General features: G+C 54.4%; 41 protein-coding genes (1 of these 41 running past the window's edge). 31 read left to right on the plus strand and 10 right to left on the minus strand.

Annotation, left to right across the window (positions count from 1 at the left end; genetic code table 11):
* The first annotated feature begins 153 nt into the window (after positions 1 to 153).
* The 11 genes from RID21_RS08845 to RID21_RS08895 all read left to right on the plus strand — a co-directional run bounded on the left by RID21_RS08845 (position 154) and on the right by RID21_RS08895 (position 16,080).
* Positions 154 to 1,491 carry an IS630 family transposase gene (locus tag RID21_RS08845; protein ID WP_350188277.1) on the plus strand — a complete coding sequence of 446 codons (1,338 nt, stop codon included), beginning with the start codon at positions 154 to 156 and terminating at the stop codon, positions 1,489 to 1,491.
* A gap of 245 nt (positions 1,492 to 1,736) precedes the next feature.
* Positions 1,737 to 3,677 carry an ATP-dependent nuclease gene (locus RID21_RS08850; protein ID WP_350188278.1) on the plus strand — a complete coding sequence of 647 codons (1,941 nt, stop codon included), beginning with the start codon at positions 1,737 to 1,739 and terminating at the stop codon, positions 3,675 to 3,677.
* Positions 3,674 to 5,329: a UvrD-helicase domain-containing protein gene (locus RID21_RS08855; protein ID WP_350188279.1), complete on the plus strand. Its 1,656-nt coding sequence runs from the start codon at positions 3,674 to 3,676 to the stop codon at positions 5,327 to 5,329. Before RID21_RS08850 ends, RID21_RS08855 begins: the two co-directional genes overlap by 4 nt.
* A 148-nt stretch (positions 5,330 to 5,477) precedes the next feature.
* Entirely contained in the window at positions 5,478 to 6,026 is a 549-nt protein-coding gene (locus RID21_RS08860) for a hypothetical protein (protein WP_350188280.1), read from the plus strand.
* A 339-nt stretch (positions 6,027 to 6,365) separates the two neighbouring features.
* Entirely contained in the window at positions 6,366 to 7,406 is a 1,041-nt protein-coding gene (locus RID21_RS08865; protein WP_350188281.1) for an AAA family ATPase, read from the plus strand.
* A 58-nt stretch (positions 7,407 to 7,464) separates the two neighbouring features.
* A complete protein-coding gene (locus tag RID21_RS08870; protein ID WP_145038706.1) occupies positions 7,465 to 8,325 on the plus strand; it encodes a DUF58 domain-containing protein in 861 nt (286 codons plus the stop codon).
* Positions 8,325 to 9,203, plus strand: coding sequence for a hypothetical protein (locus tag RID21_RS08875; protein ID WP_350188282.1), 879 nt, complete (start codon positions 8,325 to 8,327; stop codon positions 9,201 to 9,203). The genes RID21_RS08870 and RID21_RS08875 overlap by 1 nt, the downstream gene beginning before the upstream one ends.
* A 70-nt stretch (positions 9,204 to 9,273) precedes the next feature.
* Positions 9,274 to 10,194: a vWA domain-containing protein gene (locus RID21_RS08880; protein ID WP_350188283.1), complete on the plus strand. Its 921-nt coding sequence runs from the start codon at positions 9,274 to 9,276 to the stop codon at positions 10,192 to 10,194.
* Positions 10,188 to 11,225 carry a vWA domain-containing protein gene (locus tag RID21_RS08885; protein ID WP_350188284.1) on the plus strand — a complete coding sequence of 346 codons (1,038 nt, stop codon included), beginning with the start codon at positions 10,188 to 10,190 and terminating at the stop codon, positions 11,223 to 11,225. Before RID21_RS08880 ends, RID21_RS08885 begins: the two co-directional genes overlap by 7 nt.
* Positions 11,226 to 11,300: 75 nt before the next feature.
* Positions 11,301 to 12,032 carry a hypothetical protein gene (locus tag RID21_RS08890; protein WP_350188285.1) on the plus strand — a complete coding sequence of 244 codons (732 nt, stop codon included), beginning with the start codon at positions 11,301 to 11,303 and terminating at the stop codon, positions 12,030 to 12,032.
* Between the two features lie 91 nt (positions 12,033 to 12,123).
* Complete coding sequence (locus RID21_RS08895; RefSeq protein ID WP_350188286.1) at positions 12,124 to 16,080, plus strand: hypothetical protein; 3,957 nt, start codon at positions 12,124 to 12,126, stop codon at positions 16,078 to 16,080.
* Positions 16,081 to 16,300: 220 nt separating this feature from the next.
* Here RID21_RS08895 and RID21_RS08900 read toward each other — a convergent pair whose 3' ends face one another.
* A complete protein-coding gene (locus RID21_RS08900) occupies positions 16,301 to 17,044 on the minus strand; it encodes an RraA family protein (protein WP_145038722.1) in 744 nt (247 codons plus the stop codon).
* 113 nt (positions 17,045 to 17,157) lie between these two features.
* On the opposite strand from RID21_RS08900, the gene RID21_RS08905 reads away from it, so the two are divergent.
* From RID21_RS08905 to RID21_RS08925, 5 genes are all read left to right on the plus strand, one after another.
* Positions 17,158 to 17,859, plus strand: a complete 702-nt coding sequence (locus RID21_RS08905) for a FadR/GntR family transcriptional regulator (protein ID WP_350188287.1) — start codon at positions 17,158 to 17,160, stop codon at positions 17,857 to 17,859.
* 31 nt (positions 17,860 to 17,890) lie between these two features.
* Positions 17,891 to 19,456 (plus strand): hypothetical protein, encoded by a 1,566-nt coding sequence (locus tag RID21_RS08910; protein WP_350188288.1) that lies wholly within the window; start codon positions 17,891 to 17,893, stop codon positions 19,454 to 19,456.
* 29 nt (positions 19,457 to 19,485) lie between these two features.
* Entirely contained in the window at positions 19,486 to 21,114 is a 1,629-nt protein-coding gene (locus RID21_RS08915) for a glycoside hydrolase family protein (protein WP_350188289.1), read from the plus strand.
* A 147-nt stretch (positions 21,115 to 21,261) separates the two neighbouring features.
* The gene (locus RID21_RS08920) at positions 21,262 to 23,682 is read left to right on the plus strand and encodes a DUF1549 domain-containing protein (protein WP_350188290.1); all 2,421 of its coding nucleotides are present in this window, start codon (positions 21,262 to 21,264) and stop codon (positions 23,680 to 23,682) included.
* A gap of 60 nt (positions 23,683 to 23,742) precedes the next feature.
* Positions 23,743 to 25,200, plus strand: coding sequence for a DUF1501 domain-containing protein (locus tag RID21_RS08925; RefSeq protein WP_350188291.1), 1,458 nt, complete (start codon positions 23,743 to 23,745; stop codon positions 25,198 to 25,200).
* 39 nt (positions 25,201 to 25,239) lie between these two features.
* Here the strand turns inward: RID21_RS08925 and RID21_RS08930 are convergent, their stop codons facing one another.
* Complete coding sequence (locus RID21_RS08930; RefSeq protein ID WP_155363260.1) at positions 25,240 to 25,635, minus strand: helix-turn-helix transcriptional regulator; 396 nt, start codon at positions 25,633 to 25,635, stop codon at positions 25,240 to 25,242.
* A gap of 314 nt (positions 25,636 to 25,949) precedes the next feature.
* Between RID21_RS08930 and RID21_RS08935 the strand changes: the two genes are divergently transcribed.
* From RID21_RS08935 to RID21_RS08980, 10 genes are all read left to right on the plus strand, one after another.
* Entirely contained in the window at positions 25,950 to 27,539 is a 1,590-nt protein-coding gene (locus tag RID21_RS08935; protein ID WP_350188292.1) for a proton-conducting transporter transmembrane domain-containing protein, read from the plus strand.
* Positions 27,540 to 27,596: 57 nt separating this feature from the next.
* Entirely contained in the window at positions 27,597 to 30,149 is a 2,553-nt protein-coding gene (locus RID21_RS08940; protein ID WP_350188293.1) for a YbcC family protein, read from the plus strand.
* 182 nt (positions 30,150 to 30,331) lie between these two features.
* Complete coding sequence (locus tag RID21_RS08945; RefSeq protein ID WP_350188294.1) at positions 30,332 to 30,553, plus strand: hypothetical protein; 222 nt, start codon at positions 30,332 to 30,334, stop codon at positions 30,551 to 30,553.
* Positions 30,554 to 30,641: 88 nt separating this feature from the next.
* On the plus strand, positions 30,642 to 30,989 hold the full coding sequence (locus RID21_RS08950) for an HPF/RaiA family ribosome-associated protein (protein WP_350188295.1): 348 nt from the start codon (positions 30,642 to 30,644) through the stop codon (positions 30,987 to 30,989).
* Between the two features lie 215 nt (positions 30,990 to 31,204).
* Entirely contained in the window at positions 31,205 to 33,346 is a 2,142-nt protein-coding gene (locus RID21_RS08955) for a peptidase domain-containing ABC transporter (RefSeq protein WP_350188296.1), read from the plus strand.
* Entirely contained in the window at positions 33,336 to 34,820 is a 1,485-nt protein-coding gene (locus RID21_RS08960) for an HlyD family secretion protein (RefSeq protein ID WP_350188297.1), read from the plus strand. Before RID21_RS08955 ends, RID21_RS08960 begins: the two co-directional genes overlap by 11 nt.
* Before the next feature lie 184 nt (positions 34,821 to 35,004).
* Positions 35,005 to 36,810, plus strand: coding sequence for a TolC family protein (locus RID21_RS08965; protein ID WP_350188298.1), 1,806 nt, complete (start codon positions 35,005 to 35,007; stop codon positions 36,808 to 36,810).
* A 215-nt stretch (positions 36,811 to 37,025) separates the two neighbouring features.
* Entirely contained in the window at positions 37,026 to 37,493 is a 468-nt protein-coding gene (locus RID21_RS08970; RefSeq protein ID WP_350188299.1) for a hypothetical protein, read from the plus strand.
* A gap of 78 nt (positions 37,494 to 37,571) precedes the next feature.
* A complete protein-coding gene (locus RID21_RS08975; protein ID WP_350188300.1) occupies positions 37,572 to 38,570 on the plus strand; it encodes a DUF1559 domain-containing protein in 999 nt (332 codons plus the stop codon).
* Positions 38,571 to 38,631: 61 nt separating this feature from the next.
* Complete coding sequence (locus RID21_RS08980) at positions 38,632 to 39,438, plus strand: DUF4198 domain-containing protein (protein WP_350188301.1); 807 nt, start codon at positions 38,632 to 38,634, stop codon at positions 39,436 to 39,438.
* 108 nt (positions 39,439 to 39,546) lie between these two features.
* On the opposite strand, the gene RID21_RS08985 is transcribed toward RID21_RS08980, so the two are convergent.
* The 4 genes from RID21_RS08985 to RID21_RS09000 all read right to left on the minus strand — a co-directional run bounded on the left by RID21_RS08985 (position 39,547) and on the right by RID21_RS09000 (position 45,841).
* Positions 39,547 to 40,467: a cation diffusion facilitator family transporter gene (locus RID21_RS08985; protein WP_350188302.1), complete on the minus strand. Its 921-nt coding sequence runs from the start codon at positions 40,465 to 40,467 to the stop codon at positions 39,547 to 39,549.
* Positions 40,468 to 40,604: 137 nt separating this feature from the next.
* Positions 40,605 to 43,724, minus strand: coding sequence for an efflux RND transporter permease subunit (locus tag RID21_RS08990; RefSeq protein WP_350188303.1), 3,120 nt, complete (start codon positions 43,722 to 43,724; stop codon positions 40,605 to 40,607).
* Positions 43,725 to 43,729: 5 nt separating this feature from the next.
* Positions 43,730 to 45,268: an efflux RND transporter periplasmic adaptor subunit gene (locus RID21_RS08995; protein WP_350188304.1), complete on the minus strand. Its 1,539-nt coding sequence runs from the start codon at positions 45,266 to 45,268 to the stop codon at positions 43,730 to 43,732.
* A 135-nt stretch (positions 45,269 to 45,403) separates the two neighbouring features.
* Positions 45,404 to 45,841, minus strand: a complete 438-nt coding sequence (locus RID21_RS09000; protein WP_350188305.1) for a hypothetical protein — start codon at positions 45,839 to 45,841, stop codon at positions 45,404 to 45,406.
* Between the two features lie 519 nt (positions 45,842 to 46,360).
* Here RID21_RS09000 and RID21_RS09005 point away from each other — a divergent pair.
* The 4 genes from RID21_RS09005 (at position 46,361) to RID21_RS09020 (ending at position 51,586) form a co-directional block, all read left to right on the plus strand.
* Positions 46,361 to 47,845 (plus strand): TolC family protein, encoded by a 1,485-nt coding sequence (locus tag RID21_RS09005; protein WP_350188306.1) that lies wholly within the window; start codon positions 46,361 to 46,363, stop codon positions 47,843 to 47,845.
* A 457-nt stretch (positions 47,846 to 48,302) separates the two neighbouring features.
* A complete protein-coding gene (locus RID21_RS09010; RefSeq protein ID WP_155363247.1) occupies positions 48,303 to 48,815 on the plus strand; it encodes a ferritin-like domain-containing protein in 513 nt (170 codons plus the stop codon).
* A 72-nt stretch (positions 48,816 to 48,887) separates the two neighbouring features.
* Complete coding sequence (locus tag RID21_RS09015) at positions 48,888 to 49,421, plus strand: superoxide dismutase family protein (protein WP_350188307.1); 534 nt, start codon at positions 48,888 to 48,890, stop codon at positions 49,419 to 49,421.
* Positions 49,422 to 49,564: 143 nt separating this feature from the next.
* Positions 49,565 to 51,586 carry a right-handed parallel beta-helix repeat-containing protein gene (locus RID21_RS09020; RefSeq protein WP_350188308.1) on the plus strand — a complete coding sequence of 674 codons (2,022 nt, stop codon included), beginning with the start codon at positions 49,565 to 49,567 and terminating at the stop codon, positions 51,584 to 51,586.
* Between the two features lie 9 nt (positions 51,587 to 51,595).
* On the opposite strand, the gene RID21_RS09025 is transcribed toward RID21_RS09020, so the two are convergent.
* The gene (locus tag RID21_RS09025) at positions 51,596 to 51,940 is read right to left on the minus strand and encodes a tRNA-binding protein (protein ID WP_350188309.1); all 345 of its coding nucleotides are present in this window, start codon (positions 51,938 to 51,940) and stop codon (positions 51,596 to 51,598) included.
* Positions 51,941 to 52,251: 311 nt separating this feature from the next.
* Here RID21_RS09025 and RID21_RS09030 point away from each other — a divergent pair, with 311 nt between their 5' ends.
* Positions 52,252 to 53,613, plus strand: a complete 1,362-nt coding sequence (locus tag RID21_RS09030; RefSeq protein WP_350188310.1) for a hypothetical protein — start codon at positions 52,252 to 52,254, stop codon at positions 53,611 to 53,613.
* Positions 53,614 to 53,738: 125 nt separating this feature from the next.
* On the opposite strand, the gene RID21_RS09035 is transcribed toward RID21_RS09030, so the two are convergent.
* The 3 genes from RID21_RS09035 to RID21_RS09045 all read right to left on the minus strand — a co-directional run.
* Positions 53,739 to 54,674 (minus strand): SMP-30/gluconolactonase/LRE family protein, encoded by a 936-nt coding sequence (locus RID21_RS09035; protein ID WP_350188311.1) that lies wholly within the window; start codon positions 54,672 to 54,674, stop codon positions 53,739 to 53,741.
* A gap of 146 nt (positions 54,675 to 54,820) precedes the next feature.
* A complete protein-coding gene (locus tag RID21_RS09040) occupies positions 54,821 to 57,367 on the minus strand; it encodes a serine/threonine protein kinase (RefSeq protein ID WP_350188312.1) in 2,547 nt (848 codons plus the stop codon).
* Positions 57,360 to 57,671, minus strand: partial view of an ECF-type sigma factor gene (locus tag RID21_RS09045; RefSeq protein WP_145038785.1) — the 3' portion only. It continues 237 nt past the right edge of the window; only the last 312 of its 549 coding nucleotides appear in the window; the start codon falls outside the window, past its right edge; it ends in the stop codon at positions 57,360 to 57,362. The genes RID21_RS09040 and RID21_RS09045 overlap by 8 nt, the downstream gene beginning before the upstream one ends.

The following is a 57,671-nucleotide window of genomic DNA, read 5'->3' on the forward strand; positions in this document are numbered from 1 at the left end:
GCTAGTAACTCCGCTCTTAAGTTCGTTCTCACCAGAAAGAATATTTACGCCGTCTTCCTGTTTTTTGTAGACCACCAGATTACTGGTGACAAAAATGCTCTTCCGAGGTCTGATGAGGAATCTCACCTCACCCACCAGAACCAGGGAAGAGCAATGTCAGGCAAGGCTGCCCATATTGAATTGACGACGCGTATGTACGAGATTCTAACGCAACTGACTGAGAGTCGGAATGCCAGTCAGGCAATTATTGTTCGCGCCCGGATCATACTACTGGGCTTCGATCAACTGAAAAACCAGGAGATTGCCACTGCCGTCGATCGCTGCGCTAAAACAATCGGGATCTGGAGACGTCGCTGGCGTGACTCTTTTCAGGCACTGCTGCAGATGCAGTTCGACCTCAACCAGAGCGCCTTCCGACGGGCAATCATCGACACCCTCAGTGATGCGCCCCGCAGTGGATCGCCGGGACGTTTTACTGACGAGCAACTGACGGGACTGATTGCCCTCGCCTGTAAAGATCCCCAGAACAGTGGTCGCCCGGTGACTTCCTGGACGGGAGCCGAGCTGGCTGATGAAGCACAACGACGCCAACTGGTCGATGCGATTTCCGCCAGCCATGTTAACCGTGTCCTGCGCGAAGTGAATCTGAAGCCGCATCGCAGCCGTTACTGGTGCAACACGACTGAACAGGATCCTGAAAAGTTTCAACGAGAGGTAGAGACAGTCTGTCGAACCTATCGGGAAGCACAGCAGTTAGCTGACGAGCAGCAAACGCACACGGTCTGCATTGATGAAATGACCAGCCTGCAGGCCAACGAACGGCGGGCTGAAACAAAACGGGCACGTCCCGGACAGCCGGCCAGAGAAGAGTTTCAATATACGCGACATGGTACCGTCTGCGTGACTGCCAACTGGCATGTGACCCAGGGACAACTCCTGGCCACGACGATTACCGAAACACGTGACAATCATGACTTCGCCCGACACATCGCACAGACCATCTCCACTGATCCACAGGCGGGCTGGGTGTTCGTGGTCGATAATTTAAATACGCACTGCGGCGCGCCGCTGGTCAAGCTGGTGGCAGAACAGTTGGGTATCGATCCTGACACCCTGGGAAAGGTCAAACGCGAAGGTGTGCTGAAAACGATGACCAGTCGGCGTGAGTTTCTGACCGACCCGGCACATCGCATTCGTTTTGTGTATCTGCCCAACCACAGTTCCTGGTTGAACCAGATCGAAATCGTGTTCGGCATCATCAAACGCCGCGCACTGCGTCAGGGCAGCTTCACTTCCAAACAGGATCTGATCGAGAAATTACGGCGGTTCATTGAATACTTCAACCAGCATCTGGCCCGCCCCATGCGCTGGACGTATACCGGCCACCGCACACAGAAACAACAGCAGATCGAACGCCCCCGCACCTGGAGAGAACTCAGGAAAACCAGGAAGCAATGGCAACAATTTGCTCTGGTGGGAAACTATTTGTAATCGGAGTTACTAGCTGCCGGTAACCAGGGTAGACACTGCATACAACACTAGTCACAAAAGGGATTCCTCACTTACTAACTTGCGATCACGTAACCATTTGCTACACTGGTGAAACGTGCACTGAATGGCTCTGGTCGTTTCATTTTTATTGTACTGTCCGTGGTAAAGAAACAATTACCCATATAGTCCCTATCGGAAAACGGACTCCTCTGCCCGATACGCGAACCATCCTAGGAAACTCCCGTATGAAGCTCATCGAACTTAGAATTTCCAATTTCAAATGCTTTGGGCCTGAACCAGTAAAAGTCTCATTCATTGATTCGACAACGTTCCTGATCGGCCCTAATGGATCGGGTAAAACTGCTATTCTTCAAGCGCTCGCCAGGATGTTCGCTAGTAATCCATCTTTGCGAAAAATCAGGCGAGATGATTTTCATGTACCTTATGACGAACAAGAGAGTCCAGAGGAAAGGACATTGTTTATCGAAGCTGACTTTTCACTTCCTGAAGTAGCAAACGAAGAGGATAACTCAAATACAATTCCCCCCTGTTTCAATCACATGAGACTCAGTGAGGATGGAGGAAACATTTCCATACGTTACAGGCTGGAAGCCACGATGGGGATTGATGGAGATATTGAAGAAAGTCTGTTTTACGTCACAGGCCAGGAGGCAGATGATTCTCCCAAAAAATCACGAGTATCAAGAGCAGAAAGAAATCACATTGCTGTCCATTATCTCCCCGCAAAGAGAGATCCAAACGATCATATCCAGGCAAACACAACATCATTGCTCGGACGAATTATTCGAGCAATTGACTGGAGTGAAGAAGAACATCAATTTACATCCATTTCTGAAGACATTATGTCTTTGATTTCTCAGAATTCTGCAATAGAAAACGCGAATCAACAACTTTCCGAAGAATGGGAACACCTACACAAGGGAAGTCATTTTCAAAAAGCCAGTTTATTCTTTGGTCTGGAAAGTCTTGAAAGACTGAGAAACAACGTATCAATTGAATTTACTCCAGCTCATGGAGCGTCCACTATTGATTTCTCCTTACTTAGTGATGGCCAAATGTCACTGCTTTACCTTTCATTAGTCACTGCTTTTATCGAAATCAGTCGAACAGCAATGAAGATTGATGAGGATGATGAGCAGAAAATTGATGTAAGTAAATTAAATCCACCGATCTTTTCTATCATCGCAGTTGAAGAACCTGAGAACAGTTTATCTCCACACTATCTCGGGAGAATTAATACCCTGCTCAAGGGAATTTCCAGTGAAGAGGATGCTCAATCGATTGTTACAACTCACTCGCCAGCCATGCTCCACCGAGTTCCGCCAGACCAAATAAGACATACTAGAATTGGACAGGATCGATTGGCATCGGTAAAAGAAATTCGACTACCGCCCAAAAGCAAAATGGATGTGTATAAATATGTGCGAGAAGGAATCTTATTAAATCCAGAAATTTATTTTTCACGATTTGTTGTTTTAGGCGAAGGCCCTAGTGAGTCTATTGTACTTCCTAGACTTTTTGAAGCGGCAGGCCTGCCAGTAGATGAAAATGGAATCACAATAGCTCAACTTGGAGGACGGCATGTCAATTATATGTGGAAAATACTAACCGATTTAGGCATTCCGTATGTAACATTATTAGATTTGGATTTAAGTCGTCATCAAGGTGGGTGGGGAAGAGTCAAATATGCTTTCAATCAGTTAAATCTTGTTAACTTAGAAGAATATGACGGAATTGAGAACATACCTCAATGGGATGAGAGCAGCCCATTGGATGAAAATATTGAGGAGGAATGGGATAAGGATTGTATTAAGGTACTAAAAAAAGAACGTATTTTCTTTTCAGAACCGCTCGATTTGGATTTTTCAATGATTCTTAGTTATCCCAAAGCCTATGGGATAGAGACAGATACCCTAGAGTTTCCAGACGACACTACTATCAAATCAGTCTTGGGAAAATCGCATGCAGAAACGGATTGGTATGATGAAAATGAACTAGAGTTCTTTGACAGTTACCATAAATTATTCAAGCTTGGTAGCAAACCTGCAGCTCATATAAGGGCACTATCAAAATTAAACAATCAAGCTATCCTTGATAATTTCCCCGAATCATATCGCCAACTGATAAAAAGTGTAAAAACTCAGTTACAAGAGGTTTATGAATGATTCAGCGCGATGTCTGGATGCCATCAGGTGGAATAAAACTGGAACCTAATGCATTTACTGCTGCAACCTCTTTCAAAGGTAGCGTAGCACTCATGGCAGGACCAGGTGCAGGGAAAACTGAAATGTTGGCACAAAGAGCTGACTTCTTACTTCGCACAGGAAAATGCAGATTTCCTAAGAGAATTTTAGCGATTTCATTTAAGAGAGATGCCAGCTCTAACCTAAAAGAGCGTGTCCAGAATCGATGTGGGAGGGAACTATCTTCGAGATTAGACAGCCATACGTTTCATGCTTTTGCCAAACGAATTATTGATATTTTCCGCCCCTTCCTGAAGGGCGATGATCAACTTGATGAAAACTATATCATAGCCAAGCATCGGGCACCAAAAACACAAATCACATTCAATGACATGGTCCCTCTGGCAAATCAAATTCTAAGAAGTTGTCCTGAGGCGAGGAATTCTGTTTTACAAACATACAGTGATGTTTTTCTGGATGAATTTCAAGACTGCACAAAGGACCAATATTCACTCATTAAGCTTGCATTTTTAGAAAGTGATACACGCCTGGTAGCCGTTGGAGATACAAAGCAAAAGATCATGGGCTGGGCTGGTGCACTGGATGGTATCTTTCTCGACTTTAGAAATGATTTTGATGCACAATCTTTGAATCTCTACCAGAACTTTAGATCCCTTCCTCGAATCCGACGAGTTCAAAATGATATGGTCAAAGATATTGATCCCGATGCTGCCGTAAAAGATGATGAATTACTTGGTGATAATGGGATAGTCACAATTGAGTCCTTTGCTAATGAAAAAGTAGAAGCAAACTGGATTGCTGACTCGATCGAGAGTTGGATTAATGCTGGAATTCCACCTAGTGAGATTGCAATTCTGTGCAACACACAACCACATCTTTATGCCAAATCCCTGATGGATGAACTAGAAGATAGAAATATTCCATTTCGAAATGAGCAAGAAGTTCAAGACTTATTTTGCGAACCAATTTATAAGTTAATTGTTGATTTTTTAGTTGTCTTACGTGGATCAAACGAACCAGATTCTTGGGAGCGTTTTTTTTCAGTAGTAGCTCCAGATCATTTTGATGATACTAATGACATAAGATCGAGGACTTGGAGCGATTTCATTGAGGAAAAACAGTCTGAGTTAAATGGTTCAATTGATTTTACATCCATCTGGGAATGCGTTGAGGAGTTAATTCAGAATTTAGGTGATTCCGGAGTCAATGAATTATCTCGTGATTATGAAAACAAAAAATGGTTCAGTGAACTTTTAGATTCATCAGAAAAACAAGTACAAAATTGCTTCAATGGAAATGCTGATTTTGTAGAGTCACTCAAAGGATTGTCTAATTTTCATGCAGTAAGAATTTTAACTATTCACAAATGTAAAGGCCTTGAGTTCAACACAGTAATTGTTCAAGGAGTTGAAAAAGAGACATTTTTTGGGAAACTAAAAGATTCTCAATGTGCATTCTTCGTTGCTATATCACGCGCCAAACAAAGCCTGATTATCACCAAATCAGAATTTAGAACTAAGCTACCTGGTGCAAATGATTATTGGAAACAGAATAGAACTTCCTACGATAAATTCATAAGCTATGTGGAGCCTCACGTTGGTGGTGAGGCATAAGTAATTAGCATGAAAATCACCGAAGCCCAACTAATTCTTCGTCAACGTCCCTCTGTAGGTGTCTAGGGTATCCCAATCGGCTCCTAGAGACGATGGACCTTATTCCAGAGCATTTCTGGATAAAAGCGATGTAAAAAAAAGTGTTAGTATGAATAAGCAGAGATATCTTTTCTTCAAATACGGTTTAGTCCTATCAATAGTTCTATTATTAGTTTTATTGATTCTCCAATTAACTGAATCTCTAGAAAATTCATTTAATTATTTAACACTGGTCTTCTCTTTTTTTGCCATTTGCATATCGCTCTATTCTTGTAAGATTGCTGATGAAGCTTACCACTCCAGCTTGAGGCCGATTCTTGTATTTGTCTTAAAAAATGACGGCGGAAAAAAACGTTGGATGATTGAAAATGTGGGTAATGGTGCCGCATTGAACATAAGAATCTATAGAGGTGATCTGAAAACTGACTGGCTTGAAGGAAAAAAATTCTATCCGATTCCTGCGCGAACACGTATTGAATGTCCTCTACAAGACGCATGTAATCGCCTCGGTGCAGCATACGAATCAGTCACTAAAGAAAAGTATCATAGTATTTGTGGAGATTATTACACTGCGCTTGAAGAGGGTGAAGGTCCTGTAGAATGGAACAAAATTCCAACGCAGCGTCATGAAGAACTCACTGAGAGAGAACCGCTATAGTATCTACTAAAGATATCCTCTATGGCTTCTACTCTTAAGCGGTATTGAAACCAATAGCATACGCCGGCCCCCCATTCCTCTTTCATTTCCCACATTCCCGGGAACTCTGCACTCCGCTGGTGCGCAGGAAATTGCTGTGAAAGTTGTTGACAGTCGCTGAGGGGCACTTTTAAGATATACTGTGCCCCTGTTTATTTGTGGGCACTTTTGTCTAGATCGCCAGCGCCATTCGGTGACAGGCAGCATTTCGCCCTGCTGCCCGCGGTTTCTGCAACTGAGTTTCTACCTACTCTGCCCCAGACACAATCGATTTCCCGTCAGCATGGAACGATATCATCTATGAACAGCTCCGCTGCCAGCCAACATGAGGTTTCGGAAGAAGTCCTCAAGAATGCCCAGTTTATTCAGGCCGTCCGCGACCAGGTCGCCACGGTCGTCGTCGGTCAGGATGAGGTCGTCGAACGCCTGTTGATCTCGCTGTTTACCGGCGGTCATATTCTGCTCCAGGGGGTGCCGGGACTGGCGAAAACACTGCTCGTTTCGGTCCTCTCCAAATCGATCGACCTCGATTTCTCCCGCATTCAGTTCACCATCGACCTGCTGCCCTCCGATATTCTGGGTTCGCAGATCCTCGATCAGAAAGCCAACGAGTTCGTCACCCGCACCGGGCCGATCTTTACCAACCTGCTGCTGGCCGACGAAATCAACCGGGCCGCTCCCAAGGTGCAGGGGGCGCTGCTGGAAGCGATGCAGGAACGCAAGGTGACCATCGGCAACGAAACCTTCTCACTCCCCGCACCGTTCCTGGTGATCGCCACGCAGAACCCGGTGGAACAGGCCGGAACCTTTGAACTGCCCGAGGCCCAGCTCGACCGCTTCATGCTCTGTCACCGCCTGGACTATCCCGATCCGAGTGAGGAACGCGAAGTTCTCAAACGCAACATGGCACTCGGCATTCGTCGCGAAGACCGCGGGGCCGTGGTGAATACCGAATTCGACGTCATGCAGCAACAGCCCGTCGGCACAGCCGATGACCTGGTCGCCTGCATGCAGGCCGTCAACGACATTCACGTCAGCGATACCTTCGTGGAACACGTGATCGAAGTCATCAACCGCACACGCAATCATCCCAACATCGAACTGGGCTGCAGTCCGCGTGCCGGCATCGCGCTGGTCAAGGCCTCCCGCGCCCGGGCACTGATCCAGGGACGCAACTACGTGATCCCCGAAGATCTGTTCGTGCTGGCCGAGGATGTGATCCTGCACCGCATCCGGCTGAATTACGAAGCGCTCGCCGACGGGCTCACCGGCAAAGGAGTGCTGCAGGATATGCTCCGCGACCTGGGGGCAACGCCATCCCTGGTCGGGCGGGAGGACTAGTCGCCGCTGTCTCGAATCACGTTATCGAATACTCTCACAAATTTAAAACAGGTGCTGCATGGAAGGCTTACTGGAACAGATTGATCCGCTGGACGCGCGGCAGTTCTACATTGCCGTCAAGCGACTCGCGGACAGCCTGAGCTACGGGACTGACAAGTCGCCGTTCCTCGGTTCCGGGCTCGAGTTCTTCCAGTCGCGACCCTACCAGGAAGGGGATCCGATCAAAAGCATCGACTGGCGGGTCACCGCCCGCACCGGGAAGCTGTACATCAAGGAATACGAAACCCCCAAGCGGCTCCCCTGTTATCTGCTCATCGACACCTCCGCTTCGATGATGATCAGCTCCACCGCGAAAAGTAAATACGGTCTGGCTTTGCACATCGCGGGCGGGCTCGCCTTTGCCTGCCTGGAACGCGTCAGTCCCGTCGGCGTTCTCGGCGTCGGCGAAACCGATCTGCGGATTCATCCCAGCCTTTCCAAAGACCAGGTCATGCAGTGGCTGGTCCGCCTGAGACGCTTCCGCTACGACGAACAGACCACCATCGGTCAACGGGTGGCCGAGTTCAGCCCCAGCCTCAAGAGCCGGGCGCTGATTATCGTCCTCTCCGACCTGCACGATCCCAAAGCGGTTCCCGCCCTCAAGCAACTCGCACAACGACACGATACAGTGGTGATCCAGTTTCGCGATCCCGCTGAGACCGGGCTGCGAGGTGCCGGACTGATGCGGGCCCGCGAAGCAGAGACCGGCAGCGACTTCGTTACACACGGACGCAAGGTCTGGCTCGACCAGGAGCAGATCGACTTCCAGCTGAAACGCAGCGGCATCGATCATCTGTTAATTGAAACGGACGAGCCGTTCGTCCCCCATTTAAGGCAGTTCTTTTCTTCCCGCGATATTCTCTCACGAGGGAGCCGTTAATGAGAGACCGGCAGGCATTTTTCCGAACTCTGATTCTGCAGACACTCGCGCTGGTTCTGCTGGCCTGCGTCTACGGAGCCACACCGTCTCCCACCGCCGCAGCAGAGGAGCCCTCCAGTGCGTCGGTCGGCATGTCGCAACGCATTGAGGATGTCATCCTTCCCGGTTCCGAACTGCAGGTCAAGCAGATCGCCGACGACGATCCGATCATCTTAAGGATTGTCAGCCTCCACCCACACGGCCCGGACATGTTCCGCTATGAACTGGAATACTACGGTCTCAAACCGGGTGAATATAATCTGGCAAACTTCCTCGAACGCAAAGACAAGAGTGAATTGGGCGAACTGCCCGCGATTCCGGTGAGCATCAAGTCGATTCTCCCCGCCAGTCGCGTGGAGCCCAACAGCCCCTCGGCCACATCGATACCCCGGATCGGCGGCTACCAGTTCTGGATGACCATCATCTTCCTGCTCTGGGCGGTGGGCGCCTTTCTGATTGTCTTCGTCAAACGCAAGTCAGCCAATGAGACCGACGACACACAACAGCCGCCCCCCTCGCTGTCAGATCGCCTGCAGCCCATGGTCGAAAAAGCGATCGCGGGTAAGCTGACCCAGACACAGATGGCAGAACTGGAAATGATGCTGGTCGCGTTCTGGCGGAAACGACTGCACCTGGAACAGACCGACGTCGCCGAGGTGACCCGGATTTTAAGACAGCACGAGGAAGCCGGCCCGCTGCTGCAACAGCTGGAAATCCTGCTGCATCGCCCCGACGCGGATCCGCAGTTGAACAGCCCGCAGATCGCGCAGATTCTGGAACCGTATCAGAATCTGCCCGCCGATGCCCTCGACGAGGAGCTGGCGTCCCTCGCTACCTGAATACAGACCGAGTTGGAATTTACTGAAACCGAAATCAACACAACACAAGGCAAACTGGTAAATCGACGTTATGAGTTTTTCACATCCCTGGGTACTCCTGTTCTTAATCGTGCCGATCGCGCTGCTGGTCTGGATCTGGCGGCGTGACGGGGGACACGTCGTGCTCCCCTTCGACCACGGAGTTCAGACGCGCGGACATGCCTGGGGAACGCTGGTCAATCTCGCGCAATCACTGCCCGCACTGATCCTGGCGGTCGTTGTACTGATTCTCGCCGGGCCACAACAGCTGAGTGCCCCCAAAACCAGGCGGGTGCTGACCAACATCGAATTCTGCGTCGACGTCTCCGGCAGTATGACCGCCTCCTTCGGCGAAGGCACACGCTACGATGCCTCGATGGCGGCGATCAACAAGTTTCTCGATTACCGCGAAGGCGACGCCTTCGGCTTGACCTTCTTCGGCAACGAAGTCCTGCACTGGGTTCCCCTCACGACCGATGTCTCCGCGATCAAGTGCGCGCCCCCGTTCATGGATCCCATGAGCCCCGGGCATCCGCACTGGCTGGGAGGCACCGAAATCGGCAAGGCCCTCCGCGCGTGTCGGGAAGTACTCATCTCACGCGAGCAGGGGGACCGGATGATAGTCCTCGTCTCCGACGGCTACAGCTTCGATCTCGGGAACGGACAGGATGTGGAGATTGCCGAAAAACTCAAGGTGGATGGCATCGTGGTTTACGCGATTCACATCGCAGCCAGTGAAGTGCCCGGTCCGGTTGTGAACATCACCGGTCTCACGGGGGGCGAGGTCTTCGAGCCCGAAAGCCCGCAGGCACTGGAAACCGTATTCAAGCACATCGACGAAATGCAGGAGACGCGCCTGGAACGAACGGCAGCGGAGTCGATGGACCACTTTTATCCCTACAGTCTGGCAGGGCTGATCCTGCTGGGGAGCAGCACACTTTCACTCTTTGGATTGAGGTTTACACCGTGGTAGCAGGACTGGCGGCAATTGTGATCCTGGTGGTAGCCACTGGCGCGGAAATGCTCCACGCCCGGCGCATCAGGCGGATTGCGCCCCTCGTCTTCGGTCCCTCCGCCCAACCCGCGGCCTGGGCCCGCATCGTGCCTGCACTTCGCGTGCTCTCACTCACGGGTCTCTGCTGGGGACTGATCACCCTGCTGCTGCTGCCTCCCAAAATTCATGCGGCCCAGGCCATTCCCGATAACGAAATGAAACACCTGCTGATCGTGCTCGATGTCTCGCCCAGTATGCGGCTCGAAGACGCCGGTCAGAACAAGGATCAGGCCCGCATGCAACGCGCCGCGCGGCTCATGGAATCCTTTTTCGAACGGGCCAATATGAACCGCTACCGGACCAGCGTGGTCGCCGTCTATAACGCGGCCAAGCGGGTCGTCGAAGATACCCGCGACCTGGAAGTGATTCACAATATCTTTAACGATCTCCCCATGCATCACGCGTTCGTCTCCGGCGAAACCGATCTGTTCTCGGGACTCGAAGAAGCCGCGGAGCTGGCGAAACCCTGGAATCCACACAGCACCACGCTCCTGCTCATCAGTGACGGCGATACCGTGCCCGGTGTCGGCATGCCCAAAATGCCCGTCTCGGTCGCCAATGCGGTGGTGATCGGCGTGGGAGATTCCGTCAAAGGCTCCTTCATCAACGGACACCACTCCCGCCAGGATGTCTCTACGCTGCGACAACTGGCTATTCGTCTCAACGGCACTTATCACAACGGCAACGAAAAACATCTCAGCACCGACCTGATCGATCAACTGGCGGTCGGCGGTGAAGAGAACCCCTTTGAGAAACTGACCCGCCGCGAATACGCCCTGGCGATCTGCAGTCTCTCGGCATTGATCTACGCCCTGATTCCCTGGTTGCTGCATTACTGGGGCACCGGCTGGAAACCGGGAGTCTTCACCAGTCGCAAGGAACGGGCACGGGCTCGGAAAGAAACGGAACGGAAACAGAAGTCAACACAACTGCATCCCTCGGCCACATGACCGACGGAAAACGGAATACAGGAAACCAGTTTTGTCACTTGTGCAATGGAAACTGATTGCAGGAAGGAAAGTCCAATGAGAATTATGCTGCTACTTTGCTGGGGGCTGGTCCCGCTCTTTCTGGGCGCCTACCACTACGGACCAGGACAGGCACAGCTGAAGCTCGATGATGTGGACCGGAGAGTTAAAGTCGCTGAGACCGCCGAAGAGCAGGGCAACTGGAGTCAGGCAGTGGCGCTCTACAACCAGGCTTTGCCACTGGTGCCCGCAGACAATGTGAAAGAATCACGCAAAATCCGTCTCGCACGCGACAAAGCGATGATGTTCTCCGGAGAACTTCCTGAAGCCTACCTCGATTTGCAGGCCCTTCTCGGTGAACTTCAGTCCGAAGAGAAACCCGATGCGGAACTGTTAAAAGAGACACGCTCCGCGATGGCTAATGCGGAATATTATGTTACCTGGACGCTGCGTCTCGAAGGGGTTGGCAAAGATGGCTGGGAACCCATCATCGAGTCATCGCGTCAGAACTATCGCCTGCTTGCAGAAAACGCAGAGAAAACCGGCGACAAAGGTGACCTCAAAGAACAGCAGGAGAATCTGGAAGCCGTCATCCGGCTCGCAAATCTCGATCTGACCGACCTGCAGGGCATGCCGATTCCCAAACAGTGCAAATGCAAAGGCTGCTGCAACGGTGTCTGTAACGGCAAGAAGCCGGGGAAGAAGCCAGGAAAAGGCAAGGGAAAGAAAAAGGAAAAGGACCATCGTGGCGCCAGTGCCGGACCACCGCCGGATAAAAGTGGTTCGTAATGTCTGACGGAGAAGGGGGGATTCGCCGGTGAATCCCCCGGACGACTGCTGAAACGTATTTGATTCTAAATTCAAGTAAAGGTGACTTCCGATGCAGCGACTGCAACTCGCTCTTTCGATCACAATCGCGACGCTCCTCTGTGCAGCTGACGACCACTCCAGCCTGGCGCAATCTAGCGCGCGAACTTCGTCGGGACAGGTTTCAAAACTTTTAGCGGCCCCGGTCCTGGCACCCGTCCCAGTGTCGGGCAGTCTCACGGTCACGACCGCACCTGCCAGTGTGCAGACCAGTTCCGCAGCCGCAACACAGAGTGCCTCGTCCTCCAGCACGGACGCCCAGCAGAAAGCCTACGAACAGAAACGGCTGGCCGCGATCAAAAAACTGAAGTTCGATCGACGTCCTTCTGCTCGCATCCAGGCCTGGGCTGCACCGGAAAAAACAGACAAACAGCAGCCGGAAGAGAAACAGCAGCCGACCGAACAGCCCCTCGTCGCACAGAAACCGCTGACTCCCGAGCAGCAGGCTGCCGCCGATAAAAAGGCACAGCAGGCGAAACTGGATGCCGAACTGAAAGCCTTCGAAAAACAACTCGCAACGTTGCAGCGCGATGTCACAGACGGGGACTGGAAAGCCGTCAAAACATTTTTCAAGACCCTGCCGCAGGAAGAGTCTCAGGCCCTCTACCTGCAGTTACTGTCCTCCCTGCAGAATCCGGAACGTCCCTCGGGAACCCGTTATCCCCAGTTCTCCGAGAAAAATGTGATCTCCATCGACGACTTCTTCCAGCTGGCAGCACTCCTGCCCGAAGATGCCACGGAAAAGATCGATGCGAAGAATCTGCCTTCAGGCTCGGTCAGTTCCGCACAGCTTCAGCAGATGATTCGCCAGAATCCGCAGCTCGCGGCACAGCTCCAGCAGAAAATGAACCAGAAGAACACGTACTTCGGCCAGCTGACGGGCATCTTCCGCATCTCGCTGGGGAACGGGTACGCGATCCAGGAATATCTCAAAGCGTTTAACGAACAGTTGCAGAAAAAAGAGCCCGTTCTGAGCAAACGCCAGGTCGCACAGTTACTGGCCGATTCCGGACAGGCGCAATATATGGCCGAGTACCTGCCTGCATTGGCAGATGCGATCAAAGAAGATGACCGTGAAGCCTTGAACCTGCTGTCGCGTTATTATCTGGCGCTCCCCTCCCATGAAAAGAAGAATGAGCACCTCGAAAAAGCCTGGGAGGCCCTGCAGGCGGTGCTAGCCGTCGGCGAAATTTCCACCGAAGAAAAAGAAGAAGCCCTCAAGCGGGCCGTCGAACTCACACCTCGCATTAAGGAAGAACTCGGGCAGGCCTGGCTCAAGGAGAGTTTCAGTAAACGTCCCGAACGGGGGAAGGAAATTCTCTCCACCATCGGCTCTGCGGTGGCCACCGGGATGTCGACCCAGATCAGTAACAGTTCCTTCCGCCAGCGGAGTCTGGAACTGCAGAAAATCGCCGTCGAAGCGCTGCTCACCGCGGCTCCCGAACAGGCCCAGGAATGGCAGTCGACGCTACAAATGCTGGCGACCAACTGGCTGCGGGAAGCAGAAATTTCACAGACCTACGACTACTCTACCCGTCGCGGACGTACCATGCAGCGCGATTATTACGGCAACTTCTACTACACCGAAAGCAGTATGATGCAGCCGCAGATGGTGCGGCAGAACCGCATCCAGGCCATCTCGACCGGCAAAATCCTGGAGATGATTCCGGATGAGAAATGGATGAAGCTCGTTGATCCGCCTCTGCACCAGGATTTCATGACTACCATCGCCCGGCTCTATCTCAAAGTCGAAGAGGAAGACGAAGCCTTCCCGTACATTGAGAAGCTGGCCCCTCTCGATCCGCGGGAAGCGAAGACACTGGCCGAACAGTTCCTGCAGGTCTGGACGAAGAATCACAATCCCAATTCGGAACAGCAGCGGACCAGCATCTACATGTTTGCCTGGGGCTTCAATCAGCGGGCCCAGGGCATTCCGCTCACCCGTTCCAAGCAGGTCCGTAATCTTGAAGAACTCGCCAACTGGATCAAGCGAATCAACGATCTTCCCATCGAGCCGATCAATGAAAGACTGATCACACAGGCTTTCACCCAGGTACACAGTGCCGCCGAGGTTTACCAGCTGGATGCGATCGAAAAAATCTACGGCACCGTCGATGGCCTGAATCCCGAGACCCTGGCGTCTCTGATTGAGACCATGCGGACCAACCTCGCTAAAGTCTGGCGGATGCCCGCGACTCAGAAGGCTGCCAAAACCAATCGCAAACAGAAAGACATCGAACGCGAAGTCATCAAAGGTTACGCGACGGCCCAGCAGGTGCTGGAGAAAGCGATTCAGAAATATCCGAAATCCTGGGCGGTGCAACTCGCGAAGGCGGCCCTCGATCATGATGCCAACGAGTTCCGGCAGGAGCTCAACAGTACGACCGAATTCTCCGAGCGTCGTCAGCATTCACTGGAGGGATTTCAGAAGGCAGCCGAACTCTACGCCGCCGAGGTCGAATCGCTCGAAGAAGACAAACAGGAGTCGACCGTCTATGAAACCTGGTTCTATGCCAGCCTCGGCGCTCCCGATTTAGGTAAGATCTCGGATACCACGGTCTCAGACCCCACGCAGTATCCCCTCATCCGCAAGGCGATTGAAGAACTGCCCGGCGAACTCGCCAAACGACATATGGACAAGTTTGCCAACTCCCTGTTCGTCCGGCTGAGTGCCCTCAATCCGGGAGTCAAATTCCGTTACCTGAAAGCGGGCTTTGAAATCGTGGGCGACCATGAACAGGCGCGGGAAGCGAAAAAAGTTTACGACTACTACAAAGACCTCGTGACCGAAATCAAACTGGAAACTGAAATCGACGGTTCGGATGTCGTCGGTCATGGCGAGCCGTTCGGCCTGTTCGTCAACCTGAGGCACACGAAGGAGATTGAACGCGAATCGGGCGGGTTCTCCAAGTACCTGCAGAATCAGAAGCAGGGGAACTACTTCTATTACAACTACGGTCGTCCGCTGGAAAACTATCGTGAGAAGTTCGAGGAATCGGCCCGTCTGGCACTGGAAGAGCATTTCGAGATCCGTTCGATTACGTTCCAGAGCGAAGATGTGAACTCCCGCGCCGCCGAAACCTACGGCTGGCGGGTCACTCCCTATGCCTATCTGCTGCTCAAGCCCAAGGGACCTGAGGTCGACAAGATCCCAAGCCTCACACTCGACATGGATTTCATGGACACCTCCGGCTACGCCGTGATCCCTGTGGAATCGGCGCCGCTGCCCATCGACGCTTCGCCAGAGCAGGGTGATCCGCGTCCGTATGAAAAAGTGACCATCACCCAGACCCTCGACGAACGCGAAGCAAAAGAGGGCAAACTCAAGCTGGAAGTCCGGGCCACCGGGATCGGTCTGATGCCCGACCTGGATCAACTGGTCGATCTGAAACCCAAAGAATTCAACATCACCTCGATTGAAAACGAAGGGGTTTCGGTCTCACAGTTTGATAAGACAGCCCCCGGAAATGCCATCGATTCCGAACGGATCTGGATGGTCTCCATGGAGGCCCGTCCCGATCTCACCAAACATCCGGAAGCATTCACGTTCGGCTTACCGAAAGACGAGGCTCACGAAGTCACCTACCAGCGGTTCGACGATGCCGACCTTGTCTCCGTTGATCCGGAGATCATGCTCCAGCAGGAGTACGGCACTCCCGAACAGTCCTGGGTGATGCCCATCCTCGGCGGGATTGCACTGCTGTTGCTGCTGGGAATCGGTTTCAAACTGGTCACGCGGGAAACACAGACCGTCAGCACGGCCCGTTACCAGATGCCCGAGCATGTCACTCCCTTTACCGTACTGGGCCTGCTCAAGGATATCGAACGCAATAACGGACTCAGTCCCGCAGGCAAAGCCGAGCTCGACACGTCCATTTCTCGTCTGGAACACTACTACTTCGAAGCCCCTACGGGAGAAGAGCCCGACCTCACCGAGGAAGCCCGTCGCTGGGTCAACCGGACGAACTGAGACAGCTCAGGTAGCGTTTATGTAACAGATTTCAACATGAGCGTGAGGTCGACAGCATGAGCTATGTAAGTCTTCACCGTGGCCTAGGGTATGCTGTTACTCCTGTCATCAGGACTTCAACAACAGAAAACCCAAATTAGCCGTAGGGCATTAGCCCCGGTTGAAACGACTTTGGTATAGACCATCCAGATTCTCAAACACTAACTGGTACTAGAGACGATCAGGAATCCGCCTCAGACGGTGCGATCATCGTTTTCAGTTCGCGCTTCAGTTCCGCCAGGCGGGCCAGCATCTCGCGGATCGTCTCCTGGTGATGTTCCAGGTTGGCCCGTCCTTCGCGAAGTGGATCTAAAACGATCGCTTCGTACTTGAGATACTCGGCACAGGCATAAGGCACTGCCGCTGCGATTTCTCGCGGGATCGTTACAACACCATTACAGTCGCCGTGCAGCAGATCACCGGGCCGGATGGTCAAGCCGCCGACCTCCACGGGAATGCCGGTCTCTTCGAAATGACAGTAACCGTGCCCACACATGATTCCGTGACTGAAACAGGGGAAATCGAGTAGTCTGACATTATCGATATCCCGGGCGGCCCCCGAAGTGATCAGACCGACGGCTCCAAAGGTTTTGTAAGTCAGACACATTCCGTCCCCGAACGTGGCTCCCGCGGGGGGATCGTCCAGATCCTGAAAGACGACAATCGCCGGTCCGGGTAGTTCTGCGAACGAACTGATCAGCCGCGCAGACACGCCGGGATCGATGTCCGCTGCAGGCGGCGCGGAAGAACGAAAGGTCGCGGTCGCCGCATAACCGACCATGGGAGGCAGCTCCGGAAAGCAGGCTGCGATCTCCCGTTGCATGTAACCCGCGGTCCGCGGTCGCACCTCAAACAGCTCAATCGCGTTGCAGATCGTCGGCGTATCAAACTGCTGTAACTCGGTCAGATCAGGTAATGCAGACATCAGAGATTTCCCAAATAAGGTTTGACATCAGGAATTGAACAGATACTATTTAATCAGAAATAGACACGATGTAAATCAATAATCTGACGAAAACTGTTTAATAAGTAGTATCTATGGCCGCCGAAACCAGTATCCAGTTAACCCAGTCTGACGAGCTTGCCGAGCGGATTCGGGCCCGTATTCAGGACGAACGGCTCACCGACGGGGCCTTTTTCATGACTGAAGCCGACCTCGCGGAAGAGTACGACGTTTCGCGAACCGTTGCCCGGGAAGCCGTCAGTCGACTGGTGGCCATCGGCCTGCTCGAAGCCCGCAAACGGCTGGGGCTGATTGTCAGACGTCCCGATCCGCTTCGTCTGCTACAACTGGGGCTGCCCTCCTTATTCGACTCTGATCAGGATATCGCTGAGCTGTCGATGCTGCGTTACGTGGTTGAGATGGGGGCCGTCGACCTGGCCATCCGCAACGGCAGCGACGAACAGTGCCAGCAGCTTTGTGAACTGGCGCAGGAGATGGAAACCGCCATTCGCAGTCACCGGCCCGAGAAGATTTCCGAACTGGATATCGCCTTTCACTCGCTGTTGTTGCAGATGACATCGTCCACGTTGATCGCCGGCATGCAGCGGGTGCTGGTCAACTTCTTCGATTCGGCCTATCAGAATTATCAGTCCGACGCGGCGACCGGCGAACGGATGATCTGGGAGCACCAGGAACTGGCTGCCGCCATCCGTGATCGTGATTCGAACCGGGCCCGCACCATGATGCAGATGCAGTCCCGCTTCTGGCTGGATCAGAAACCAACAGACTCAAAATAAATTATCCGCGCTCAATTCAGGAAGCAGCCTTATGCAGGGGAATTCAGACAGCACTCAAACACAGCCGTCAATCGGTACGCATCATGTCAGTCCAGGGGGGAGGGCAGGGACCTGGTGTTGTGGTCTGCTCCTCCTGCTCCTGTTGACCGGCACCGGTCTGGCCCGCGACATTCATGTTGACCCGGATAACGGCAATGACGCTGCCCAGGAAGGGCCGCTCAAAACAATCCGTCAGGCGATCCGCAACGCGCAGCCGGGCGACGCGATTCATCTGCAGCCCAAAGTCTATCACGAATACGCCGGCTTTTACGGCAAGCGCGGAGAACCGGGCAAGCCGATCACCCTCGACGGGCACGGTGCCACGCTGGAAGGTTCCGACCCCCTCGACATTACTCAATGGAACGAAGTCAAACCGGACCTCTATCGTAGTGAGCAACTCCTGCCTGCGGTCACTGATGCCATCCTGCAACGCTGGTTTTTCGTCTGGAACGGCAAGATGGTTCACATGGGCCGGACCTCCAAAGGACCCAGTCAGGAACTCAAACAGCCGGCGGAACTGAAGGTGGGAGAATGGACGTTTGTGAAAGCAGGGCCCGCCGACGAAAAGTCATCCCAGATCAAGGGAGCCTTTTATTTGAAAGTCTCTCCCGGTGCGCAGCTCAGCGAACAGCAGATTCGCGTTCCCGTCCGTTCCGCGGGAGTACAGTTTGGCGGTTCGAAAGACAACTACAATGCGCACCTGGTGATTCGCAACCTGACCTGCACGCATCCCTATAACGATGGTTTCAATATCCACGGACATTGTGAAGACGTACTGTTCGAAAATATCCAGGCCATCGAATGTGGCGATGACGGCATCAGTGCTCACGAGACGGCCGAGTACAAAGTCGACGGCTTTGTTTCGATCGGAAATTCGACCGGCATCTGCGACACGGGATCCAGTCGGACCAGTTACAATCGGGTCTATATTCGCGACTGTCTCGGCTTTGATCTCTTTTTCCTCGATACGGGACGTTATGAATTGACTAATGCGGTCGTGCTTTCATCCGCTGTTCGCACGCTGATGCTCACCGGACGCGCGGAAGAGACAGAACCCTGCACGCTGACGATGAAGAATGTTTTTATCCGGCGGGTCAGGGGGAAGAACGAAGTTCGTGTGTCCCGCAATTCGATTCTGGATGCGAGCCATGTTACGCTGATGGGACTCAACTTCCAGGCGACCGGTGGCGAAGTCCGTCTGTTTGATTCCCTGATTGCCGGCGCGACTGCCCGACAGATCGAGGAAGCGGAATATGAGTACTTGAATGTCTCGCGGTCTGCCGATCCCCTGACTACGGAGATGTCGATCTGGAAAGACGTCAAATGGACGGGCGACCGCAACCGCTATCAACTGCAGAGTCTGCGCCTGGATCGCACCTTTTTCGCTCCCCAGGACTTCGCAACATTCCAGCAGCAGATCGGCCAGGAACAGGAGTCCCAGTGGTTATCCGATGTCTCCCACGTCACCGGCTGTGGCGCCGACCTGGTCAAACTGAAACAGACCGTGATTCCCGAACGTGAACTGAAATCTCCGCGGATCCAGTCACTCCTTCCCTGATGAACGTCCTTGAACACGAAAGAACCAGCATGCACGCCCCTCATTCTCGTCAACGGTCAGGACTCCTCGCCTGCTCCCTGATCCTGGTCTGTATTCTTTCTCTGAATGGACAGCTGGCGGCACAAACGCCGGGCCGGGTCTCTGTCGACCGGGGACCGGCTGTTGAAGAAGCGGTCTTTTTCTCATTCGATGACCGCGCGATTCCCTGGCGTCACAATCTGGCACTGACGCCACAGACGGCGAAAAAACATCCCGCCAATCCGGTGCTCCGCCGGGGACCGGAAGGCGCCCCTGATCACGGACATGCGATTCTGTATGGCAGCGTGCTGTATCTGGATGGGAAGTTCCGCATGTGGTACCTGGGCATGTTCGAGACCGCGATCAAAAGCGGCCAGGCGCCCGGCTGGTGGCGGCCCATGTGTTACGCCGAGAGCGACGACGGCATTCACTGGACTAAACCGAAACTGAACCTGGTCGAATTCAACGGTAACAAACAGAACAACATCTGCCTGATCAAGTCGCGGGTTCCTTCGCTGGCCAAGGTCAATGATTTTCTGACGGTCCTGTATGACGCCAACGATCCCGATCCCCAGCGGCGTTATAAGTGTGCCTACATCGCGCATCCCCCGTTCGCCGACGTACGCGGCGGGCGCAGTCAGATCGGTCCGGATGAACGTCGCTGGGGTGCCTTCATCTGCGCGACCAGTGCAGACGGCCTGACCTGGAATGTTGTCGGAGACCGGCCGATGAATGCGGGAGGGGAACGTTTTGAAGTTTCCAGTCTCTACCGTTACGGCAACTTCTATTATGCCAGTGGTCAGTTGATTTCTCCCTGGACCTGGCGGATGGATGGTTCGAAAATTGGTCGCGTGATGCTCACCTACCGTTCGCCCGACTTTGAACACTGGTCCGGTGCGAAAGCACTCTCATTTGCCCGCCCGGGACAATTAACGGCCATACCCGTACCCGGTCAGCAGACGCACATGGGGGCCGGCATCTGGAATCGTGGCAACGTGCTGGTCGGCCTGTACGGCATGTGGCAAGATGCGCCTGAGAAACCCAAGGATGGCCGCTACTGGAATACCGGCGTCAGCGTCGATCTGGGGCTGATTGTCAGTGATGACGGCGTCCATTTCCGCGAACCGGTGCCCGATCATCCGGTCATCGCCCGAGGGGAAAAAGGGGAGTGGGATGATATCGCCCTCCTGCAGGGACACGCGTTCGTTAACAAGGGGGACCAGACCATGATCTGGTATTCTCACTGGGACACCGGCGGTAAGCTCAAGAACATGGAGATCGGACTGGCCACCCTCCGCCGGGACGGCTTTGGTTATCTCTCCCGCAAACTCGAAAAGAACGGCGCCCACTTTGTAACTGCTCCTTTCACAACGGAAGGAAAGCTGCAACTCTCCGTGAACCTGGAAGGGGTCAGCCAGGACAGACCGCTGACCGTCGAGCTGCTGGATGAATACGATCGGCCGCTGCCCGGATACTCGGGAGATCAGGCAGCCCAGGTGACAGAGCCCGGCACACGGACGCCCGTCGTCTTTCCAGGTCAGCAGAACAGCACGCTGCCCGCAGGGAAACCGCTGGCGTTACGCGTCACATTCCCGGATTCCGAGGAAGTCAAAGTCTACGCTCTGTATGTAGGCCAGTAAGGGAGTCATGGCTTCACCGCTGTCACTGGAAATGCCTGTTCCTCTGTTGAGCGGAAACCTGAATCCAATTTGCGGGCGCCCCCCGGTCTATGATATAATCAAGCTTTGATTCATAGACGAATTTCCCACCTGCAGCAGGCTCGCCCGATGAAATTACGTTTTGTTCTTCCCCTGATAGTCGTGTTCCAGATCACGATGGCGTCCGCCGTTCAGGCAAAGCCCATAGATTTCGCCCATGATGTGGTACCGATTCTGAAACAGCATTGCGTCGCCTGTCATGGGGGACGCGAAGCGAAGGGCTCGTTTTCACTGAATACCCGCACGCTTTGGATGGAGTCCGGCTTTGTCGATGTGAAAGACCCCGCAGCGTCGTATCTGCTGGAACTGGTCACCTCTCAGGATCCGGAAATGCAGATGCCTCCCAAAGGGAAGCCGCGTCTGTCGGCGAAAGAGGTCGAGACGCTCAAACAGTGGATCAGCGAAGATCTGCCCTGGGAAGCCGGTTTTACATTCGGGAAACAGGCATACGAGCCTCCGCTCAAACCGCGGCGTCCCGAACTCCCTGCCGCCGTCGATAATCGCACGCATCCCATCGATCGCCTGATCGATCACTACCTGGCCGAACACCAGCTGCCCCGTCCCGGACCGATCGACGATGCGACTTTTCTGAGACGCGTCCGCCTCGACCTGACGGGCCTGCTTCCCACGCCGGAAGAGTTAAATGCGTTTCTGGAAGATCCGTCCTCCGATAAACGGACGCGCAAAATTCAGGAGCTGCTCTCTGATGACACCGCCTACGCCGATCACTGGCTGTCGTTCTTCAATGATCTGCTTCGTAACGATTACAGCGGAACCGGTTTCATCACCGGGGGCCGCAAACAGGTTTCCGCCTGGTTGTATGAATCGCTGCTCTACAACAAACCCTTTGACCAGCTGACGCGCGAACTGATCGCGCCACCCACCGATGCCAGCCGCGGGTTCATCGATGGCATCAAGTGGCGAGGTAATGTCTCAGCCGGGCAGACTGTCGAGATTCAGTTCGCCCAGAGCCTGGGGCAGGCCTTTCTGGGGATTAACCTCAAGTGTGCCTCCTGTCACGACAGTTTCATCGATCGCTGGACGCTGGAAGAATCATACGGGCTGGCCGCCATTTACTCGGAACGTGCACTGGAAATCCATCGTTGTGATAAACCGATCGGCAAGACCGCGAAAGCCAGCTGGCTCTTTCCGGAACTGGGTACGATCGATGCAGGCGCTTCCCGCGCAGCACGTCTGCAGCAGCTGGCCCAGCTGATGACCCATCCGGACAACGGGCGGTTTACCCGCACAATTGCGAACCGGCTCTGGCATCGTCTGCAGGGCAGGGGGATCGTGCATCCGCTCGACGCCATGCAGACCAAACCCTGGAACGAAGACCTGTTGGATTATCTGGCCGTTTACCTGAGCGACAACAAGTACGACATCAAAAAAGTCCTGGAACTGATCGCGACCTCTGAGGCGTACCAGTCGCAGGTGGAAATTGTCGCAGGTGGAGAAGACTCCGATTACCTGTATCGCGGTCCCCGCTCACGTCGACTCACGGCAGAGCAGTTTCTGGATGGCGTCTGGCAGATCACGGGTGCCGCTCCGGCCAAGTTCGAAGCCCCCATCTTTCGCACGCGGATTGAACCGGATCAGAAGCAGGATTATGACCTCAAAGCCAAATGGATCTGGGGCGATTCTGCGAAGCAGGTGCCCCCCGCGGATGAGACGATTGTGGTCCGCAAAATCATCGAGTTGCCCGCTGCAGTCAAACGGGGAGGCGCGGTTCTGACCTGCGATAATTCGCACATCCTGTTTATCAATCGCAGGGAAGTCGACAAAGGTGACAACTGGGCCCAGGTCCGCACGCTCCCCCTGCACACGTTATTGAAACCGGGCAAGAATGAAATCACGGCCATCGTACATAACGGGGGAGGCACTCCCAATCCGGCAGGCTTCTTCTTCGATGCACGACTGGAACTCGAGAACGGGGAACAGCGCGAAATCTCTTCCGACGCCTCGTGGGAGTGGAATCCGAACGCACCCGCGACGAAGGAAGGTCGCCTGGGAGGCATTTCCGGAAAGTGGGCTCCCGTTACCATCGTCAAGCCGGTCGGCAGCTGGACGAACGCCGTCGACTCTCAGGCCCGCAGCCTACTGGCAGTCGCCGCGGAAGGCAAACAACCGATGGTCCGGGCTTCCTTGCTCAAAAATACCGCGTTGATGAAATCACTGGGACGGCCGATGCGGGAACAGATTGTTTCGATGCGACCCAGCCAACTGACGACGCTGGAGGCCATCGACCTTTCCAATGAAGCGACCCTGGCCCAGGCGTTTGCCCAGGGGGCACAGCGTCTGATCACACAGACCGACGGCGATCCCCAGCGTCTGACCGAGCATCTGTACCAGTTCGCGCTTTCCCGCAAACCGACGACCGCCGAGACCGAAATCATCACACAGATCCTGGGCGAACAACCCCAGCCGGCCCAGGTCGAGGACCTGCTCTGGTCGGTCTGTATGCTGCCCGAGTTTTTCCTGATCCGTTGACGACTGTTATAATACCTGTATTCCGAGTCTTTAATGCTCCTCTCACAGTGAGAACGACCGATGACATTTGAAATCGATCCCACCGCACCCGAACAGATTGTCCGCCGCGATTTCCTCAAGCATCTGAGTGCCGCTGGCGCTGCGGCGCTGATGTCGGGAACGCCACGTCTGCTCTCCGCGAATGAAACAGAACCGGTCAAACAACCTGAGGCTACCGCAGACAGTTGCATTCTGCTCTGGATGGGAGGCGGGATGGCGGCACCGGATACTTTCGATCCCAAACGCTATCTGCCGTTCAAAAAAGGGCTCAAAGTCGCCGATATGCTGAGCACCTTCCCGGCAATCCACACTGCCGTCGATGGACTGGAAATCTGTGAGGGACTGGAAGGCATCGCATCGGTGATGGACCGTGGGACGCTGATCCGCTCGGCCGTACAGCCCGACCTGGGCAGCATTCTGCACTCGCGACATCAGTATCACTGGCACACCGGTTATGTTCCTCCACAGACCGTCGCCGCTCCGCATTTAGGCGCCTGGATGGCCCGGGTGATCGGCCCCCGTAATCCTGTGATGCCGGCCTTCATCAATGTAGGCCAGCGACTCGAAGGCGTCGGGGAGAGCGAAGAGCTCAAAGCCTTCACCACGGCCGGATTTTTCGGCAGCGAGTTTGGACCGCTCAACCTGCCTTATCCCGAGGAAGCCGCCAAGTCGGTGCGCCCGCCTCAGGGAATGACGGGGCAACGGTTCGTCAACCGCAACAAGCTTTATCGGAAGCTCATCGATCAGAGCCCGCAGCGGGAACTGATGAGCGACTATCATCAGGAATCGATGCTGCGGTCGATGGACAAGGCGTATCGCCTGCTCAGTTCCAAAGAACGGGATGCCTTCGACATCACGCTGGAAAAGGAAGATGTCCGCCAGAAGTACGGCGACAGTCGCTTCGGTCGTGGCTGTCTGCTGGCCCGACGCCTGGTGGAATCGGGAGCGAGGTTTGTCGAAGTCACAACCGAGTACGTTCCCTTCCTGCACTGGGACACGCACGCCGACGGGCATACCACCATGGACCGTATGCATAAGGAAATCGACCCGCCGATCACGCAGCTGATTCTCGATCTCGAAGCGCGGGGCCTGCTCGACCGGACCCTGGTGATTATCGCTTCAGAATTCAGCCGCGATGCACTGATCGAAGGTCAGCCCGGCTCCAACGCCCGGGATCAGGCTCGCGAGAAGGTCGATGAAATCTCCGAGATGAAGCACTTTGGTCTGCATCGTCATTTCACCGGAGGCACCAGCGTTGTGATGTTTGGCGGTGGAATGAAACGCGGCTTCGTCTACGGCAAAACAGCAGACGAGCGCCCACTGATGGCGATTGAAAATCCGGTCTCCATCGAAAATCTGCACGCCACCATCATGACAGCGATGGGCATCAGCCCCAAAACCGGCTTCGACATCGAAGGCCGTCCGTTCTATGTCACCAAAGATGCTAAGGGACAGGCGGTACAGGAACTATTTGCGTAAACCAGAGTCTGTTTGCATGAATGATAGTTCTGCCAGCGTCTAGTCCAGCGCCACCAGGTTCAGCAGGTCCCCGATCGATTTGTGTTTTTCGATCGGGTGCCGTAATGCCTGATCCGTAAGTACCTGGTAATGGTTCTGACGTCCGATTTTCTCTCGCTGCAGAAACCCCTCTTCCTCCAGGTCCTGGATGATCCGCTGTACTGCACGCTCGGTAATTCCCACTTCGAGGGCCACTTCTCGCAGCACAATCGTGGGATTCCGGTGCAGGACGATCAGTACATGCGCGTGGTTCGTCAGGAATGTCCAGCGATGTCCCGATTCGGGGACTGCCTTCCGGGAAGAGGCGGAGTCGACTGCAGAATCCGCCGCTGTTTTACCCGTCTCCTTCGGGGGTTCCGCTTTACGTGACTGACGTTTACTAGACGCTTTACCCATGATTCAAACTCCGTCTCAGTTCTGGCATTTAAATCAAGATGTCAGAACTTTTTTTATTGCGTGACTGTTCCCGGAGAAAGGGGACTGGAAATGACCATATCTTATTATAGCGACTGATGATACGAAATGCTATTCGTGAATGCCAGATCGTTTGATGGTCGAGAAATTTGCTCGAAAATGCTCTTTCTAATCAGTTTTGCTCATAAAAATTCCCCGTTAATGGCGAAGTACTATTGACGAAAACAAATTCGTGTATCACAATACGCGAATAGATAAGCGCAAAATATACTTCGCAAAAAAAAAGGGAGAGCATTGTGTATCTGTTGGCAGAGACATTGATCGTTTCCGCAGGATTATTGATGGCAACGGGACTGGTGCCAGGTCGCTGGTGCAAAAAGCTGCAGTTCAAGTTGCGTGATGGCGTGACGCTGCTGGCGGGTTTACAGACCCTGCTGGCACTGGCCATCACCCTGATGAACGTGACGGGCGCCTGGTGGGGAACGGGGCCGTTCACCGAACCAGTTCGCATCGACGTTGGCGGAGTGCAGTGGCTGCTGCTGGATGGCACTTCCAGTCTGATGTTTGCCCTGGTATCCTTCGTGGGCTGGGTCATCTGTCGCTACTCGATCCGGTTTCTGGATGGTGAGCCCGAATTCGGCAATTACTATCGCTGGACCGCGCTGACGATTGGAGCCGTCTCCCTGATGGCTCTGTCAGGGAATCTGCTGCTGTTCATCGCTGCCTGGGCTCTCTCCAGCCTGGGGCTGCATCATCTGCTCCTGTTCTACCGTGAACGTCCCGCGGCCCGACGGGCTGCCTGGAATAAGTTCATTGTCAGTCGAACCGGTGACCTTTGTCTGCTGATCGCTGTTGTGCTGATCTACCTGGAATGCCAGACTCTGAACTTCACCCCACTGTTTGAGCAACTGGCAGGATCTGGTTCAACGGAGAGCATGCCTTTAATGTGCGGTATCTGGCTGCTGGTGATCGGGGCAGCGATTAAAACGGCACAGTTCCCCTTTCACTCCTGGCTACCTCAGACCCTGGAGACACCGACGCCGGTCTCCGCCCTGATGCACGCCGGTATTGTGAACGCGGGCGGTTACCTGCTGATTCGCACGAGTCCACTGGTTCAACTGGTTCCCGCAGCGTTGGCCTGCCTGGTGCTGATCGGAACCCTCACGGTCTGTATTGCCGCCACATCGATGCTGGCTCAGAACAGCGTTAAAAAGAAACTGGCTTATTCCACAGTCGCCCAGATGGGCTTCATGATGTTGCAGTGTGGCCTGGGAGCCTTCTCTGCGGCCATGCTGCACCTGCTGGCGCATTCCTTCTACAAAGCGTATGCCTTCCTCAGCAGCGGAAGTGTGCTTGAGCACAAACGGGCACTCGGCAGGGGGGCAGAACCGTTGCAGACGGTGCCTGTCTCTCCCTGGAAGCTGTTGCTGACAACCGGTGGTGTTGTTCTCGGGTTTCTGGCAGTGCTGTCCCTGTTTGGAATCAATCCAGCCACCAAACCAGGGGGCATTCTGCTGGGATTGGTTGTCTGTCTCGCGCTGACGGGCTGGCTGAAACAGGCCTGGCAGACCGGCGAATACCTGCTCGTACTCCGTACCTCCTGGGCCGCCGGGGGCATCTGTCTGCTCTACTGTCTTGCCTTTCTTACTGTTGACCGCCTCGTGACGCCGACTCCGGTCACGGCTTTTGCCGATCCCTCGCTGCTGTTGATTGGGGGACCTGCAGTTCTGGTGGTCCTCGGTTTTACCAGCCTGCTGTTGCTGAATGACCGGCTGACACAGTCACGGAGACCAGACTGGATGAATGCCTTCTACATCCACGCCCTGAACGGGTTTTACGTCGAAGCCTGGTTACGTCAGCGATTGGGGCACCTTTTGAAACAGTGAGTCTGCCCGGTTTTGTTGCTCTGAATCAATCACAAATTCCCCAGGAAGGTAAATCTCATGTCACAAGTACAGTCTGCTGTCATCAATAAACACCCGCTGGAGGTCTGGCGGGGAATATCCTCCCGGCAGTTGCCCGAACGGGAACTGCTGCAGGAGGCCCTGCAGAGCGTGCATCAGTGCATCTCCCCGGTCTGGCCGTTGAAAGATTACGTCGCCGTCAATCCCTACCACGGGATCACCGATCGTTCCTTTCTCAATGTCCGAAAATATCTGCGGATCTTTTCGGATTCGGAAACACTCATGCCACTAACGCACTACGCCACCGCGTTTCGTGCCGGACAGCTTGAACTCAATGATATTGAGTCGGCCCTGGCAGAGCTGCAGGCTGAAAACCTGGTAGCCGAGTCCCTGCCCACTGCCGACCAGATGGTAGCCTGCCTGGAGACTCTGGAATCTGCTACTGCAGAGCCGGATACGCCCGATAAAACGCCCTGCAAACGACAGATGCGTGCCTTCTCAGAAATCCTGGATGCACAGACGGGCGGTGACTGGACGCAAACGATCGGCGATGAACTTTCTAAATTCTGTGCCCTGCATTACGACCAGGGAGAAGCTGCCTGGAAAAGTTCCTGGCAGCATCTGTCACTCTTCGAAAGCTGGCGAAACGCAGCGCAACATGATCGCAGCATGGAGATCATGGGCGTCAGCTGTTTCCGTCAACTGGTCCAGCAGTTACCGGACTCCGCAGAAACGACGCTGGCTGTGATGCTGGAAGAACTGAAAGTGCCGCGGGCACTCTGGGAGACGTATCTGCTCTGTCTGGCCTGTCAGACACCTGGCTGGAGCGCCTGGGCGAAATACCAGTTCGAACAGGGAACCTCCGAGGAACTCGATAGCAGCGATCTCACTGGACTGCTGGCAATCCGACTCGTTTACGAAGCAGCCCTCTCTGAGGCGAAGTCGTTCGAAGTCGACTGGAGCAAACTGGCCGGAGGCATGCCCGTCCGGTTCAAAGTTCCCTTCGATTCCGAAGAGCAGGTCATCGAACGCTACATTCTGCTGCGGGCCTCTGAAATTGCCTACCGCAACAAGTTGCTCAACAGTCTGCGTGACAATGTTTCAAACTGCGGTAAGTCGACCGAGCAAAAGCTGGCCCAAATGGTATTCTGTATCGACGTGCGATCCGAACGGATGCGACGTCAGCTGGAACAGACGTCCGCAGAGATCGAAACACTCGGCTTTGCCGGCTTCTTTGGAATTCCCATGGAATATATCCGCTGGGGCGATCAGGGGGGAGATAACCAGCTTCCGGTTCTGCTCCAGCCTCAGTTCCAGGTAACTGAAGAACTCCCGAAGAAAGATCAGGGACAACAGGAGCTACTGCTGGAACAGCAGGGGGGCAATCGGTCGTTCCGCAAACTCTGGAAGCGATTTCAACAGTCAGCAGTCGGGAGCTTCCCCTTCGTAGAAACGATGGGCCTGTTTTACGGGCTTTTGCTGGGCAAGCGCGCCTGGGGAACCAGAGTCAGCGATGGTATGGAGTCTAAGGGATCGCATTCACAGCATCGGAAGCCAGTGCCACGTCCGAGTCTGAACGGCCTGGATGCGCAGGGGATTACCGTTGAAAAACTGACTGAGATGGCTGAGACGATTCTGAAGAACATGAGCCTCACAGCAGGATTTGCCCGGCTGGTGGTCTTCTGCGGTCACGAAAGCCAGACTGTGAATAATCCTCTCAAGGCGGGGCTGGACTGCGGTGCTTGTGGCGGTCATTCCGGTGCCTCTAATGCCCAGGTAGCTGCTGAGATCATGAACCTGGCTGCAGTGCGACGGGGGCTCAAACGAAAAGGTATCGAGATTCCAGAGGATACGGTCTTTATTGCAGGTGTGCACAACACGACGACAGACCAGATCCGCTTTTTCGAACCGGACCAACTCTCCGCATCACACCGAGAGGAGTTGGACTCACTGCAGCAACTTACACTGCAGGCAACACATCTGACTCGGGCGGAACGACTGACGTCCCTCAACAGTGAATCTGTCAGTAAACTCTTACAACGGGCCGGCGACTGGTCCGAGGTGCGACCGGAATGGGGGCTGTCCAATAATGCAGCCCTGGTGGTAGGGCCTCGGGAATTGACACGCGCGGTCGACCTCGATGGTCGTACTTTTCTGCACAACTATGATCCCAACCAGGATCCGGAAGGGACCGTGCTGGAGAATATCATGACCGCTCCCATGATCGTGGCCCACTGGATCAACATGCAATATTACGCGTCGACTGTCGATCAACGTTACTGCGGTAGTGGGAATAAAACCGTACATAACGTGACCGGCGGTTTCGGCATCCTCTCCGGCAATGGTGGTGATCTGATGACCGGGTTGCCCTGGCAGTCTCTGCACGACGGTCAGAACCTGCAGCATCAACCGCAGCGACTGCAGGTCGTGATTAACGCATCGCGACAGGCTATTGAAAACGTGATTGCCCGACACACGCTGGTCGCCAATCTTCTGCAGGGAAGCTGGCTTTACCTGATCGCCTGCGAAGCAGGAGAGTTCTATCAATATCGCGCGGGCAATCAGTGGAAGCACCTTGATCGCGCTGAATAAAGCCAGTCACCGTGTGAATAGAATTCGCTGTGACATCAACTGTTTTTTAATACTAACCCGAGGACTTGAAAAGGAGAATTGAAGATGACTCTGACATTGACCGACAAAGCCCAGCCCGGGGAAATACCGGAAACGAGTTCTGCGAGCAGCAGCTTTACGAGGCGCTGTCACGCTATCATTCAATGCTGTGTTCCATCGATGTGACGATTCAGAACCCGCGCAGCTCACGAGGTCGCAGGCAGAAAACATTTCGCGTGCAGATTCGGCATGAATCGGGAGAGATTATGTTGATCCATCGCGGCGAAGAATGCGTTAGCTCACTGACGGCCATCGTGAAGAGAGCGGAAAAAGCAGTCTCCCGCGCACGCGTTCGTTATCTGACGCGATTGAGTGGAGAAATCTGAGTTTAGAGCCAGAGAGTCCAGTTGGTTTGGACAGGTTTGAATCTGGTGTACGAAATAACCTGGTTTTTTCAGCTGAAGGAGTCTCGTAATGACGATATCATATACAGATCGAAATGGTTTATTGAACTTTCGATTGAAACAATTGTGTAAACGCAGGTTAGAGTACGCACTTTCACGCTTTCAGAACCGGATCAGGTCGATTGACCTTTGTGTCAGCGATCTGAATGGACCCCGGGGAGGCATAGATAAAGCCTGTCGAGTACGAATTGTACATGAGAAGGGATCGGTAATCGTCAATCAGAAAAGTGAGGATCTTGCTGTCTGTATTTCACGTGTGGCGGAAAAAGCGGCCCGGGCCCTGTCTCGCTCGTTGGGGCGTTCACTGAAATTCAGACGTGAAAGACTTAACATCGCTCTGGATAACGAGATGGAATAGTTCTGAATTAATACATTCCTTTAAAAATGGGACGATGTCTCTATGATTATCTGGGAAAAGAACCTATCTTGCGATTCCTGTAAGTATCAGGAAATCAAGGGGTAGCAGGATCCTGAAGGGCTGATGGTGCTACTTGATTTCCACCATAGAAAATGTCAGCACGCTGATGCTTTTCTAACCCGCCTGGTAATCTGATTACTTCTACAGAGACTGATATGAATCTGGATCGCTCCGATATAAAAGCGGCGGCCTGGTTGTTTGAACAACTCTCAATTGAGGCTGGTCACTCTGCTGATCGATCGCGCATACAACGTACGTTGATCGAATCCGCTGCCGCTACATCTTCAGAACACGACGACCACTGGTGGAGCTGGCTCATTGAAGCCAGCCGCAGCCTGGGGCTGAAGTTCAAATTAATGGACTGTACCTTCCGTGAAGTGCGCAATATCACCCGGGAAGGGGGGCGTCTGATCACCCGCGTGGGTGATAAACCCAGCTGGATGGCCCTCATGGGCAGTAAGCGTCAGCGGTTTCAGTTGCTGCAACCCGATGAGGATCAGAAACAGCAATGGGTCAGTTCCCGCAGGTTGAGAAGACTGCTCGAACTTTCTGAACGTGATCAGGTGGTCCGCTGCCTGGTCATCAAGCCCGATCTGGCTGCCGGCGGTGATGGTGCCCACGAAACGCATCATCTGCCTCCCCTGGATCGTGTGCTGACGTTAATGAAACCCGAGGCGTCCGACATCTGGACGGTGACCGTGTTTGCTCTGATTACCGGTCTGCTCGCACTGGCAACACCGCTGGCCGTGGAATCGCTGGTGAATACGGTGGCCTTCGGACGACTCCTCCAGCCGGTGGTGGTCCTCGCATTAATGTTGCTGGCTTTCCTCTCTTTTTCAGCGGCCCTGTTGGGGTTACAGACGTACGTCGTCGAAATTATTCAACGCCGGATCTTTGCGCGCGTGTCTGCGGATCTTTCCTATCGTCTGCCCCGTGTGATCCCCTCTTCCATGGAGGGACAGTCGGCCCGGGAACTGGTCAACCGCTTTTTCGATGTGATCACAGTACAGAAAGCGTCCTCCGCCCTGATGCTTGACGGTATTTCGCTGGTGCTGAATACCCTGATCGGTATGACCGTGCTGGCCTTTTATCATCCCTGGTTGCTGGGCTTCGACATTGTATTGCTGGCACTGATTCTATTTATCATTTTTGTACTCGGACGTGGTGCCGTGAATACAAGCATCAAAGAGTCGAAAGCCAAGTATGTCGTAGCCAGCTGGCTGGAAGACCTGGTCAACTGTCCGACCGCGTTCCGCTATCGGGGAGCTGCCGAGTTTGCCCTCGATCAGGCCGATCATTACACTTATGAATATCTCAATGCGCGGAAAAAACACTTCCGCATTGTCATGCGTCAGATCATTTTTGCCCTCGGATTGCAGGCGGCCGCAAGCACCACGCTGTTGGGGCTGGGGGGCTGGCTGGTGATTGCCGGACAGCTGACGCTGGGGGAACTGGTGGCTGCTGAGCTGATTGTGACCGTGATCGTCGGCTCGTTCGCCAAAATGGGAAAACACCTGCAGAGTTACTACGACCTGCTCGCTTCGGTCGATAAACTGGGGATGTTGTTTGACCTGCCCATGGAACGTCAGGATGGTCTGCTGCAATTTTCCCAGAGCGACCCGGCTGAAGTCAGTATCAACGGCGTCGGTTTTATCGATTTCCACGGCCATTCCAGTGAGCATCACATTGACCTGTTCGTAGAAAGCGGCGCGCGACTGATGCTGACGGGGCCGAGTGGCAGTGGCAAAAGCCGCCTGCTGGACCTGCTTTTTGGACTGGCGCCTGTATCGAAGGGACACGTCTCCATCAACGAGATCGATCCCCGCGACATGCGACCCGACGCACTGCGGAAACACGTCGCTCTGGTGCGGAATATCGAAATCTTCAATGGCTCCCTGGAAGAAAATATTCACCTGGAACGCCCTTACGTCTCGACCAGTGATGTGCGCGAAGCCCTGGAATGGGTCGGACTGTATGAACAGGTCTTGAAACTGCCTCACGGTTTGCAGACAGAGCTGGTCGATACCGGATATCCGTTAACCGAGAATCAGGCTCGCAAGCTGATGCTGGCCCGGGCTATCGTCGGACGGCCGCGTCTGTTGCTGGTGGATGGTCTGCTCGATGCACTTCCCGATGACGAGGCGGAGGAACTGACCCGCATGCTGGTTGACTCCGACCGTCTCTGGACACTGATCATGGTAACAGGCAGACGAAATCTAATTGAGCTGGGGAACAGCACTCACACCCTGAGCGGTTCGGAAGCAATGCTTTCGGGAGGATCTGCAGATGTCAGTTGAACCATCCCTTGATGTACCCGCTTCAAAAGCGGAAGAGCAACGGCTCTCGATGCTGACGCCCGTAGCCTACAGCGAATCGAGCATGCCCTCCCTGCGCCTGGTCCGTTCTTCACGTCTGGCCCGGCGGATCGCGAAAATTCTGTTTCTGCTGCTGATCCTGACGATTCTGTTGATGATGTTCGCTCCCTGGCAGCAGTCGGTGACCGGCACGGGAAATGTTCTCGCTTATTCTCCCGATCAGCGACAGCAGGTGATTCAGGCGACCATCAAGGGGAAACTTTCCCGTTGGGGAGATGAGATTTACGAAAATGCCAAGGTCAAAAAGGGACAGGTGATTGCCGAGATCAGCGACTTGGACGAATCGTACTCGGCCCGGCTCGAAATGCAGCTTCTGAACTCCCGCCAGGCGGTTACCGCTGCGGAACAGCATCTGGAAGCCAGTCAGCGGGCGCTTGAAGCGGCCAAAACGATTGTGCATTCCTATCAGGATCAGGTGCAGGCTTACGAAACCGTCAAACGGGAAACGATCGCCGCCCAAAATTCGTACATCGAGGTTGCGGATAAAAAGGTCAAAGCCGAACAGCAGAAACTGCTTGAACTGGAAGCCGCCATCCCCCAGTTACAGGCCGAATATGATCGCATGAAAACCCTGTACGGAGAGAATAATATCTCACTTCAGAAAGTGCAGGAGGTCCAGCGGAAACTCAAAGAGGCACAGAGTAAGGTTAAAGGAGCCGATTTTTATTACGCCGCCGCCAAAGACGAACTGGCGGGCAAACAGAGTGAGCGGAATGCCAAAGTTGAGAAAGCTCAAGCCGATATCGATAAGGCCAAGGCAATGTTGAGAAAAGCCAACGGCGATGTCTCTAAAGCCGAGAGCGACATCGCCAAGTCGCGTCAGGAGCTGAATAAAGCACAAAAAGACGTGCTGGATATGCAGGTTAAGGTTTCACGCCAGGAGAGCCAGGTCATCAAGGCTCCATTCGACGGCTATATTGTGCAGATCACACCCAACCTGGGAACTGCGATTCTAAAACAGGGAGATCCCATCTGTACGATCGTCCCCTTTACCACCGATCGTTCCGTGCAGATCTGGCTCGACGGTAACGATGCGCCCCTGGTAGAGCCCGGCCGACATGTGCGTCTGCAGTTCGAAGGCTGGCCCGCCATCCAGTTCGCCGGCTGGCCCTCGGTGGCCGTCGGAACCTTCGGAGGCGAAGTCATTTCCGTAGACTCCATCGATGATGGTCGCGGCAAATTCCGGATCCTGGTCCGTCCCGATCCGGATGATAACCCCTGGCCCCAGGATCGCTTCCTGCGGCAGGGGGTGCGGGCAAATGCCTGGGTGCTGCTCAACAAGGTCCCACTCTGGTACGAAGTCTGGCGAAAGCTCAACGGCTTTCCTCCATCGATTTCGCTCGAAGAATCGGGGCAGAAAGACAGTAAAAACAAGCCTCCCAAACTTCCCAAGTGAGACTGGGGTATTTGGGCTGAGTTTTCTGCCTTGGTTGTCTCTTTCGGTAAAGCAGAATTGTTCTGTAATAACCGTCGTACGGCCTCAGGTTACGGTCAATTCTTCGATCCAGCACTGCCGAATTGTTAAACAGTTCGTGTTATTACTTCTTTAGCGACTGTGCTAAACAACCGGACCATGGTTAATGACCCGCCAAAATAAGTATGAAGCCATGTTGAGAGTTTGGATCATCCTGATCGCGGTCTGCTTTGAAGGCTGTGCCGCTACCAGACAGGCATTGACTGATTCCACACCGGAACCAGAAGCGTCTGTCGTCAAAATCAAACCGGCTGAAGATTCCAGTAAACTTCAGCCCCGGTCAACTGTTGCGCCAGTAGTTTACCCTGAAAGTCTGGCTGTGGCCGTCGATCGTGTCTCACCGGAAGCGGAAGCTTCTGCAGTACAACAGGTCGCCTCCGTCTCCACTTCCGTGGACGATCTGTTTTCCGGCAAAAGCACGACCCCGGAAGGGGCTGTCGCCAGTGCATTCTCAGTAAGCAAACAGCTTGGCGCTGAGTTCACTGCCAGCACACAGACAACAAACGAACTGACCGCCGAAGAATTCGCGATGGCACCGCATCTGCCGCCGTTGCCTGGAATGGACTTCAAACCCACTGCGCGGGGCCTTGTTCTGGATGAGGTCATCAATTCGGTGTATGCCAGCTATCCTCTTCTGGAAGCCGCCATTTACTCGCGTGATGTCGCAGCAGGTCAGCAGGTGGAGAGCATGGGCGAATTCGACCATAAGCTGAAAGCGGGCAGTGAAAACCAACCCATGGGTTTTTATCAGACCTATCGCCAGCACATCGGCCTGGTTAAACCGCTCTACCAGGGGGGGGAAGCGTTCGCCGGATACCGGATCGGGCGGGGTAGTTTCGAACCCTGGTACCTGGGACGCCAGACCAACGAGGGTGGGGAATTCAAAGCGGGCTTTATGGTTCCTTTAGCCAAGAACCGTGAGATCGATCAGCGTCGCGCCGCATTGTGGCGCGCCACCTATGGCGTTGATGCTGTCGAACCGGAAATTCAGGCACAGTTGATCAGCTTCGTTCAGCAGGGAAGCTATGCCTACTGGGACTGGGTGGCTGCGGGAGCAAAACTGGTCATCGCTGACCGGATTCTCAAGCTGGCCGAAGACCGCACCGATCGGATTCGCAGCCAGGTGGAAAACGGTTTCCTCGATCCTCCCGAGCTGACGGATAACCTGCGTCTGGTCGCCGAACGTCGAGGCAAGCGGGCACTGGCCGAACGTAAGCTGCAGCAGACTGCTGTCAAGCTTTCCCTTTACTACCGCGATGCGAACGGCGATCCCGTCATACCGGAAGCCAGCCAGGTGCCTGATTTTCCACAGTTGAGACTGATGGATGAGTCACAGGTTGCCATGGATGCGGCACGGGCGTTAGAGCAGCGTCCCGAAATCTACAGTCTCGATCTCTTACAGCGTCAGCTGGATATTGATTACTCCGAGGCCGAAAACGACTCCCTGCCCGCAGTAGACCTGCTGATGGCAGGGTCCAAGGATATGGGGTACCCCAGCAGCTACCAGAACTACAAAGGACCCTTTGAACTGGATGCTCATCTGTTAGTCGAAGTACCTCTCGAACGTCGCAAGGCTCGCGGTAAAATGCAGTCGGTCGGTGGTAAGCTCGCCCAACTGAATGCCAAGCGTCAGTTGACCGAGGATAAGATTGTAGCCGAAGTCGAGGCAGCATACGCCGGTCTGATTGGTGCTTTCAAGCAGGCCAAACAGGCTGACGAAGCCGTTGGTTATGCAGAAGACCTGGCCCGTCGAGAACGCCGCAACTTTGAAGAAGGTCTGTCCGACCTGTTAAAGGTCACCCTCCGCGAACAGTACGCCTTTGAATCTGCGGAGAAGGCTGTCGACGCCAAACTGCTCTACTTCCAGGAACAGGCCGATTACCGGGCCGCACTGGCTGAAGATCAACTCTGATCTTCAATTCGGTTGTTGAACTCCGATTTTCTCTCCGAGCAACGACCTCAGAGATTCAAACCAAAATCAGAACTTCGCGCTGGTGAAACGCCCCACGGTTACATTAGAATGATGGTTCGTCCCGGAGACAGAGTCGCTGTCATCCGGAGTCTACCGCTGACCCGCCCACCTGAACCGCGATCATGTTTCACCAGACTGGCCCATTATGGATTCAAGTGCGATCCCCGCGCTTATTGTGCCGACTGGTTACACTGTTCAGTTTCTGCCTGACTTCAACAGGAGTGCCCCTCGATTTTCTGCACGCAGCCCAGGCAGGTTGCCGCTGTGGAGACGAACTCCAGCAGTCCGGCCAATGCTGTTGTGCCCAAGCGGGACGTTCGCGCTGTCGGCAGCAGGTCAGGTCCTGCTGCCAGCAGAAATCCACCTCCAGTTGCTGTAGCGACAAAGGCTGTGGCTCTGTGGAAGAAGCGTCAACTGAATGCCCGCGCATCATGGCACTTTGTGGTTGTGGCAGTAAATCGCCCGGCGGTTCGTTGCTGAACAGCGAACCCCGAATTCTGGTCGCTCCGGTGTTGCTTACCGGACCTGCACCTGTGCGAAATTGTACCGCTCAGCGGTCTCCTCTCTTTGACGGTCACATTACCGTGCCGGACACCCCCCCTCCCGAATTGACGCTGATCTGAAAACGAAACAGTTTTACTAATCAGCTGCGCTGTCTCGACTGATGTTGCGCAGATTCCAATTCAACGGGAGTTACCCACATGAAATTGACGTTTCATTCCCGCGCCCGAAATACGCGCGGATTCACCCTCATCGAATTACTGGTCGTGATCGCGATCATTGCGATTCTGATCGCACTACTGCTGCCTGCCGTCCAGCAGGCACGTGAAGCAGCGCGGCGGAGTCAGTGTAAAAATAACCTCAAGCAGCTGGCACTGGCGCTGCATAATTATGAATCGGCACATCGCGTCTTTCCACCCGGCAGTCTCGGGTATCCTTATGTCTGGTCTGCGCATGCGCAACTGCTGCCCTTCGTCGATCAGGGAAACCTGCAGGGCCTGCTCAATTACGATGTGCCTCCACTCAATGCCTTTAACCCGGGTTCGTTTGATGCCACCGAGGTGGGCAATAATGATACGGCTGCCCGCACCAGGCTGCCTTTGATGGTTTGCCCCAGTGACAAAGACGCCGTTCCCGGATCCGATTACGCCGGGATCAGTTATCCCGCTTGTCTCGGATCCGGCTTGAATGGATCGGGGACAGCAGACGACGGCTCGAACAGCAACGCGGATGGCGTGATCTTTCAACGCTCGAAAATCCGTTTTCGTGATGTCACCGATGGGACTACGAATACGGTCCTGTTTAGTGAGCATCTACTCGGTGATGGACAGAACGCGGCACCCGCTACCGGCGATTATCGTCACCGGGTGATCGAGCTTTCCATGGGAACGCAAACCACACCCGCCGCCTGTACGGCAGCTTCTGCACCCGCCTGGTCCGGTCAGCGTGGTGCCAAATGGGTGAACGGTCACCTGGCAGACTCCATGTACAATCACTGGTATGGCCCCAACGCGAATGTTCCCGACTGCCAGAACGGCTTTCATAACTTTGGACTGGTCAGTGCCCGTAGCGCACATACCGGCGGAGTTCAAATCGCTCTGGTCGATGGCAGTTGCCGATTCGTCAGCGAGAATATCAATCTCGATATCTGGCGTGCCCTGGCTACGCGTGCCGGCGGTGAAGTCATCGGAGAATATTAATCAGCCTTTTCAATTCGTCCGGGCCTGGTTTTACCAGGTCCGGGTTGTTTCAGGAGTTATTATGAGAATCACATTCCTCACCACTTTGTTGCTATGTTGCATATGCCAATTCTCCCCGCTGCACGCCCATGATACCTGGGTGGAATCCAATACCAGCCTGATCCGTTCCGGCGATGCGATTTATATTGATCTCAAACTTGGTAATCATGGGAATCATCACCGTGATTTCAAGCTCGCCAGTAAGATTGACCTGGAGGGTTGCACGCTCGACGTGATCGATCCTGCCGGCAAAGCATACGATCTGAAGAGCACTGTCATCGATACCGGCTACGCCCCTAAAGAAGGATACTGGAAGGCGAAGTTCGTACCCGCTCAGAAAGGATTATACCTGGTTTCGCATTCACTCGACCGGGTTGTCAATCACGGTAAGCCGGTTCGCGCGATTAAAAGTGCCAAAACGTTTTTCGTCGTCAGTCCCAAACTGGATCAGGTTTCTCTGGAGAATCCCGGCTTTGACCGCGTGCTGGGACATCCCCTCGAAATTGTTCCCGTTGTAAATCCCGTGACACCCATGGGACCGGGGAAGCCGCTTCAGGTCCGTGTTCTGTTCAAAGGTAAGCCTTTGGCGGATACGACTGTCTCTTTTATACCCCGTGGAGAAACTCTCAAAGGTGATTTTGACGATCGCTACGAGCGTCACACCGATTCAGAGGGACTGGCTGAATTCACTCCCCGGACGGGCAATCAGTATCTCGTCGTTGTGCATCACACCGCGGCGGATGAAAAGACCGAAGAGTACGAGCAAACTGCGTACGCAGCCACGCTCACAGTGCTGGTTCCTGAGCTCTGTCCCTGTTGCGGCGAGTAATCGCTGACAGACCGGAATGACATTCATAGAGACGGGGGGCAACTTCCCCCTGTCTCTCTACTGCGGATCAGGGAGAAGTTCAGGAAAAAATATTGTCTGCCTGCAGCGCTAACTGACATCCTCTACCGCATCGTGAAAATGGGGGAACGGTTCAAGGTGAACCAGGACGTCCCTTAATCTGGGGAATTCGTTCAGCAGTCGATCTTTGACTTCATGTCCAATGCGATGCCCCTCGGCCACGGTGAGATTCTGGTTGACTTCAATATGAATATCGGCAAAGTATTCCAGACCTGATTTTCTGACCCAGAGGGTCTCGATATTTTCTACCTGTTCGACGGACAGCGCCGCAGCCTGAATCTGCTCTATGAATTCCGGATCGGCCTGCAGGTCCATCAGTTCGCTTGCGCTGGAACGAAACAGCTGCACTCCCGACCAGACAATGGCTGCCACCACGATCAGCGAGGCGACTTCATCTGCCCAGATAAATCGAGGACCGCCGAAACTGATCATCGCCAGTCCCAGCAGAACCGCCAGCGAGCAGAGGGCATCACTCCGGTGATCCCAGGCATGCGCCATAATGACCGCAGAACCTGTACGCCGACCAACCCGCATATTGTAGTGGTACAGCGTCTCCTTGATGACAAGATTGGCGCCGGCAATCCAGAGCGTCCAGCCAGGGGGAATTCCATGATGGACCGTGATCCGCTGAATGGCTTCCCAGCCTACGTATAAAGCTGAGATGATGATCACGATGGCCACATTGGTGGCAGCGATTCCCTCAGCACGTGTATGCCCGTAAGGATGCTCTGCATCGGGCGGTTTTTGTGCGTAGTGCAGGGCGATCAGAACGACCACAGTCGACATCACATCCCCGATGGAATTCACCGCATCTGCGATCAGGGCAAAGGAATTCCCGATGATTCCACCAGCCAGTTTGACAATTCCCAGCAGCAGGTTTGCAACCAGACTCCAGACTGCGATCCGGATGACCTCAGCGTAAGTCTCTGCGATGGGATTTCGTTCTGTCAAATGAATGGTGCTCTCACTACGGCATGCAGCTGAAAAACAAACGACCTGTCTCTGCTACAGAGCATCATACTCAACCAGCGCTCGAATGTTGAGACTGGTTGAGCAGGAATGCCTGATTCGAGTCAGCACGCAATATCTCAGTGCTCGAACTCTGTCATGTCAACCGGTTCCGGAGTGACTTCTTTTGGTTCGAACCAGCGGTAAATTGTCGGCAGCACCAATAGCGTCAATGCCGTCGAGGTTACCAGTCCGCCAATTACCACGGTTGCCAGAGGTCGTTGCACTTCCGCACCCGAACTGCCGGACAAGGCCATGGGAATGAATCCCAGGGCACCACAGGAAGCGGTCATCAACACGGGCCGCAACCGGTCCATCGCGCCGTTGACCACTGCATCCCGCTGGCTGTCTCCCGAATGCCTTAAATGTCGTACGTGCTCGATCAGCACCACGCCGTTCATGACTGCGATTCCGAACAGCGCGATAAAGCCGACCCCGGCTGAGATCGAGAACGGCATATCGCGGACCCACAGAAACAGGATGCCCCCGGTCGCCGCAATCGGCACGTTCAGATAGATCAGCATCGCCAGCTTCACCGAATTGAAGGTCATGTAGAGCAGGGCGAAAATCAGGAACAGCGCCACGGGAACCGCGATCGCCAGTCGCTGACTGGCCTGCTGCAGGTTTTCAAACTGGCCCCCCCAGCGCAGAGTATAACCGGCGGGCAATTCCACATCCTGATCGACCACCTGCTGTGCTTCGGCCACAAAGCCTGCCAGGTCCCTGCCACGCACGTTACTTTGAATCAAGAGGCGACGTCGGATAGAATCCCGGCTGATTTCCACCGGTCCCTCTTCCACCTTGATCTCAGCGAGTTGCGAAATCGGAATCTGTCGTCCCTGGGGATCTTCGATTTTGAGCTCTGCGAGCTGTTTGGCCTCTTTCCGCCAGTCCGGACTCAGGCGAACCTGCAGCGGAAACCGACGTTGTCCTTCGAAGACCTGTCCTGCAGAAACGCCACCAACGGTCGCGACAGCATTCAGCACATCACGGGCATTGATCCCGTAGCGGGCCAGCTGCTCGCGGCGAATGATCACACGCAGGTAAGGCAGCCCCGCGATCTGTTGCGCCTGTACGTCCGCGGCTCCCGGGACCTTATTCAACGCGACGACGATCTCGTCTCCCTTCCGCTTCAGTTCATCCAGATCATCCCCATAAAGGCTGATCCCGATATCGGAGCGAACCCCGGCTACCAGTTCCTGCACGCGCAGTTCGATCGGCTGTGTGAAACTGTAACTGTTACCGGGAACCTGGTCCTCCAGCTTCTGCTGCATCTCTTCAATGAGCTTAAGCTTCGTGACTCCTTCTCCCCATTCCGACACCGGTCTCATCCGCACCAGGATATCGGTCTGATAAACGCCCATCGGGTCATTGGCAATTTCCGGACGACCGGTTTTACAGACCACCGTTTCTACTTCGGGAAATTCCAGCAGCGTCCGCTCCATCGCCTTGGTCATTTCGATGGATGTCTCCAGCGAAATACTGGGGAGTCGGGCGGCCTGGATCGCAATGTCGCCTTCATCCAGTTTGGGAACGAATTCCATACCGAAGCCGGCAGCCAGGACCACACTGACAACGAACAAGGCGATCGAACTGACAAACATCAGCACCGGTCGCAGCATGGAAAAGCTCAGTAGCGGCTGATAAGCCTGTTTGATCCAGCGGACCAGGAATGTTTCGCGTTCCTTCATCTGACGCGCCAGGAACAGGGATGCCATCACAGGCATCACCGTGACCGACATGATCAGGGCTGAGGAGAGCGCCGTCATGAACACAAACGCCATCGGGCGGAACATCTTACCTTCCATTCCCTGGAGGCTCAGGATCGGAATGAATACGATGATCACAATGATGCCGGCAAACAGAATCGGCTTGCCCACTTCCTTGGCTGATTCGCGATAGACGCCCAGCGGAATGTGGTCACCCCCATGCTCTTTCTGGTAGTGTGACGCCCGGCGTACGCAGTTTTCAATCATCACCACAGCACCATCGACGATCACGCCGAAGTCGACCGCTCCCATACTCATCAGGTTGGCTGAGACACCTGCATAACGCATCGCGATCAGGGCGCTCATCGCCGATAGTGGAATCGCCGCCGCCACAATCAGTCCAGCACGCACATCCCCCAACAGCAGGAACAGCATGATGATCACCAGCAGCACCCCCAGACCAATATTCTCCGCAACCGTGTGGATTGTCTTTTCCACCAGTTCGGTGCGGTCGTAGAACGTTTCGATCACGACCCCTTTGGGGAGCGTCTTCTGGATTTCGGCTATCTTTTCTTTGACGTCCGCGACCACCTGTCGTGAGTTTCCACCCATGATCATCATGACCATCCCGATCACCGCCTCGCGGTCACCATCGCGGGTGACCGCTCCCTGACGCAGCATTGGGGCAAAACGAACTTCCGCCACATCGCGGACCCGGATTGGGGTCCCTTCGCGACTGTCCAGTACAATCGTGCGGATGTCATCCAGCGAACCGACCAGACCTTCGCCGCGAATCAGTCTCTGTTCGGCTCCATGTGTGATGTAACCACCGCCGGCATTACCGTTATTTTCTTCGAGTGCCTGGAAGACATCGCTGAGTGAAATTTCGTAATTCTGCAGTTTGGCGGGATCAATCTGAACTTCATAGGTTTTGAGTTCACCGCCGAACGTGTTGACTTCAATCACCCCCGGGACACTCCGCAACTGAAACGCGATCTGCCAGTCGAGGATCGTCCGCAACTCGCTGAGTGAATATTGGTCTTCTACTTCGCTGCGGACTTCAAACTGGTAAATTTCACTCATACCGGTAGCGATAGGGCCCAGTTCGGGCGTTCCCATGCCCGGGGGAATGTTCTCGCGTGCCTGCAGCAGTCGTTCGTTGAGGAGATTTCGTGCCCAGTAGATGTCGGTACCATCTTTAAAGGCCACGGTGACAGCACTCAAACCGAAGCGACTGATCGAACGGATTTCTTCCACGTTCGGTACACCGCTCATCGCGTTTTCCACGGGGAAGGTAATGAACTGTTCCACCTCGACCGGTCCCAGGGCAGGGGAGTTCGTCAGAATCTGCACCTGCACGTTTGTCAAATCGGGTACGGCATCCAGGGGAATCGTTGAAGCAGAGAAGACCCCCAGCCCCAGGATGACCAGGGCCAGCAGCATCACGATAAATCGATTGTTTAAAGACCATTCAATGATATGGTTGACCATGTATGTTACTCCTCACCCATTAAGTCTTCGAGCATCTTTGACTTCAGGATGAAGCCCCCCTGCAGCACCACACGTTCGCCTGGTTTCAAACCTTCCAGAATGACCGCGGTGGTTTCATTCTGTTTGCCCGGCTTAATCAGGCGCTTTTCGAACTCGCCATCACCCGTGTGCACAAATACAAAATCCTGGCCCTCATGTTCCTGCAGCGCAGAGCGGGGCACGATGACCAGTTCCTGCTCGGAGCCCGATTGGAATTCAATGTTGACGAACATGCCCGGCTTAAGCAGATGATCCGGATTATCTGCAATGGCCCGCATCGCGACCGTCCGCGTCTTTTCATCCATGATTTCCCCGGTGTAAAAGATCCGGGCCTGGAATGAGCGGTCCGGCCACGCTTCGTTGAAGACCCGTACCGGTTTTCCCGACAGGATGGCGAGCAGCGGCAGATTCTTTTCATAAATGTCGGCAGTGATCCAGACCGTGGACAGATCGGCAATACTGAAGATCTGGCTCTGAGGGCGAATCTGTTCTTTCAAAGTGACGTCTTTGGAAATGATTGTTCCGTTAATCGGGGCCCGGACAAAATAATGCGAAATCGCAGCTCCCTGTTGTTCCGGATTGATGGTTTGAATTTCCTTTTCGTCACAGCCCAGGATTCGCAGGCTGGTCGCAGCCACAGCCACCCGGGTAGACGCTTCCTTGACCGACTGCGAGGACAGCAGCAGAGATGTTTTGAGTTCATACTCGATCTGTTCGATCCGTGCCTGGAACGCAGCCAGGTCAGCATTGCGGCTGGACTTTGCCGCATGCAGCTGTTTGAAAGCGACCGCTCCGGATTTGGTCGGTTCTTCCAGACGTTCGACATCGGCATCAGATTTGAGATAACCGGCATACGCCATTAACAGTCGTTCCCGGTAATCACCCATGCTGCGACTGCGAAACCGTTCTTCAATTTCGTTGATCGACTCCCGCTTGCGTAACGCCGCCAGTAACTGCCTAGTGTTCGTTGCGATTTCCTGCTGGATCTTGTCTTTCACCACCGCCATTTCCTGCTGCAGTCGTGCCTGGTACAGATCCAGTTTCGACTGACCGATTTCCCGGCTGTGTACGACCACCAGCAGATCGTTGGCCTTCACCACCTGGCCCAGTCCCACTTCAACTTTGTCAACGGAGCCTTCGACCATCGGGTAGATGTGAGCCACCTTATCTTCGTTCAAAGAGACTTTTCCCGTCAGTCGAATCGTCTCTTCAAAACGACCCGTGGCGACCGGTTCAATCTGCAAACCGGAAACCTTCCACTTCGATTCGGGGAGGGTGATGGTAACGGGCCCGGAATTCTCTTTCTGAGGAGCCTGTTCTGAGGCGGTCCCGGCCTGCTGTGATTCTTCCGGAGCCGGTGCTGAGTCGGTGGCTGGTTTGTGTGAACGGAACTGGAAAATTCCCACACCGGCGACAATCGCGATGATTGCGAGTACGAGAAACAATACCGGTTTGTGGCTGGCGTTGACTGGCTGTGTCGGTAATTGACCTGTCGTCTGGTTCATAAAGGTACCTCAAGAGACTGGAACTGGATCCGGCTATCACACGCGGATCGCCTCCTGCTTTAACGATGGCGTTCGTATGAGCGCACAACATCAGCAGGCAGGGAAACAGAAAAGAGACTGTTCAACAGCGCGAGGTCAGCAGGTCCACGTACAGAAGAGCTGCTGCAGATCCAGGTCGGTCTGCTTGAGAGAAGCGGGCTGCCAGGGAGAACGGGCAGCGGGAAGGGAGGCGTCTGTCGTCAAACACAGTTCCGCCCCCAGGTAGTCTGTCGTCAGCTGATCGCCGGGAACGTCTTCGAGTTCGGCTGCAGCGACGGTCATCCCTTCTGTCAGTTTGACGGGGACGGTTTTGTCAAAATCACTTCCACTGCAACCCCAGTGACAATGTGAGGAAGCGGGCACTCCCGGTTGCGAACTCTGTTCGCCATGATAAATCCGCAAGTGCATTGCCAGCAGAGCAGAGTTACCGCATTGACTCAGATAATCCCCATGGGAGTGTACCACCGGACGAGGTCCCGGCCACGCTACAAGCAGTAGCAGCAGGCAACGAATTGTGATGTTCAGGTTGAACATGACGGACTCTCGTAGGGGTTGGCTGGTTAGTTACTGGTGGGACTCTAAAGCAGGCATAAGAGGAATCAGAGGATGATTCGTACTGCACACCCTCTAATTCATACTTCTCGTCCACAGCAAATACAATGCTTGAGTCGGATTTTTTATCTGTTTTTACCTGTCACTCCAGTAAAACAGGCATTGGAACCTGAAGCCCCCGGTCATTCCTGTACAGAATTCAGTGTAATCTCAGCCGGGGGGTTCGAAAAGATAAGCTGTAAGGGTTCTGATGATTACTAGAGCCATAGTAGTTGCTTTGGTCCGGAATTCATTGGATTGATTCAGGTCGGTCGATCAGTAGAACCGAACAGAACTGGTGTATCGACAAATTACGGATAATCAGTCGATCCAACAATTCTGAAACGTTTACGGGTGTTGAAGTCGATCATGGTAAAACTAAAATATGACGGTTACAGATTTCAGGTAAAGACGTTCGGAATCGCCTTTCTGACAGGTTCACTACTTGTGACAGGCTGTTCCATGAACCGCTCCCTCACGCAAAAAGAGGCTGAGCCCAAAAAGCCACTCGTCGCCGCCCTCGAAAAAGCAGAGGCCAAAGCACAGGACCGGGAAACGGATGAGCTGGACGCCCTGGAAGAGGAATTCATTTCCACCGTCAGCCTTGATTCGACCGACGAGAGCTCTGAGAAATCGGAATCGATCAAACTCATTGACGCCGAAGAGCAGCTGTATCCGTCGCCGCTGGAACCCATCCAGGCACCCGCAGTGGGAGAACAGGCCGTGCTCGCGGGGGGCATGACCCTGGATCAACTTGAAGCGATCGCCCTGGAAAACAACCCGGCCATTCAGGAACTGGCAGCTACAACCCAGAAAGCAGCCGGATTCCGGGAGCAGGTCACCACGCGTCCCAACCCGACCGTAGGCTACCAGGCGCAGCAGCTGGCCGACCGTGGAACGGACCAGCATCTGGCTTATGTCGAGCGGGAGTTCGTGACTGGGAACAAACTGGAATTGAATAACCGGGTGCTGAATGCCACCCTGGCTGCCCAACTCCAGGAACTCGAAGCCCAGCGGTTCCGCGTCCGGACCGATATTCAGATTCGCTTCTACCAGGCACTGGCCCTGCAGAGACAGCTGGACCTGATCCGCGAATTCTCAGAGGTCGCAGAAAAAGGGGTCGATTTCGCCCAGCAGCGGATGGAAGCCGGCGAAGGAACCCGCGTCGATATTTTGCAATCCAAGATTCTCTTGAACGAGGTTCAGCTGACACAGCGACAGACACAGGCCAGACTGGCTGCCGTCTGGAGAGAAATCGCAGCATTGTCCGGGGTCCCCGAAATGGAATACTCACGCCTGGAAGGAACACTGCCGTCTGAATCGGGGATCGTTGACTGGGAAGGCCTGGCGTCGAACATCGTCACGTCCAGTCCGGAATACGCGGCAGCCCACGACCGGATTTCCCGCGCCTATGCAGCCCTCGAACGACAGGAAGTTCAGCCGATTCCCAACATGACCGCCCAGCTGGGAGCCGGTGTCGACTATGGTACGAACTCGGGGATGCTCAACCTGCAGATCGGCGTTCCTTTGCCACTCAGTAACAAAAACCTGGGGAACATTGACGCCGCGAATGCAGAAATCTGTCGTGCCCAGATGGAAGCTCAGCGAATCAAGAACTCGATCGAAGAACGCCTGGCCGTCGTCTCCAAAGAGTACGACACTGCAACCGCAGCCATCGATCTGTATTCGAACGACATTCTGCCCAGTGCCAAAGAGTCACTGGACCTGGCGAACCAGGCTTACCAGGCGGGTGAGGTCGGTTTCGTGCAGATCCTGCTGGCCCGGAAAACCTTCTTTGATACGAACCTGAAGTATGTGGATGCCCAGGCACAACTGGCCGGAGCCCAGTCCAAGATCGACGGCTTTGTACTGACCGGTGGTCTCAACAGCGTGCGGGATGACAGCGGCGACTCCAGCCTGCGGGATCAGACCTTCAGCCAGCAGTAAGCGATCTGGCTTTCCAGCCACGACTGATCGAAGTCAAAATGAATTTCGACACGCATAGAGCGAACTGTAAATGCAGTTCGCTCTTTTTTCTTTTTCTGTCAATGCATCTGCACTCTCAGACAGAATGTCGCACTGACCTGCGGACTGCCGCGCTCTTGATACGTCGACTTCCACTGGCCGCACAGCAACCAGAATGGTGTTACAGCCAACGATCAGGTCAAGAATTCTGTCTGCAATTATTTTCAGTGCACAATGCTGGCCTGGATTCAGAGAATTTCTAAAGACAGCCTTGCCAGTCAATAACGGGTCCTCACTCTCCGGCTTGCTGAAAGAATGCTGCAGGTTCTTCGCCATCGGAATAGAAGTTGCGGCCTGAATAAGCTGAGCGGGAGTCGATCACTTCATCTGTCTCCCGGCACAACATCTCATCTCAAACGTTAGAGACAGGAGGACTGAAATGGGATCTTCAAATGGTCGAAAATTATCCACACTGCAGGACCTGTTCGTGGATCAGATCCAGGACTTATATGATGCTGAAAACCGGCTCATTGACGCGATTCCCAAAATGGCCGAGGCCGCTTCATCGAAAGAGTTGAAGACCGCCTTCGATTCCCATCTGGAGGAGACCCGGCAACACGTCAATCGCCTGGAAAAGGTCTTCAAAGAATTGGAATGCGAACCCAAACGCAAGGCCTGCGAAGCGATGAAGGGGCTCATTCGCGAAGGGGATGAGATCCTGAAAGCAGACGGTGATCCGCTGGTCAAAGATGCCGGTCTAATTGCTGCTGCACAACGCGTCGAACATTACGAGATGGCAGGGTACGGCTCAGCCCGTAATTTTGCCGAGCAGATCGGTAAGCAGGATCTGGCCGACATTCTCCAGGAGACATTGGATGAAGAGGGGAATGCCGACAAGAAACTGACGCAGATCGCGACCGAAATTACCAATGCAGCTGCCGCCCAGGCTTAAGCGGCCTCTCACAAAATCAGCGGTAGTGCTACTTATTTTATCACTCTCAATCTTACATGAAGGAATCGATTCATGAAATCTTTTCTCGTCTATGCCGTCTCCGCAGTGCTCCTTATGGGGACCTCGTTACTGGCCGTGAACGATGATCACGACCACAAGGAACACAAGTTGACCCGCGCTGTCGCGGTGGTTCAGCCTACGCAGAAGTTTAAAACAGCGGGTGTGATCCATCTCAAGCAGAAAGACGGCAAAGTCTCAATTACAGGGAAGGTGACAGGCCTGACCCCCGGAAAGCATGGATTCCATATTCACCAGTATGGTGATCTGAGTGCCGACGATGGCAGTTCTGCCGGTGGGCATTACGCACCAAAGGGACACGAGCATGGAGGCCCGCATAAGGCTCAGCACCATGCTGGTGATCTGGGAAATATTGTCGCAGACGAGAATGGCGTCGCCATGATTGACAAGCAGTCGGACGATTTTAAGCTGTCGGATGTGATCGGACGTGCTTTTGTGGTTCATGCTGGCACCGACGATCTGACCAGCCAGCCATCCGGTAATGCGGGTGCCCGTGCGGGTCTGGCAGTGATTGGGATCAGTAAGTAGCAGAATCTGATTCCCGCAAGGCGGGATGACTTGCACCAGCGAAGACGGAATTCTAAGTTGGGGGAATGTAATGTGTTCCCCCAACTGTTTTTTTGAACGGTATTCAATTCCACTCACGCCTGCTGCGAATGAAAGTCCTGCTGATGTCTCTGCTTCGCGTTCCTGCGCTCTTACTCCTGGTCTGTCTCACGCTAATCTCCGTTGTCAAAGCGGAACCGACTACTTCTGTCAACCAGGCAGCTATTGATGAACTCAAGGCAGGGAAGACGGATATCGCGTATGCTGCCTGGTGGGGCTTCGATCCAGAAGATGCCACGGCGGCGCTACAGGCGGCGATTAATTCCGGTGCGAAAAAAGTCATCGTGGAAAAAATGTCGTCTCCCTGGATCGTCAAACCACTGCACCTGGCCAGCAACCAGGAGATTGTGTTTCAGGAAGGTGTTGTGCTCCTCGCGAAAAAAGGAGAGTTCAAACCCCGGACCGCCTCGTTGTTGAATGCAGCACTCAAACAGAATATTCGTCTCACCGGTCCGGGAGCGACACTGCAGATGCGCCGTGCAGACTATGATGCAGCGCCTTACGAAAAAGCAGAGTGGCGGAACGGGATCAGTCTGCGGAGCTGCTCTGACGTCCAAATTACCGGGCTCACCATTAAAGAGACCGGCGGCGACGGCATCTACCTGGGCGTCGCGAAGCGGGGCGTGACAAATCAGAATATCACGATTCGAAACGTCGTCTTCGATCGAAACTATCGACAGGGAGTCAGCGTGATCAGTGCCGAAAATCTGCTCATTGAAGATTCCGTTTTCAAAGAGACCGCAGGGACACCTCCCATGGCTGGCATTGATTTCGAACCCAATCATCCCAGCGAATGTCTCATCAACTGTGTACTGCGGAACTGTAGTGCCGAAAACAATCAGGGGGGCGGGTTCCTGTTTTATCTGCCCAATCTGAACCGGGACTCGCAACCGATTTCGATCCGCCTGGAAAACTGCAAAAGCACAGGTACGAAACGCGCTCTTTCTCTGACGACCGGCAACAAATCGCCTGGCAGCGTCTCCGGTTCGATCGAGTTTGTGAACTGCACGTTCGCCAGTACCGAGCAGACCCCCGTCAACATTCAGGATAAACCCGCCGATACCTGTCCGGTTCTGTTTCAAGAGTGCACGATCAGCGGCCCGGACAATGAGGATGCAAAGATCCCCTCGATCCGGTTTGCAGCCCGACCGGGAGCCGTTGGTAAAATCGGGGGTGTCACCTTCCAGCAATGCGTTGTGAAATCGCCGGTCGCGCGTCCGGTCATGACGTTTCACGATGCCTCTTATCTGTCCACAGCTGCGAAGATCACAGGGACCCTCCGGGTGGAGCAGGGGAAAGAGACGAAAGAGATCACCCTCAGCCCGGCTCTGCTAGCAAAATGGATGCCTGCCAGCCCCGCGGGCGATATCACTCCGTACAAAACTGAGGTCTCACAGCTGCAACCCCTGGCTGCCAGTGAACCGTTCAAGCCAGGCAAACGCCGTTCCGTCCGTCAGCGTCAACGCGCGCGTTATCTGCTCTCTGCGAAACAGGGGGACCAGGTCGCGGTGCAGTTGTCCTATCAGAAACTCGGCCGCTACACCGGAGACAAGATGCCTGTCACGGTCATCGCGCCCTCAGGGAAGACCATTCCCGTCGCGTCAGTTCCCTTCCAGGAGAGTGCCGCTTGTGAATTCAAGGCACCTGAAGCCGGCGTCTATCAACTCAACTGTGATCCGGGGCCCAATTATGTGAAAGTGAATGCGTCGTCACATCCGCTCTGCCTGGTCTCGGATGGTGCCCCGATTCGTCTGATGGCATCGACTGGCGCCTACTATTTCTATGTCCCGGCAGGTGTAGAGAAATGGGCTGTGGGCGTCTTCGGCGAAGGGGCCGGGGAACGCGTGAGTGCGAAACTGTTCGACCCGTCCGGCAAGCAGGTCTGGTCCGAACAGAATGTGGCCCAACCGACGCTGTTTACCCGCACACAACCGCAAAACAGTCCGGGAGCGCTCTGGCGCCTGGTTCTGGAACGTCCCACCCAGGGGGGCTTTGAAGACCATTACGTGCAACTCGTCGGCATTCCAGCCGTACTCGCGCTCACTCCGGGGGAAATGCTGGTTCCCACCAGTCCGAAAACGAAATAACAGCAGGGTTCAATACAACTTTCCGCCGAGGGGGACGTCGCGGTCCGGTCGCAGTAATACGACATTCCCCTCTGCGTCGGGAACTCCCAGCGTGAGCACTTCAGATCGATGTTTACCAATCTGGCGTGGCGGTAGATTCACCACACACAGGACCTGTCGCCCGGTCAGGTCTGCCTCGGCGTAGTTTGGGATGAGCCGGGCCAGTGATTTGCGGGTTCCCAATGCTTCCCCCAGATCAATCTGCAGAATATGGCTGGAATAACGGCCTTCCGGAAACGGTTCGATCTGTACAATCCGCCCCACACGAATTTCAACCTGTTCGAAGTCTTCAATACTGATTTCATTCTCGTTCATCTGATGTTCCTGTTATGCTGTATTTTGATCGGTATACCCTGTTTGATTTCGACAACGCACCCGGAAAAAAGTTCATGAATTCTACAGGATTGATTCAGAACCTAACCAATGGGCTGGTACTGAATATGCTTGATCCTGCCCGCAGGCCTGTCTAAACTGGAGACACGCGCTTAACTTTGAGAGTTCCTCCCCATCCCGTCTGTCTCACCGTCAGTCGGGAGTCTGGAAATATCCCGCCTTCGATTTGACTGTCTTCCACCGATGGAACACGGTTAAATCCACAAAACTCTATCAATGAAATGAAGCCGATCATGCACCTGTTGTTCCGAAGTCTGTGTGTCCTCCTCCTGTTCGCTCCCTGTTTCGTAGACCGTTCCAGTGCCGCAGGCGGAGCGTTTCCTGTCGAATCGAATCTCAAAGCGGGAGTCGCCAAGGTTGATATTACCCCCGCTGAAGTCAAAGATCTGGAAGTGGTGGGACATCGTCGTAAAGTCACCGGCGTCCGCGATCCTCTGCGGGCCGGGGTACTGATTCTGGATGATGGACAGACCAAAGTCGCCATCATTACGCTGGACCTCATCGGTGCCTATGAAGAGATCGTCAAACTTTCCCGGCAGGAGATCGAAAAAGCGACCGGCATCCCTGCGGCCAACATCATGGTGACCGCCTCTCACAATCATTCCGGCCCCGGGTTTAAAACCGAATCGGAGTGGGGCAAAACACTTATCCAGAAGCTCACCGCTGCCGCGAAGCAGGCGGCGGCTGACATGACCCCAGTGACCGTCGGATATGGAGTTGATGAAATCAGCTTTGGCATCAATCGTCGCAAGGTGATCAACGGCCGCGCCGTGGTACGCCTGAATGAAGACGGCCCCAATGATCCGCGTGTGAAGGTACTCCGCTTTGATGATGGAAAATCGCTGACTCCCAAAGCCGTGCTGATGCACGCGGTTTGCCATCCCTGTTTCTTCACCTGGGGCGACAAAGGATCGATGCCGTACCCGACCGGCTTTCCTAAGATGAGTGCCGACTTTCCGGGAGAGGCCCAGACCTTTGTCGAAATGTGTTATGGCAATCAGACGAGTTCACTCTTCCTGCAGGGGTGTGCGGGCGACATTCGTCCCAATCTGCCCGGGTATCCGTATCGCTGTGCCGATGAAGCCGACATCCAGTGGGCCGGCCGGGACCTGGGGAGCGCCGTGGTCCGCACGCTGGCCCGCAGTATGATCCGCGAAGAACTGGTGAAGCGTCCCAAGTTTTACCAGATTCGCGTCGCCAACACGGTCGTTTCGCTGCCCGGTAAGGAGGGACGTATTGATGCCGAGCTGCAGGCCCTGAAAATCGGCCCCTACCTGCTGCTGACGATGCCCGGTGAACCGATGGTGGAATACGGGTTGAAACTGGAACGCGATATCGCCGATCGCGCGATTCCGATCATCGTCGGTTACGCCAATGGTTACATCGGTTACATCGCGACCGAAGACGCCTACCAGGTGGGCGGCTATGAACCCAATCGTTCCAGGCTGACCGCCGAAGCCGAAGCCATTATTCTTACCGAACTCAGCCTGCTGGCGGATCGGGTGATCGGCGATGTCTTCGAGTCGTTTTCCAAACATCCTAAGGATGTACAGAAACGCGAAGCGACCGAGAAAGACAGGCTGAAACAGAAATAAACGTCAACTGGCTGGTTGAGCATTGTCTCGACACGCAACCGAGGTCTTTCTGCGAGGGCAGGGCTGTCTGGCACCTGCCCTCGTTTTCTTTTTCGAACAGAAAGATTGTTCCCGCCTCCGGAAGCTCAGTCTTCCAGTTTGAGAAAAGCGACGGCATTGTTGTTGTTCATGGGGATGATCAACTGTTTCTGTTTGGAATCGTAGCCCATTGAGGCGGCACTCGGAATGCCCGAAGCAATGACCTGGGCCGGTTTACCGGGGCTGATTTTTGAGACGCTGCCGAATCGGACACTGCTGACGTACTTGGTTCCGTCGGGGAGAATCACCAGACCATCGTTGCCCCCTTCCGCGGCATGTTCGGTGCGGAGCAGTTTGCCGTTGTCTGGATTAAAAGTCATGACGTCATTATTGCCGACATTGACCACGACCACGTTTCCGTCCGGATCGATGGCGACGCCGTTCGGAATCTTGAGCGGATCGCCGTCTACGAAGATTGAAACGTCGCCTTCTGCGGTGATTTTATAGACGCGGTTTTCCGGCTTCGAATTCGAAACAAAGATCGTCCCTGCTTGATTAACGGCAATGCCGTTCAGGAACGTGGAACCTTCCACAGGAAAGGCCTTCCCTGGTTTGCCGGTCGCAAGATCGAACGTGCGGACCACATCGATATCCGCGGTATACAGGGTTCCGTTGTGAATCGCACTTCCCAGTGGATGATTGAGCGTCAGGCCGTTGCGCGTCGTCCCAATCCATTTCGTGGTATGCACGGACCCGTCCGGATTCAACAGCGAAACATAACCATCATTTTTTGCCTGGTCCTGGGAAACCCCGGCATTCATCACGACGATCAGATTGCGGGTCGGGTCGTAGACGCAGCTCTCCGCAAAACGAAAACTGCCATACACCTTGACGTTGCTGGAGAGGGGAACAAACTCCCCGGCCTCATTGACGGCTCCCAGTGGTTTCCCTGCCTCAAACGATTTTCCGGCAGGTTTCTGAGCGTAGGCTAGGTTGCTCAGCATTAACGTCGCCCCGAGGGTCATGATTAAGAACGCTTTCATCTAAAGACTCTCCTGTTGAAAATGGGTAGTGGATCAGCTGAATTCGATAGATCAACAAGGTACCCGAAATTCTCTGTACAGGAAAGCGATCGCCCGTTTCCGGCCCTGTGGTTCAAAGCGCGCGAGATCTATCAACCGACCAGAGCCTACTCTTCAGCTGGGCTGGTGTCCGTGGTTTCGCTGGCTTCAGCCTCAGGCGTTTTGCGGACCAGTTCAGCCAGCCACAGGTCGCTGGCCCCATAACCTGTGGGGCGGCCGGCAACAAACAGAAAGCTTCTGCCATCCCGTAATAACCGGGGACGTCCCGAGGGATTAGGATCGTTTTTAAAAGCGAGTACTGGCTCTGACCAGGCCGAATTCCAGTCGGGACGAGTTGAGTAGTGCAGCTTACCCAAGGCTTCATCCGGATCCGTTTCCAGATCCTCTTTCTGATGAAAGAGATAAAACCGGCCATCATCGCTCAGGGCACCAACATTGCCAATCTTTCTGTCAACAGGCAGCGGTTCCTCTGATCGTTCCCCAAAGGGGCTGTCTAATGCGTCACGCCGCCAGATCATCAGGCTGCTTTCCCGACCAGGGAATTGATTCTCTGCAGTTACTATGCGGGGACGGAATGCGGTCAAACCGTCAGGGGTGAGCCGGTAATCGCGTCTGTGGCCGACGGCGATGGGGTCAGGGATCGCTTCCTGCCAGGGGGCATTCAAACTCTTGCGTGTCGTAAGATAAAATTGCGAATTTTTGTGTTTGAATGAGAGACTCAGTCCGTCCGCTGAAATCTGGGGAAATGTGTTATACCCCTCAAGATTGGCTTCGGGGGGAAGAATTTCAGGATTAGACCAGGGAGCATCAGGTGAGGTGCGTGTCGCGATCCATAAATGACTGGGACTTTTCTGGTTTGATTTATCACGGCAGGTAGTAAATACGAGGGTGAGGCCATCGGCCGTGATGTCTCCACCGAACTCAAATTCATTCGAGTTAATCAGGGGACCCAGGTTTTTGGTCACCTGCCATTCCCATTCTCCCGAGGTCAGCAGGTCGGCAAGTGAAGTCTGCGGATTGACTGGTTGATCCGGTTTTTGTTCCTGTTCGATTGTCGCTGTGACGAGAGCAGGAACGGGTTCAGTAGCCTCAAATGAATTTTCGCCGGCAGGCAGGGCGCCGGTCTGTTCAGATTCGCGCGGCCAGAGGAAGGCTGTGATGCCCACCAGCACAATCGCACACGCCGCTGCCAGCAGATAATGTTTCTGAGCAGAACTGGTGGAGCCGGCATGTTGAATCGTCCCCGGATCACTGATGGTCGGTCCGGGATCAGACGGGGTGTCAACAGTCTTTTGGGACGGTTGAGGCACTTCTTTCACCGGGGGCGGAATATGGCAGTCTTCGAGGGCAACAATCAGCTCCCGGGCAGTCTGATAGCGGTCTTCTGGTTTCTTGGCGACCATTTTTTCAAAGACGGCCGCGACGGAATCGGGGACATCCGGGCGTTGCTTTTGTAACGGGGGAATGTCGCCCTCCCGGTGTTGGACGAAGACTTTAAAGATCGTGTTTCCGGTATAGGGGGCTTCACCGGTCAGCAGGAAATAGAGCGTGCAGCCCAGACTGTAGATGTCGGATCGGAAGTCTACCAGATGCGCATCCAGAGACTGCTCGGGAGCCATGAACGACGCCGTCCCCAGAATCGCCCCGGCTGCCGTCAGTTCTGACTGACTGACGAACGGGCGGCCACTCTCATCATCCGTGGTTTCGGATCCGGCAGGAGAGTGTCGCAGCGAGTCATCAATGTGTGCCAGTCCCAGGTCGAGAATTTTGACCGTTCCCTGATCATCCAGCAGCAGGTTCCCAGGTTTGATGTCCCGATGTACGATGCCACGTTCGTGCGCGTGTTGCAGACCGATCGCAGTCTGGCGAATACAGTCGACAGCCTGGTTCAGGGAAAGTGGACCGGAAGTACGCACGATCCGGCTGAGGTTGTCGCCACGCACATATTCCATCACCAGAAAATGGACGCCCCGGGCCTCGTCCGCATCGTAGGCTCGGACGATATTCGGATGTTCGAGCGTTGCAGCAACGCGGACTTCCCGTTTGAAACGTCGCACCTGATCTTCCGAAGCCAGCATCTGCTGTGACATCATCTTCAGCGCTACAATCCGGTGCATCGTGCGGTGCAGGGCTTTGAAGACCATGCCCATCCCGCCGACATCGATCAGATCGAGGATCAGGTATTTGTCGATTAACAACTCAGGCTCACCTTTCAGCAGGGCGGACGCCTGGTACGAGGTCAATTTGCCGTTGGTGACAAGTTGTGAAGCCAGTTGCCGCGCATCGGGGGGAGGTGTTCCTGTGGAAACCGAATCGCTGACCGACGCAAATTCGTCCGGCGAGAGCACACCAACCGCAGAGAGTTTCGAAAGAAAGTCATCGCAGTCGATGTCTTCCTGCGGTTCGTCTGTTTCTTGAGTCGCAGCCGGTTCCGCTTCCTCATCCAGGTGAGGTATGTCGGCTACGACCTCATCCAGTTTCTGTTCCAGTAAATCAACAGAGGGATCGGCGTGATTCAACAGCGACCTGACTTCGGTGAGCAGTGCTTCGTCGGAACCACATTTCTGAACCAGCCAGGCGTCTCGTTGTTCATCGTCCACTTCCAAAGCCGCCAGGAATGTCTGCTGGACTTTCTCCGCGTGTGACTTACTCATCTGCAGAATCACTTTCTGTGCCGGGACCGAGCTCGCGATACAACCAGGCTTTCGCATACTTCCAGTCGTTGTTGACTGTCCGCAATGAGACATCCAGTTGTTCGGCGATCTCCTCGCCCGTCAAACCACCAAAAAATTTCAGTTCCACAATCCTGGCTGCCCGGGGCAACTCGCTGGCGAGCGTCTCCAGGGCGTCATTCAATTCCAGGATGTCTAACTGATTGGCGTCATCGGCGACAGAAATGTGCAACGGAATTCCTCGACCGTCATTTCCTCCCCGTTTAAGTCGTTTTCGCTGCCGGGC

Source organism: Gimesia sp., from assembly GCF_040219335.1.
Taxonomy (GTDB): Bacteria; Planctomycetota; Planctomycetia; order Planctomycetales; family Planctomycetaceae; genus Gimesia.

Excerpts from the sequence above, each read along its gene's own strand:
- RID21_RS08845 (WP_350188277.1), top strand. The coding sequence starts at position 154 with ATGTCAGGCAAGGCTGCCCATATTGAATTGACGACGCGTATGTACGAG.
- RID21_RS08850 (WP_350188278.1), top strand. The coding sequence starts at position 1,737 with ATGAAGCTCATCGAACTTAGAATTTCCAATTTCAAATGCTTTGGGCCT.
- RID21_RS08855 (WP_350188279.1), top strand. The coding sequence starts at position 3,674 with ATGATTCAGCGCGATGTCTGGATGCCATCAGGTGGAATAAAACTGGAA.
- RID21_RS08860 (WP_350188280.1), top strand. The coding sequence starts at position 5,478 with ATGAATAAGCAGAGATATCTTTTCTTCAAATACGGTTTAGTCCTATCA.
- RID21_RS08865 (WP_350188281.1), top strand. The coding sequence starts at position 6,366 with ATGAACAGCTCCGCTGCCAGCCAACATGAGGTTTCGGAAGAAGTCCTC.
- RID21_RS08870 (WP_145038706.1), top strand. The coding sequence starts at position 7,465 with ATGGAAGGCTTACTGGAACAGATTGATCCGCTGGACGCGCGGCAGTTC.
- RID21_RS08875 (WP_350188282.1), top strand. The coding sequence starts at position 8,325 with ATGAGAGACCGGCAGGCATTTTTCCGAACTCTGATTCTGCAGACACTC.
- RID21_RS08880 (WP_350188283.1), top strand. The coding sequence starts at position 9,274 with ATGAGTTTTTCACATCCCTGGGTACTCCTGTTCTTAATCGTGCCGATC.
- RID21_RS08890 (WP_350188285.1), top strand. The coding sequence starts at position 11,301 with ATGAGAATTATGCTGCTACTTTGCTGGGGGCTGGTCCCGCTCTTTCTG.
- RID21_RS08895 (WP_350188286.1), top strand. The coding sequence starts at position 12,124 with ATGCAGCGACTGCAACTCGCTCTTTCGATCACAATCGCGACGCTCCTC.
- RID21_RS08900 (WP_145038722.1), bottom strand. The coding sequence starts at position 17,044 with ATGTCTGCATTACCTGATCTGACCGAGTTACAGCAGTTTGATACGCCG.
- RID21_RS08905 (WP_350188287.1), top strand. The coding sequence starts at position 17,158 with ATGGCCGCCGAAACCAGTATCCAGTTAACCCAGTCTGACGAGCTTGCC.
- RID21_RS08910 (WP_350188288.1), top strand. The coding sequence starts at position 17,891 with ATGCAGGGGAATTCAGACAGCACTCAAACACAGCCGTCAATCGGTACG.
- RID21_RS08915 (WP_350188289.1), top strand. The coding sequence starts at position 19,486 with ATGCACGCCCCTCATTCTCGTCAACGGTCAGGACTCCTCGCCTGCTCC.
- RID21_RS08920 (WP_350188290.1), top strand. The coding sequence starts at position 21,262 with ATGAAATTACGTTTTGTTCTTCCCCTGATAGTCGTGTTCCAGATCACG.
- RID21_RS08925 (WP_350188291.1), top strand. The coding sequence starts at position 23,743 with ATGACATTTGAAATCGATCCCACCGCACCCGAACAGATTGTCCGCCGC.
- RID21_RS08930 (WP_155363260.1), bottom strand. The coding sequence starts at position 25,635 with ATGGGTAAAGCGTCTAGTAAACGTCAGTCACGTAAAGCGGAACCCCCG.
- RID21_RS08940 (WP_350188293.1), top strand. The coding sequence starts at position 27,597 with ATGTCACAAGTACAGTCTGCTGTCATCAATAAACACCCGCTGGAGGTC.
- RID21_RS08945 (WP_350188294.1), top strand. The coding sequence starts at position 30,332 with ATGCTGTGTTCCATCGATGTGACGATTCAGAACCCGCGCAGCTCACGA.
- RID21_RS08950 (WP_350188295.1), top strand. The coding sequence starts at position 30,642 with ATGACGATATCATATACAGATCGAAATGGTTTATTGAACTTTCGATTG.
- RID21_RS08955 (WP_350188296.1), top strand. The coding sequence starts at position 31,205 with ATGAATCTGGATCGCTCCGATATAAAAGCGGCGGCCTGGTTGTTTGAA.
- RID21_RS08960 (WP_350188297.1), top strand. The coding sequence starts at position 33,336 with ATGTCAGTTGAACCATCCCTTGATGTACCCGCTTCAAAAGCGGAAGAG.
- RID21_RS08965 (WP_350188298.1), top strand. The coding sequence starts at position 35,005 with ATGACCCGCCAAAATAAGTATGAAGCCATGTTGAGAGTTTGGATCATC.
- RID21_RS08975 (WP_350188300.1), top strand. The coding sequence starts at position 37,572 with ATGAAATTGACGTTTCATTCCCGCGCCCGAAATACGCGCGGATTCACC.
- RID21_RS08980 (WP_350188301.1), top strand. The coding sequence starts at position 38,632 with ATGAGAATCACATTCCTCACCACTTTGTTGCTATGTTGCATATGCCAA.
- RID21_RS08990 (WP_350188303.1), bottom strand. The coding sequence starts at position 43,724 with ATGGTCAACCATATCATTGAATGGTCTTTAAACAATCGATTTATCGTG.
- RID21_RS08995 (WP_350188304.1), bottom strand. The coding sequence starts at position 45,268 with ATGAACCAGACGACAGGTCAATTACCGACACAGCCAGTCAACGCCAGC.
- RID21_RS09000 (WP_350188305.1), bottom strand. The coding sequence starts at position 45,841 with ATGTTCAACCTGAACATCACAATTCGTTGCCTGCTGCTACTGCTTGTA.
- RID21_RS09005 (WP_350188306.1), top strand. The coding sequence starts at position 46,361 with ATGAACCGCTCCCTCACGCAAAAAGAGGCTGAGCCCAAAAAGCCACTC.
- RID21_RS09010 (WP_155363247.1), top strand. The coding sequence starts at position 48,303 with ATGGGATCTTCAAATGGTCGAAAATTATCCACACTGCAGGACCTGTTC.
- RID21_RS09015 (WP_350188307.1), top strand. The coding sequence starts at position 48,888 with ATGAAATCTTTTCTCGTCTATGCCGTCTCCGCAGTGCTCCTTATGGGG.
- RID21_RS09020 (WP_350188308.1), top strand. The coding sequence starts at position 49,565 with ATGTCTCTGCTTCGCGTTCCTGCGCTCTTACTCCTGGTCTGTCTCACG.
- RID21_RS09025 (WP_350188309.1), bottom strand. The coding sequence starts at position 51,940 with ATGAACGAGAATGAAATCAGTATTGAAGACTTCGAACAGGTTGAAATT.
- RID21_RS09030 (WP_350188310.1), top strand. The coding sequence starts at position 52,252 with ATGCACCTGTTGTTCCGAAGTCTGTGTGTCCTCCTCCTGTTCGCTCCC.
- RID21_RS09035 (WP_350188311.1), bottom strand. The coding sequence starts at position 54,674 with ATGAAAGCGTTCTTAATCATGACCCTCGGGGCGACGTTAATGCTGAGC.
- RID21_RS09040 (WP_350188312.1), bottom strand. The coding sequence starts at position 57,367 with ATGAGTAAGTCACACGCGGAGAAAGTCCAGCAGACATTCCTGGCGGCT.